Origin of the sequence: Oceanicaulis sp. HTCC2633, assembly GCF_000152745.1 — a bacterium.
Classification (GTDB): Bacteria; Pseudomonadota; Alphaproteobacteria; order Caulobacterales; family Maricaulaceae; genus Oceanicaulis.
Map to the genome: position 1 here is coordinate 1,204,832 of NZ_CH672428.1, position 52,359 is coordinate 1,257,190.

The window sequence follows — 52,359 nt, forward strand, 5'->3', positions numbered from 1 at the left end:
CGACAATGAAGACCTGCGTGAGGAAATGCAGGCGCTCGAACAACGGCTGGGTCAGTTCCTGGAGCCGGTGGACAGTACGCGCCTTCAAATGCTGCGCGGCTATGAGAGGCAACATGGTCATGTCTGGGTCTATGTCCGTTAGAGGGGGGGCGGCCGCGGTGGCGTGTGCTGCAGCGCTGATTGCTGCAGCACACGCCACCGCGGCCGCCCCCCCTCTAACGGACATAGACCCAGACATGACCATGTTGCCTCTCATAGCCGCGCAGCATTTGAAGGCGCGTACTGTCCACCGGCTCCAGGAACTGACCCAGCCGTTGTTCGAGCGCCTGCATTTCCTCACGCAGGTCTTCATTGTCGAAGTACACAAAGGTGCTGCGGAACCGATCCCGGAACGGCTCGTCCGGACCTTCAACGCCGGCTCTGCGGTCGAGCGCCACAAGCTCGTCCTGCAAGGCCTCGAACGCTTCAAGCTCGGCGTCACTCAGCCCGCTCTTCAGCGTCAGGCTGCGAGACCAGTCGCCAACGACCAGGTCCAGAACGCCATCGCCGTTGTAATCTGTCAGGGCGACCGACGCGCGCGAGCCTCGAACAGGGCTGTATTGCCCGGGGCGGACCACGTGTGCGGGAATATGCTCTCCGCCGCGCACAGAAGGCAGCAGCCTCTCAGGCGCTGCGAAGGCGATTTCCTCTCCACCCAGATTGCGCAGGAAGTAGACAGCGCCGGATTGTGTCCCGACGATCAGATCCGGATGCCCGTCGCCATCCCAGTCTCCCACGGCAGGCACGAGATATTCCTCGTCCTGCATCGGTCCTGCGCCGCCTTCCACCACTTCGAAAACGTCCAGCTGATGGCTGCCGCCCCAGCTGAAGGTGGCGAAGACCGGTTGCCCCTCAACGGGTGTGATGCCGGGTTGGTGCGCCGGACCATGATTGCGACGCACGACGAGATCGCCCTGAGCATTCCCAATGATGAGATCCAGCCGGCCATCATCGTCCCAGTCCAGCCAGGCGGGCTTGGCCGCGTAAGCGAGATGGGGACCCTCATCGACTTCGTTCAGCCGAGTAATGACATCAAGGCCGCCCCAGTCCGTCAGCGATTGTCGCGCCCGGAAGCCGCCATCCTGACCCTGGAACCAGTAGATCAATCCCGGAGAATACGAGCCGGCGGTAAGATCGGCATGACCGTCTCCGTCAATATCTGCAAAACTGGGGCCCGCCGCCACGCAACACCAATTGCGGACGATCGCCGTCTCCCCTGCCGCCTCGATCCACTCATAGCCCGAGAAGACTGGCGCTCCGGGCTCGCCCTCATTGAGATAGAGCCGGAAACGCCCTGCCGAACCGCCGATGATCAGATCTTCAAGACCGTCTCCATCATAGTCATGGAAGGTGGGGCCGGCATGCCCGTTCTTGTCTTCCTCGAACCAGACGCCCGAACGGCTTGGCGTATCGCTGGCCGTGTCGATGAGCGCGCCATCCGCACGCAGAAGGATCGCCTCTTCATACCAGTCGCCGAGCGGCGTTCCGTCTTCATTGATCTCGAGCGCGACCGCCTCAAAACCGAGCAGCGATACGCTGGCGATAGCGAGCGACAGGACACGGGCGAGCGATCGCCGTTTCAGGCGGTCCTGCGCCACAAGGTCTGTCTGACAGGCCCTTTGATGTCGGGACATGGCGCTACCACTCCTTGCTGAGGCTGAGGGTGAACAGGCGGCCGAAGGGGTCGGCATTTGTCGGGTCGTAGTTCACGCCCAGATCAGTGCCGATCGTCGACGCCGAGTTCGACCGCGCGAAAGGCGGATCCTCGTTGAACAGATTGCGGACGTTGAACCCCACCCTCACTCCGGAGAGCAGATCGCCATGGCGCTCCTGGAAGGAGAACCCGGTGATCAGATCGACCGTCACCCAGCGATCCACCGGCTCAGCCGGGGTCACTGACGTATTGGTGTAACTGTCGACATAATTGAGCTGGAGCTGGCTGGACCAGCCGCCATGCTGGAACCCGGCGTTCAGGCGCCCGCGAAACTCGACCGGGTAGGTGAGCGTGCCCACACGCTCCACGACCGGCGCGCCAGCGCTGATGCGCTCCTTGTTTTCGAGCATGTAGGTGAACGCCGCCCCGACATTCCAAGCGCCGAATGACGTAGGCGCACTATAGTCGAGCGAAACGTCGAAGCCGGAGGTCTGCTGGGAGGCGATGTTCGTCAGGCCGTTATAGATGATGTGGGTGACATCGGCCGCGATCGCGTCCGGATCCAGCGTCGTTGAATAGTCGCCGGTCCGGGCGTCAAACAGGCCGAGCGCCCCTGGCAGGGTGTCCGCGATGATCGCGGGCGAAACCTCATCCGTGATCAGGTCGAAATAGGTCTCCGGATCCGCTGCGATTTCGAACGCGTCAGGCGGCTGAGCAATCCGGTCTGTATAGTCGATATTGAAATAGCTGCTCGAGAGCGTGAGGCCTTCGATGCGCGCCGGGGCGAAATCGAAGCCCAATGTAAAAGCCTCGGAGGTTTCAGGTCCCAGGTCAGGATTGCTGATCGGTCCCACGACGTAATACACCGTCGATTGATCATTGGAGAATGGATCCGGAAACGTCCCGAGCGGTCCCTCGACTGGCAAGATCACATAGCTGGTCTCGCTCGGGATCAGATCGGGCAGAGTGGGGGCGCGAAACGCCTGGCCATATGTGCCACGCAGCTTGAGTTCATCATTGATGGCCCAGAGCAAGCCGACTTTCGGATCAAAACTGTCCCCGAAATCAGAGGTGTCGGTGTAACGCCCGGACAGGTTCAGCTCGAGGCGCTGAACCAGAGGCACCGCCATATCCTCATTGATCAATGGAACAGCCAACTCGCCAAAGGCGTAGCTCGTCGCCCGGTCAGCCCGCATCGGACCGAATCCGAGTTCCTGCTCAAGATAACCGCCGCCCAGAGCGAAACCGACATCCCCGGAGACCAGGGAGAGCAGAGTCCCATCGAGCTTCCCTGTCACCTCGAGCGAGCTGAAATCCTGGGCGCCGTTCGTCTCACGCAGGCGCCCGTCATCGAAGAACCTGACAATGTTCAGGTTGTTCGTGTAATCGCCATAAGTCGCCAGGAGCTCGAATTGCCAGTCCCGCACCGGCTGGATACGCCCCCCGACCGTGGCGACCACCTGCTCGGTCTGGGTGTTGCTCAGTGATGTGGCCTGAAAGAACCCGTCCTCTCGCGTCGAGGTTTTCGTGTGCCGATCGGTGTACAGAATGTCAGCAAACACTTCGGCCGACGCGCCAAGATCCTGGCGCCCCGAGACAAAGGCGGAATAGCGCTGATCCAGCGGCGCCAGATAGGTATCGGGCGTATTGCTGAAGTCGACTTCATCCGTCAGGAACGGGCCGGACGTCGCAGCAGAGAGCGAGGCGATCACTCCGCCTCCAGACCAGCTGGTCCCCAGAACCTGATCAAATTGCCCCGCCGAATAGCCGCCATCGCCTCTCGTGGTGTAGCTGACCGAGGTCTCCGCCCCCTCAAAGTCATCCCGCAGGACAAAATTGACGACCCCAGCAACAGCGTCCGCGCCATAGATCGAGGATGCGCCATCAGTAAGCACCTCAACACGCTCCACTGCTCCCAAAGGGATGAGCGATGCATCCGCCGTCTCACCCACGTCCGCCAGCGGCAAACGCCGTCCATTCAGAAGCGTCAGGGTCGATCCCGCGCCCAGACCGCGCAGATCAACGGCATTGACCGAACGGGCATTGAGTTCACGACTGACGGCGAGCCCGCCAATCGAGCTTGTGGTGTTGATGTTCTGTGGAATGGCGCGCAGGAGCTGGTCTGTCGTCAGAACGCCAAGCCTCTGAAAGTCTTCTCGAGAGTAAACATCCAGCGGTGAGCTTTCCGGATTCACGCCCCGGATGCTGGTGCCGGTCACCGTGATCGTGTCCATTTGCAAGACATCAGGCTCAGCTTCGGCACTGGGCTCGATCAAACTCTCTGACGCCGCGCCTTCAGGGCGGGTCGGTGCTGGATTCGTCGGCTGTGATGAAGGGGTGTCACGCGCTTCCACAGCCGCGGCCTGGCGCAGCAGGATCGCGCCTGATGCGCTGCGCTGCATATCGAGGTCAGCACCAGACACCAGGCGTGAGAAGGCCAGCGTCGGCGTCATCCGGCCCTGAACCGCATTGGCGGTGTGTCCCTCAACGAGGTCCGGCGAATAGAGAAGCGATTGTCCGCTCTGGCGCGCAAACTCGATCAGCGCCGTCTGAAGCGGTTGCTCGGCAATATCAAAATCCACGGCGAGTTCAGACGAGGACGCAATGTCATTCCCCTGTGCGCCCGGATCTGACTGCACGAGCGCGAATGCCGCGTCGGACCCTGTCAGAAGCGTGAGTGATGCAACGGTGCTCAACGCCGCTGCACGAAAGCTCGTACGAACCATGAAAGTCTCCCCATGCCAGCCGCTGGTCTTGTTGTTTGCGGCCCATGACAGGGAAGACGCATCCGGCTGCCGAACCCGAACATGCGGGACGAAAAAACTTTCAGCCGGTCTGAGACTTTGGCGCTAGATCGCGCTGCGCAGGATTATGGCGTGATCGGTTTCATCAATCCGCACTTCAGGAAAATACTCCGCCAGAGCCTCGACAAAGCCAGAGGACTGACCTGCGCTGAAGGCGCCGCTCAATCGCAAGGCTGAGAGCTGCTCATCGGCGATCACGATGGGACGGCGGGCATATCTGTTCATTTCCGCCACTGCGGCCGAAAGCGGCTCATCCTCGAAGATCAGCAAGCCATCCAGCCAGCTCGTCAACCGGCGAGCATCCACTGTCGCCACGCTCGGCGGAGCGTCTGCGACCTGCACCAGCTGTTCGCCGGGGGAGAGTTCGGCGCGCTCGGATCGTGCAAATTCTCCTGCGGCGCCCTGGTCCACCGACACCGGCGCATCGACGACAACATTGCCTTCAACAAGGGTGACTGAAAGCTGCGCGCTGTCCACACGCACTTCAAACGCTGTGCCGACCGCCGTCACGCGCCGCCCCGCAGCCAGAACCACGAACTCGCGTCCGTCCTCGTGGGCCACGTCGAAATAGGCTTGTCCCGACACCAGCTCCACCAGCCGCTCCTGGTCTGAAAAGGCGACACGCGCCCGGCTGGATGTGCCAAGGGTCATCGTGGACCCGTCAGCAAGAGGCGTCGTCAACCGCTCGCCTATCTGTGTTTCGAAGTCAGACGCCGCCTGCTCGGCAATCACCATCGAAGGCTCAACGGATTCGCCAGGCATGGCCCAGTTGGCCAGCACGAAACCAAACCCGACACAGACCAGAACACTCGCTGCGAGCACGCTCAGTCGCGCCGCGCTGAACACTGGCTTTCGTTCGGACGCCGCGCGCGACAAAACCTTGTTCCGCAGCTCAAGCATCTCGGGTTCATCGGCGACCGAGCGTGCAAGACGCCAGGCGGCCTCAGCCTGCCGGAAGGCCTCACGCTTGGCAGGGTCGTCGCCGCACCATTCCTCGAAACGGGCACGCAAGTCAGGATCCGCGCCCGCTTCACGCAAACGCTCGCTCCACAGCGCCGCCGCTTCACGGTGCGTGTCAATCTCATGTCTGGCGAGTTCTGGCGTACGCATGTTCATCGGCCCGTCTCGTCCCGATCCAGCGCTGCGCCGACATAGGCGAGCGCCTTAGCCATATGCTTCTCCACAGACCGGGTGGAGATCGCCATCAGGCGCGCAATATCTGCATACTTGTAGTTCTCGAACGCGCGGAGCACGAAAACATCCTGAGTGCGCTGAGGCAATTCCTGCAGCGCCTGCATCAGACGGTTCAACTCCTCCTTGCTGAGTAAGACGCGCTCGGGAGAAAAATCCGAACCGCCATGCTGCTCGACATCAAAGGGCTCATGCGCATCCGTTCGACGAACCTGATGACGTCGCAGATGATCGGCCAGTACGCTTCGAGCAACTTGAAACACATAGCCCCGGATATGATCGATCTCTCCGTGATCGCCGCGACGGATCAGTCTCAGGAACACGTCCTGTATGAGATCGCTGACTTCGTCACGATCCGAAACCCTCTTTGAGAAGAAGCCTCTAAGCGGCCCCTGGAACTCATGATTCAGGGTTTCCCAGGCTGAAGTCTGCTCAGCATCATCACTGGGCGGGACGGGTGACAGACCACCGCCTCTTGTGCTCTCAGCCATCCCCCCGCCCTCACGCTGTTCGAAACCCGTCATGCTCTATGACCGTCGACTCCGTATCACTCAATCGGACAGGCTGGCAAATCCGGGCGCACGACAAGACACGCCCGCGCGTATGACCGCACGCCGCGCACGCGCTGCGTGTCGCTGACCTTCCGGACGATGACCGTTATGGATAACAAATCGTAAAAATGGTGGGCCCGGAGGGAATGGAGAGGCGTGGAATTTCAGTAGGTTATGCAGGCTAACCTCGGAATTTAGCCCTATATAAAACAAATGGTTACAAGTGAGAAGGCTAACTCTCTATTCCCGCCCACCGCCACAGATGACAACTCGTTAGGTCACGCCAGTTCTGTCTCCTCCCCTACCGAAGAGCTGGTTTCAGGAAGGGAGCGGGTACAGTTTTCACTCGGTAATTTGGTTTGCTGACAACCATTCTAAACGAGAACATATAGACAAGAATGGACCACGTATGAAAAATCAAAAGTTCTGGCCTAAAGCTGAACCCATCCCCGAAGATGAAGCCCAAGCCATGGCGACAGCCGTGATCGCGCTCTTCGACCGTTGGAACCTGTCATTGGAACAAAGATCTAACGTGCTAGGAGGCATCCAGCAGACAACACTCGATTGCTGGCGTCGGGGAGAATTTGAGCCCATTGAGCAGGATCTTGCCATTAGACTTTCCTTACTTATGGGAATTCATAAAGACTTACGTACACTCTTCATCGAAGAAGATCGGGCATATGCTTGGGTCTCCACGCCCAATTCTGATTTTGATGAACGCCCACCACTCGATAGTATTACGGAAAGAGATTTCTCAGGGCTTTACCGGCTCAGATCTTATCTTGATACGGCCATACATGCCTAATTAAGAACAAATGCAGCAAGACAGCTTTATCGGGAGGTAACATGCCCCCCCCCCCGCACCGCCTTCATTTTATTGGAGCGCCGCAGGTTGATAGGTGAGCGCTTCTTGAAAAATACAGATTGCGCCAATTGATATCAAAATGAAATAACCAATTTCAAAAATAATAAAACGTGGATACACATATTTATACGAGAAATAATCGCCCGCCTATTTCCACCCCCCCTCACGGGAAACGCAACAAAGAACCCACCTGTACTTGGTATAACTAAGCGGCTCACGCCCGTGTATGGCGATCCCTTACCGATACACCAGCCTCAACGCATATTGCCCCTGGCTGGGGGGAGTGATGACGAGAAAAGAGGAGAGCTGAGCGGCTCTTGTCACCCCGAAGGGGCGTAACGAAGTGCCCGACCGGGCTTTAGCCCGGTTGACGAGCGACGATCAGATCGCAGCTTTGCTCATCACTTCCTCCAAGCCGCAGGCCATATGGCCTGCTTAAAGAGTGCCGGGCGAAGCCCGGTTCCTGATCCGGCCCGCAGACGCGAAGCGTCGAGGACACGGGCCTCGGCGCTTACGCCGAGGGAACCCAAGTAGAATCCAAAGGGTTAACCATTATTCTTTCTAGCCTAAATGATCGCATAAAGAGTATAGTCCATTGGTGGACAGCATTCATTTGGAGCACACTTTATTTCGACTACAAAATTTGCTATTACACGTATAGATGGAGGGCGCTATGGCATTTAAGTTTCTTGCAGGTCTGGCAGCATCATTTCTACTGGTGAGCTGTGTGTCTGACGATGTGAATGGAGATCACTTAGGCTCTGATTCAAACCGCTCAGCTGCGGTTCCAATAACGGAATCAGCAGACAATCCAGCCCCACAGATGGTTATAGGAACTGGATGCACAGGCGCATGTGATAGGGAACTTAGGAACGCATACGCATCCTGTGTAAGGAATAACCCCCCATCAAGTGTGGCCCTCCGAGTATGTCAAAGCGCTGCGAGGGACCGTTGGGCCGCTTGTAAGACAAGTTGCCGCAACGAGTCAGAAATCGAAATGAAATCTACCACTCAGTTGAGGGCACACTCCGGTGCTACAGGTAGCAGTAAGAATATGGAAGAATCTAATAGGCCTCTCTGGTGTGTTGAACGACAAAGTGGGGACACCTACTCAGTCCGTTTTAGAGAGAGAACCCAGGCTAGAACATTGGCCTGCAACCAAAACGGCGATCTAGGAGCACATGTCGATTCAACTGCTTCAGGAAATTACACACATACTATCATACTTAACGAAAATGCCGTTGTTGCTATTAATAACGGCGGATGGCAAATGATTGCCAATAACTGCCCTGGGCGGAACCCTGAATTAATCAACTGCCCCGCGCCCACTACCAGCTCGACTTCTCAGACTCCCTCTAGACTGACAGGCTTCGCAGAAGATCGCGGGGTTGGTTGGTACACGTTCGATACAAACAACTCATGTCAACGCAGTAGCCGAAACACTGATAGGATTGATGATGTTGATCGCCAAGTGCGCAACACTACGAGACGCGGACAGGACAGGGCATGGAGAGTTTGTGTCCCAGGAGCGGACAACCTTGCCGGTATCTGTGCGCATATAGGTCGAAGCTGCACCACTATCCGAGATCATGAGGGTAATCCTCAAGGATGCGGGACGTCAGATGGACGCGACCGCTCACGCGCTGTCAGGTGTGAGTGAGCCGAACCTTCGGCGCAGCCGGAGAGGATATGCGCTGCAGCGCTCGCGCCGAGCCTTAAGCAGCGTTGGCGTCTTCTGACGCTTCAAGCGCAGCGCTCGCCATGAAGGCTGATCGTGTCGATCCTACACGCTCGGCAGCACGATCGATTATATCGAGAGCAAACTCGTCAATGGTAATATTGACCCGCTTGACTCTGCCTGAACGAGCGAGGGGACGGGCCTCAAGAATTACAAAGGCATCCTTGAGGTTTTCCTGAACATCAGGGTCACTTAGGACAGCATCAAAATCACGCGCGACAGGTATAGCCAACCCCTCTTCTCGCGAGACATCGATATGCGATCGCAGGGCGCTCGCTGCATCCGCTTTGAGCTGGCCAAGAGTCTCGCCCGCTGCAACGCAGCCAGGGGCATCAGGAAAGAACGCGCTGAAGCCGGATTCAGCTTCGTCCGTGTGTACGATCATGACAAATGGTTGGGACATTTCAATCTCCATCGATGTGTATAATATACACATCCAAAACAGGCGGTACAAGTGGTGCTATTCTGGTGGCCATTTCCAACCAGCCTGCCGGTAGATGTTGCGCAAGGTTCACGGTTTGATGTCCTTGATTGGATGAGGGACCGCCACCAGAAACGCCACGCCCATTTTTTGAAATGATGATGGTCCCCTTTGACGGCGAAGCAGTATCAGCTCTGGTTTAACATCATACGGTTCGCCCGGTCGGCGATACCGGCGCAGCGCGCCATGAGCTCACTGAAAGGCTCTGCATTGGCGTGCAGCAAGCCGTCCTCAACCATGCGGCGATAATCCTCTTCCAGGATCGCTAAAGCTGCTTCAGTAGGCGCGAGTTGAAGTTTGCCGCTGATCGCTTCAACGTACTCAATGATGACGCCGTCAGAGGCCTTCTCTGAGAAGAACATGCTCTTATGCTCGGCGACTGCCTGAGCGACTGCCCGGTCCGCCAAAGCCGCCTCGACGATTCCGGCTTCGTCGAGTTTGACAACATCATGCCAGTGCCGCGCAAAACGCACGCCACGCAGCCTGGCTTGCCGGCAAAAGACATGAATTGCGGTCGCTTTTTCCCAGAAAGTCCGCTCAGCGTGCATCACACGCGGTCGAGCTGTCGGGAAAGAAACGCCGTCAACATGATCGTCTGCATCGCAAGTCACATTCCGCACGCTTGCCGGTTCGCCTGTGGAGCGTGCGCCGAACTCCAACATCACGCTGGGCGCAACATAGCCAGAACCGCTGGCTATCGCCTCATAGTCTATAAAGAGCCTGTCTCCCTCGTGACGTAGCGACACCGGCAAGTCCGAATGCGCCAAGGCGTTGGCCATCAAAGGCCGCACGGTCTTGTCGATCCAGTCTGGCAAACGCTTACCAACCGCTTTTGACCAGCGACGCATCTCGCTTCTTGTCGACGGGATCGGTTCCCCTTGCGCCTCGACCAGATCAGGTGCGAGCGCGCGGATGTCATAGGTCAGATCCACGTCCTCGGAAAACCGTTGGATCACACCATACGCCTTGGAGAGTGAGGTGCCGCCCTTGAACACCAGATGCGCACCGAGATCTGACTGGAACATGGTCTTCAAAGTCCAGACCACCCAGACGTCTTTTTCCAACAGGTGTGCCGGGCGCCCTGAGCGGTCAGCCGCTACGCCCAAGGCATCGCGCCTGTCCTCGGGATTCAGGCTTAGAAAAGCTTCAGCCATAGGCGGCCTGGGTCACAGTCTTCGCTAGCCAAGTGGGGTATTGCGAAGCCCCGGCGACCACCTCACCAAAGACCGATTGAGGCAATTTACGCTTCAGGGCCCCGACCGCACTCTTGGCCTTCTCTGGACCGAGCCAAGCCAACGCCCGCACCACTTCGCCCGCAGGCCGCCCCCCCATCGACAACTGCCAGTTCGGCGCATGCCGCAACTCAACGCTCTGTTGCCCAATCTTGAGCGTTCGGCTGCGGCCCGAGGTAAGATAAACTGGCCGCACAGAAACTTGTGTCGTCAGGCCAAGCTTGTTCGCCGCGGCCGCTCCCGCTGGCACAATGATCTCACCTCTTTGAGCAGCCACACCCTGGATCGCCTGCTCAATCGATGGCGACCGAGCTCCGAAACGACTTGCGACTGGGCGCAGATATACCCCGCGGCCTGCGCGCATCAGCTGGCCACGCTCAACCAGACGCGACAATGCCTGATCCACCGCGGCGCGATTGCCGAGATGAAGCAAGCCCTTCGCAGCGATCGGCGCACCTTCTGACAAGCCTTCAGCGAAAGCGATGATCTGTTCGGTCAGCCGTTGCATTCGAGTTCTCCTGTCAGAAATATATGCGAATTTCTGACACTTCTCAATGCGTGAAGTTTATCGTCGTGAACTAGCGATCAGTGCGAGCAAGTTTGCTTCTGGTTCGTAACGGCGGAATTGCCAGCGACTTCTGAGTAGACCCTTACAGGGGCAGAGCCACTCCCACCTCGGTTCGTTGTCCAGCCATGATTTCGATAGGATTGGAAGACTGCCTTCCGAAAAAATTATGATCAATTTACAGTGCTGGATGATAGCAACCGCCCGGCTAGCACAAAATCGAGAATAACGGCGCTCTGGTGCCAAATGAAAACAGACTGAAGCACATGCGGAATCAACAAACATGTATCTGTCTAGAATTAAAGTAGAAAACTTCCGCAACTTCCGCGACCTTGATGTCGCGCTTGGCGGTAACATTGTCATTGTCGGTGAAAACCGCGTCGGAAAGAGCAATGTGCTCTTTGGGCTGCGCTTGATCTTCGACCCCTCACTGCCCGATAGCGCCGGCAGCTCGGTCTCGCCGACTTTTGGGATGGGCTGGAGGAGATAACCGCCGAGACGACCATCACCATCTCTGTGGAGATTAAGGATTTCGAGGAAGACCTCGATGTCCTGGCGGTACTGACCGACTACCGCCTCGATGACGACCCGGAGACAGTTCGCCTTACCTATCAGTTGCGTGCTCAGCCTGGCCTCGATCACGCCCCCGCTAGTGACGACGATTTCTCATTCGTCTGCTTTGGCGGTGAGGATGAAGCTAAGCGCTTTGGCCACGATCTTCGGCGCCGCATCACGATGGACCTTTTGCCGGCGCTTCGGGACGCCGAGGGGGATCTTGCCGCTTGGCGCCGGTCGCCACTTCGTCCTCTCGTAGAGGATGCGTTCATCGGCATCGACAAGGAGGCGCTCAAAGAAATGGGAGACAAGATCGCGGAGGCAAGCGCAGCGGCGATTGAATTCAAAGAGGTGAAGGCGCTCGAAGCCAGCATCGCAGAGCTGTTTTTGGCAATGGCTGGATCGAAGCAGGATGTGCATCCATCACTTGGATTCAGCGCGACTGACGCCACGCGGATCAATCGTCAGATCCGGCTGCTGATAGATGAGGGGCGGCGCGGCGTCGCCGACGCCAGCCTGGGTTCGGCAAATCTCATCTTTCTCACACTCAAACTACTCGATCTTCAGCGATTGATAGCTGCCAACAAACGCGACCAATCATTGCTAGCGATCGAGGAGCCAGAGGCGCACCTCCATCCACACCTCCAGCGCCTAGTCTATAAGCATCTGTTTGAGACGATCGTCGATGGCGAATACGGTGTCGATGACAATGATGATGGGGAGGTTGCCGGGCCGCTTTCGGTCATTTTGACCACCCACTCGCCTCATATTGCAAGCGTCGCACCGCTGGGGTCTCTCCTGCTTCTTCGGTCGCACTTGGACGAGGGAACGAGGGGATACTCGACCGCCGAAGCCGACTTCACCAAAGCCGACACCGAAGATCTTGAACGATATCTCGATGTCACCCGCGCGGAGATGGTCTTCGCGCGCGGCGTCATCCTCGTCGAAGGTGACGCGGAGCGGTTTCTGATCCCAGCTTTTGCCGAGAATATGGACATCTCGCTCGACGAGCATGGCGTTTCGGTGTGCTCGGTCTCCGGGACCAACTTCCTTCCCTATGTGAAGCTGCTCTGTGCTTTAGGTATCCCGTTCTCTGTCATCACCGACTATGATGAAGTCGACGAGAAACCTCGCGCCTACAATCGGGCGCTCAAGCTCGTTCGGATCATAGACGTGGCCGCTGGCGGTGACGACACCAACGCGGTGATCAAATCGATCAAGGACAAAGACACCTGGGGCAAGACATTCGCTGAGATTCGAAAGTTCGGCATTTTCGTGAATTGGAGCACGCTGGAAACTGAACTGTTCGAAGGCGGCTATGCCCAAGAGATGATAGAGACCCTCCACGAGCACAATTTTAGTGCTGAGCGTAAGGCGACCCTCAACGCGTGGAAAGCGAAGCCGAAGGATTTCGATGCTAACGAACTGCTCAACATGATCGAGCAGATGGGCAAGGGCCGCTTCGCGCAAAGACTGGCGACGCGCGCAGCCGGAAAGCTCGTACCCGACTATATTGCGGATGCGATCAATCATGTCATCGATCTCGTCTAACCGGGCCCTCTATCTCAAGGCGGCCGAAGACCTGCATTCCAACGAGAAGCAGTGGCAGGCTTTTGAATCGACCGGGCACTGCGTGTTGCTTGCTGGGCCAGGCAGTGGCAAAACCAAGACGCTGACTGTCAAGCTCGCCCGAATGCTCAGCGAGGATGTGGACGAGCCACGCGGTATTGCTTGTATCACCTACAACAACGAATGTGCACGTGAGCTCGAAAGCCGCTTGGAAACGCTCGGCATCGCACCGGGCGGACGTGTCTTTATCGGAACCGTTCACTCATTTTCTCTCACACAAATTCTGCTTCCCTACGCCAAAGTGGCCGGGCTGGGCCTGCCCGATGAATTCACGGTGGCGACACGGCAGCAGAGTCGAGCCGCATTGGCCGCCGCTCATGCGAAAGTCATAAGTGGACCGGAGAACCCCCAGAACTGGGACATGCGGCTCGGCCGTCATCGGCGACGGTTCCTCAATCGCGAGCTGCCGGAGTGGAGAACGCTCGATCCGCAGCTTACCGAACTCGTCGAGACGTATGAAGCCGAACTTCGCGCACGCCAGCTGATAGATTTTGACGACATGCCGCTCCTCGCGGTGCGCGCCCTTGCCGCCAACAAGTGGCTTAGGACAGCGATGGTGGCGAAATATCCAATCCTAGCCGTCGACGAGTATCAGGACTTGGGCCGTGCGTTGCACGGTATGGTCATGGGCCTCTGCTTCAGCGCGGGCATGAGATTGTTCGCAGTCGGCGACGTCGACCAGTCGATCTATGGCTTTACCGGCGCAACGCCAGAGTTGCTGCGACGTCTTTCCGCGCGCGATGACGTCGAGACGGTGCGACTAGGTCTCAACTATCGCTGCGGCTCGCGGATTGTCAGTGCGTCCGAATATGCGCTCGGAGAGAACCGAGGCTACAAGGCGCCCGACGGTGCCCACGAAGGAACGATCTATTTTCACCCCTGCACTGGGGGCTATGCCGGGTACGCACGATATCTTGTCGAGGAGCTGATCCCGGAGATCCGCGAGCGTCGGCCCGACACCAATCTCGGCGAGATCGCCGTGCTGTATTCTGCGGCGTTCCTCGGCGATGAAGTCGCGAATGCGGCTGCAGAATATGGCTATTCCGTCATACGGACCGATGGCAACGCACTGTATCCGCGCGGCAGCAGGTTGATGCGATGGCTGGAGCAATGCGCAATGTGGTGCTGCGGGGGCTGGCGATCAGGCATACCTCGGCTGTCTCGTGTAGTGAGCGAAGGGACCAGACTATTCCATGAAACCATAACAGATGAGGATCAGCGGCTCACCTTCCAACGCGACCTCACCGCAGCGTTATGGGATAGGCGGGATGAGACGCTCAGCCTCCACGATTGGCTGGCAGCTCTGAGCGAAGACATCATCCGTCCGCGGGTCGATCTCGCCCGATCACTCGCTGATGAATATGGCACACTAACCGACTTTCTCGTGCGTATCGGTCCAGCCGGCGATGTCGATGATTTTCCGTTAGGTGAGTTCGCCGGAATCGGGAGTGGCCTCGATCGTCTCAATCTTTCGACGCTACATAGCGCCAAGGGGCGCGAATTCGATGTGGTGATCATGTTCGGCACGGAGGAAGGCCGACTGCCGCGTAACAATGCCAGCCAGAACGACGTCCGTGAGGCCCGACGCCTCTTCTATGTCGGCTTCACGCGTGCGCGATATGAGATCCATCTCATGTATGGGCAGCACAAACCGTCGCGCTTCGTGACAGAAATTCAGGAGCGCCTCGAAGGTGAATGACTATTGCTAGGATACCTATGCCAAGTTGACGTTCGCTGGCAATCACCCAGCCGTGACTGACGAAACCATACAATCTGCACTCGCGCCATCACGACAGCCTAGATTGTCCGCCCTAGTCTCGAGCAAGACTTATAAAAAAGTTCTCCGCTCCCAGCAGCTCACGTTTCCCGCTGGGCTCCTGAGATCGCATAGGGTATCAAAGTGTTAGATAGGCAAGCTTTATCAAACTTAACTCGGTTTGCAAACAGCGAATTTGGCCCTTCCTCTGGTAGTCGTCGCGCGATTGTTAAGGCAGCCTTGGGGCGAGTTTCTAGGATCGATTATTAGTATTGCGGACGTTATTAAGGTTGTGCACCTGACGATCTGGGAGGGGGAGCAATGAGCAATCAAACGAAAGACGTACCCTTATGACGTCCTTCCGCTTTTTTCATGCCGCCGACATTCATCTGGATAGCCCGCTACGGGGCCTTGCAGGGCAGGAAGGTAACGCTGTCGCTCGGGTGCGGACCGCAACTCGCGAGGCGCTTGATATGCTGGTCGGACTGGCCATCGAGGAACAGGTCGATTTTCTTATTTTCGCCGGGGACCTGTATGACGGCGACTGGCGGGACTATAATACCGGGCTTTTCTTCGCCAAGCAGATGGGGCGGCTCAAAAAGAAAGGTATCCCGGTTTATCTGCTCCACGGCAATCACGATGCTGAAAGCCAGATCACCCGGCGGCTCGAGCTGCCCGATAACGTACATGTCTTCGGCACACGCAAGCCGGAGACATTTGCACTCGACGAGCTGAAGGTCGCTCTTCACGGGCAGAGCTTTCGCCAGCGCGACATCACCGAAAACCTTGTCCCCGACTATCCGGCTCCCGTTTCCGGCGCTTTTAACATCGGTGTGTTACACACGGGCCTTGGCGGCATGGGCGGACATGAGAACTACGCCCCATGCGCCATGGAAGATTTGATCAACAAGGGCTACAACTATTGGGCTCTAGGGCACGTTCACAAAGCAAGCGTGCTGCACAAAAAGCCTCACGTCGTTTTCCCAGGCAACCTTCAGGGCCGCCATGCCCGCGAGACCGGCGCCAAGGGCGCAAGCCTCGTCACCGTAGAAGACGGTGACATCGTCGAGTTGACAACAGTCCCCTGTGATGTGGTGCGCTGGGCAGTGTTGCCCGTATCGTTGGCCGATGCGGAGCGCTTCGGCGACGTGATTGATCGCATTCATGATGCCGTAGAAGCAGCCGTGACTGAGGCTGACGGGCGGCTTCTGGCATGCCGTATTGTCCTTCAAGGGCGCACCGCTGTTCACGAGCAGCTTATTGCTTCCGAGGTCCGGATGCTGGCCGAAGCCCGCGCCGGCGCACTTGGACTCGGCGACGAAGTCGCTTGGGTGGAGAAGGTGGTCATCAATACCCAGCCGGAGGTCGATGCCGAGACGCTGGCCGAGCGCGAAGACGCAATCGGTGAGCTTCAGCGCCTGTTGCAGGAAGCCACCGGGGACGATGCCCTGCTGGCGCAGATCGAGGACGATATCAGCAAGCTGGTGCGCCAGCTGCCCCACGAGGTGCGCGGCGCCATCGACGACAGCGTGCTGAAGGCCGCAGTTGACGGCGATTATGCCATACTGATCGGCGAGGTTTCCCCCTATCTCTCCGCACGGCTCACGGCACAGGGGGATTGAGCGTGCGGATACAACGACTTGATCTGCTGCGCTACGGCCACTTCACCAAGAGGTCGCTTGAGCTGCCTGCCGGCAGGTCGGACTTCCACATCATCTTCGGCCCGAATGAGGCCGGTAAGTCTACGACGCTGTCCGCCATCGAGGATCTTCTGTTCGGTATCCACGGGCAGACACCGTACGGGTTTCTGCATGACTACGGCAGCATGCGGATCGGTGCCGTTCTGGAGAACGGCAGCGAGGTGCTGGAGATGCTGCGGAGAAAAGGCAACAAGGACACGCTACTGGGACCGGAAGGTTCGCCGGTGCCCGGCGGGGAAGCAGTGCTTCGCCCCTACCTTGCCGGCGCGGACCGGATGTTTTTCGAGCGCATGTTCAGCCTTGATCACACTCGCCTTGAAGCCGGCGGCCGGGAAATCCTGGAGGCCAAGGACGACGTCGGTCAGATGCTGTTCTCCGCCGGTGCCGGTATCGGAGGTCTGCGGGAGCGGTTGACTCAGCTCGTCGGCGAGGCGGATGACCTTTGGAGCGCACGGCGGGCCAAGCACCGCAAGTTCTACATTGCCGAAGACAAGTTTACCGAGACTACCAAGGAACTGCGCGAGCAGACGCTCAGCGCCGCAAGATGGCGCGAGCTGAAGAAGGCGTATGAAGACGCCGAAGAGGCCTACGGCAACCTCGATCGGGCCATCAGCAAAGCCACAGTCGATAGGAACCGGCTGAGCCGGATACGACGCGTATCCCGGGATATTCGCAGGAAGCAGGAGCTGGACCGGCTTCTGGAGGAACTTGGCGACGTGATCGCCCTCCCGAAAGATGCGGCCAGGCTTGTCGCCGAGGCCGAGCGCAAAGATGCCGTGGCGGCTGCACGGATCGGCACGCTGACGGAGCAGCTTCAGCACGTCGAAGAGGCGCAGGAAAAGCTGACATACGATGAGACGATCATCCAGCGGTCGGCGGATGTCCGCGAGGCCTGCGAACGCCGCATCGAGGTTCGTGCTGAGAAAGCCGACCTGCCCAAACGGGAGGCCGAGCTGCAAGCGGCCGAGAAGGAACTGCAGGGCGCTGCCGCCGAGCTTGGCTGGCGGGATGAGGATTCAGCGGCGCTGATCGAGCGCATTCCGCCCCGGCCGAAGGTCAGTGTCGTGCGATCACTGCTCAATAAGAAGGGTGAGCTGGAGGGCGGCGTCTCCGGCAAGGAACGGTTACTTGACGAAGCGAAGGAAGAGCATGCCGGGCTGAAGGATGAGCTTACCGAGGCCGGCGAGCCTGTTGACACGTCGCGGCTGGCCGTTGCGCTCAAGAGCGTCCGCGAACAGGGAGACATCGCCGGTCGGGTGCGCGCTGCAGAAGCGGGTCTCAATAACGCCAGGAGCCGTGTTGCCCGGCGGCTTGGTGCACTTGACCCCGGTGTTGCAGATGAAGGGGCACTGACCGGCAAGCGTGTGCCGGCAAGGGCGAAGGTGGAGGCGCAACGGAAAGCGCAGGATGACTGGCAGCGACGGCTGAACGAGACGCAGCAGCAAGCCGCGTCCGTTAAACAGGAGCTGGACCGGACCGTTGCAGCCCTTGAGCGGGCGATACGCGATGAGCAGGTGGTCACCCCCGAAGAACTGAAGAACGCCCGCGGTCGCCGGGATGCGGTTTGGCAGTTGGTTAAGCTAAAGCACATTGTGGGTCAGCCCATCCCTCCGGCTCAGGCTGAGCAATATGAGGACGAGATCGAGGACCTGGCCGGCGCCTTCGAGCCAGCCGTCATCAAGGCCGACGAGCTGGCCGACCGGCGCTTCGACCATGCCGAAGCCGCCGGTCGCATCGCCGAAATCAAGCGCAAGATCGGCGAGCAGGAGACCCTCCTCGGTCAGGTGCAGGACGATGAGGAGAAGCTTTTGGCGGAAAGCGATCAGCTGAAATTCGACTGGATCGCGCTGTGGAATGGGGCGCCGGTGGAGCCGGAAGCGCCTGAGGCCATGCTGGAATGGTTGGACGACCGTGACGAGGTGCTGGCGGCCATTGAGAATCGGGACGAAGCTGAAGGCGCGCTGAAGGCCGCTCGTGGAGATGAGCAGGCGGCAAGGCAGCAGCTGATTGGTGAACTGGCTAAGCTGAGTGCCGATGTCGGCACACTGGAAGCGGACGGCCTAACCATCGTCGTCGAACGGGCAGCGGAAGAGCTACGGGTTCGCGAGGCCGCAGCCGACAAGAAGTCGCAGCTGGAAGTGGATGTTGCGGAAGCCTGCGGGCTCGTAGTACGACATCAGCGAGACTTTGAGGCGGCAAAGAAGGTGCTAGCCGAATGGCAAGAAAATTGGGCTGCTGCGCTCAGGGAGCTTGGTCTTGCCGCCGATACCGCTGCCAAAGCCGTTGATGCCCAGATTGGCATTATCGATCAGATGCGGGAAACGGCCAGTCGGATCCATTCGCTGCGACACGACCTCATCGAGAAGATTAAGAGGGACGTTGCCGACTTCGAGAATGTTATCAGTCAGCTTGTGCAGGTTCTTGCACCGGACCTTGCTGATAAGGTGGCGGACGATGCTGTTGCGACGCTGGAGACGCGGCTCAACGAGGCCGAGCGGATTCAGGGACTGCGGGAGAAGCAGGACGAGGACGTTGAAGGCCTGAAGAAGCAGATCGAGACGCTTGAAGGTCAGCGGCGGGAGTTGGCAGCTTCCATATCCCACCTTAAGCAGACCGCAGGCGTCGACAACAACGACGAGCTGAAGGTCGCGATCGAGCGGTCCGACAATCAGCGGGCGCTTTGGGAGGAACGGCAGCAGATCACAGAAAAGCTTCAGCAGGACGGTGACGGCAAGACCGTTGACGAACTGGAAGCCGAGTGCGAGGGGCTGGCCATCGATGATGTGGCGGCCCGGGAGGCGTCCCTTCAGACGGAACTGGAGGACTTGAGAAAGCAGCAGGGCGAGGCAGGAGAAGTTCGCTCGCAGGCGCGCCAAGCGTACCAGGCCATCGGCGGCGATGATGCGGCCGCACAGGCTGGGGCAGCCCGGGAAGAGGCGCTTACTGAAATGGGCGAAGTGGCAGAGCGTTACGTTCGGGTGAAAACGTCCGCTATCCTGCTGCAATGGGCCATCGATCGCTATCGTCGGGAGAAGCAGGCGCCGCTGCTCAAGCGCGCAGGACAGCTATTTCAGGTCATGACCGCCGGCTCGTTCACCAGCCTGCGCGTGGACTTTAACGACCAGGACAACGCCCACCTCACCGGGGTGCGGCCGGATGAGAGCTTTGTGCCGGTGTCCGGCATGAGCACCGGCACCGCCGATCAGCTTTACCTGGCGCTGCGGGTTGCCTCGATTGAAGACTATCTTGAGAGGGCGCAGGCGCTGCCGTTTGTCGCCGACGACCTGTTCATCAACTTCGATGATGACAGGGCGGCGGCCGGGTTTCGGCTATTAGGGCAGCTGGCAGAGAAGACCCAAGTACTGTTCTTCACACACCATCAGCATCTCGTGGACATCGCGAAAGAGACTTTAGGCGCTTCTGTGAATTGCGTGTCATTGGCAGATTAGTCGGCTGTAGTTGTTGCACGAGCCACATTAACGTCCGCTATCGGGATTTGCTGGACTCAAAGATTTTTACTGAACCGTTTTCCGCCTACGGCGGTTGCTCTCACCCACGCCACGAAGCGCAAGCGCTTCACAGCATGGATGAGCACGAAGTAATACGTTTGCATGATACATATCATTATCAGCACGAAACAAATCCGCGCGCCCAAGGCTTTGACTCGTGTGGACGGTCCAGACTCAGGCGCGTATCAATTTATATCGATAAATTGTCGATAGATGTTATGATTACTACGAACAAACGATGTATAGACAGTATCGGCATCAAGAAATTAGCCCCTCCCTGATCCGGGCCTTTCGTTAGTTGAGTCTGTTCGCCTTTCTTTCTGGGTTGATATGGCAGAGGGTGACGGTTTCGCTCGGCGCAAACACAGGCCACGAGTCCCCAGAGTGCGGTGTGTGGTCACAGGGCGTTGTAGACGGTCCTCCAGTCTTCGATCAGGCTTCAGGCCTCGCCGAGCGAGGAGAACAGGCATTCGTCGATGAGGCGGCAGATGAAGCTCTCTACGAAGGCGTTCTAGGTCGGCAGCAGGATCGGTCACCGGGTCCCGACAGCCCATTTGCGGCCGCGTATCCGGCGGACCGCCAGCCCTTCTTCACGATGGATGCGGAAGACCTTCTTGTGGTTCGTATAAAGACCTTCGCGTCCGAGCAGGATGCCAAGTCACAATATCCGAACCGACGCCGTTCACTCACAGATCGCGCAAGCGTGCTCACAAGGTGTTATCAACGCCGGAGCGCTTCAGCTACCGGCACGTCGAGCGGTCCAGTTCTGCTAGGGCGCAGGCCCCCGCCGCTTGCTCAGCCCGTGCTTACCCATCATGTGATGCACGACCATGCGCTTGAGAAGTTATTTGAGTTGAGGCCCTTCAAGGCAGCATGCCCAGGCCAGTAGTCGCTTCAGACAGCCATTCTCCGCGGCAAGGCTCCTCAGCCGCTTGGGGCCGGTACGGCCATCTCGCCGAACTTGGCCTCGTACTTGTAAAAAGGAGGCTTCGGAGATCCCATAGTTACGGCAGGTCTCCTTCGTGCTCTCACCGGCACGCGCTCCCTGAGCATACCGATGATCTACTCCTTCCAAGAACGGCTCTTGCGCATGATCCACCCTCTCTTCGATAGAATCTACCATCCCGTGGGCGGAAATCAGGGGGCTGGATCACCCTAGAGGAAATGCCCCGCCCCTAGATAAGAATCGTTTTTATTAAGAACAGTAATTTAAATACTATACATTTGATGGAAATTAAAGCCCGCACGCTTTACTGCGAAAGAAATTCTGCTAGTAGCGTTGATCTTAAACGGGCGATATTAGTAGGACTTTCCAGTACTGCGTCAATGATTTCAAAAATATCAAGCATCTCTGCTTCCAACCCATACTCTCGGGCAATAATCAACAATTCCTCAGCATTTGATTTTTTTGTGATCCGTATCACCAATTCGCACAATAGCTTCAATCGTGGTTCTTTTCGCAACATTCCATCATGCAAGCGTTTAGCTGCAATCAAAAAATTTAAATTACTCTCCAGGAAGTATTTATATTTATCACTTATACACCGGCCTTCGAGCAGAATATTAGTGTCAATAAATCCGTAACTATTTGTTATCTCCGCTCCAATAAAGGCGACAACACCCTTTGGCGTCTTGAAAATTGGCGACACATTCCCCGCAACTAAATCAGCGACATCTTCCGTTACATTAAGTGTCTCTATACGAGAATATGGAAAGATCTTCTCATAATAGTGACTCGCACTGATTTTGCTTGCCATCTCATTAGAGACCCTTACGGGCATCTGGGTTTCGATGCTCAATCCAAGTTGCGCCAAACCAATACTTGTTAGAATTTCGGTAGCCGCGTGCGTATCGGCCTCGTCAACCAAGATGTCGATGTCCCCACGTCGGCCGAATGCCTGCCCTTGAAACAAACGGTGGGTAGATTCAACGCCTTGAACAAAGGTCCATTTTAAGTTCGCCGATTCGAAGAGCTCGCCCACCTCGTGAGCAAGTTTCATTTGCCGGTCGGTGAGTGCTTGATAAAGGGACTGAACTGCAGCCTGTGGGTCAAAAGCTATATAAAGAGCGCTATCAATGTTATGTGCGAACATGAAGCGAAGATCGTCTTCACCAATCACAAGACTGAGTTCTTCTTCTTGGACCTTGCCGCTGCCTTCAACGCGGGCTGCTACCGCAGAACATGCCAGTTGAATAAGGGCAAGTTGTCGATCAACAGTATCATTCGTGGCTAGAAACATTCTGGACTGACTATTTTTGCCTAGCGCGGATACGCGACTTTCGGGCATACCCACCAGGCTGACCGCTGTTACGTCGCGCATAGAGTTCAGCATGACGCGCCCAGTCTTCACTTGATATCGACCCAAGATTCGGGACGACTTCAGGTGGCTCATTATTCGCTGCGTTTTGAACGCCATACGGCATCGGGACAAGCTGCAATAGCGGCCTATGTTTGCGGAAATTCGCCGGTACGTCTGTTTTTTGAAATTGCAGCACAGTAATAATCGGGCCTGGCCACCAGTCTGACTCAATCACACTGTTTAGGACCCTATAGGTGGAGGACTGAGGCCGGTTGATTGGTGCGCAGCTCCAGTAATTCCAACCTGATGCGGAAGATGCGTTCCAACCCGTCCAAACCTGTATCGCGCCTTGTTCTGGGAAAATTTCAAGGAAAGCGGTTACGTTCTGACGCATGCCCTGAGGGGCGGTTGCGCGAAATGTATCCGCATAGCCCGGGAGGTAAATGCGCTCACACACCATCCATTGGTCAACACCTGGATATCGCCAATAGAACTCAGAGCCTGTCCAAACGAGAGAGAAGTCTATGGGCGCATATACCCACCAACCCATTGACGATGCTGCAGTAAATGGGCTGCAGAATCGACGAGCCCTTAGGGGTACAGCACCGCCTAAATCGGGGTCGGCCGGGGAAATGTCCGGTGCATCGTCAAAGAAGCGGAGAAATCGAAATTTAGGTGAAGAGAGATCGTTATCACTCCGCGGAACTTTCGCGTTCAGACTCATAACGCTCTCTCCTCAATCGAAGCCTAGACTTCTGCGCTGGCACCAGCGGTGTGACCCACACGATTGCCGTCGGTCGAGGTGGAGCCGTCTCCATTGCCGCCATTCACAAGCTTGAAATCAGCAGGATCGAGGACTTTCAGCTTGGGGAGCACAACTTTAGGCTTCTTCTTGATTGCGAAGTTCATCACGTTTCTCCATTTCAACTAATGCGCTAGTTCGCGCTTAGATATCTGGCGACAGAAGTTGTATGCGCGTCAAGTGGCTTTGCGCCCATTAGGAGAAAAAATTGGCTAGCAGTATGCTACTGCGTTGCTATATTGCTGAAAAGCAAGTACGAATTTGATACGAAAATCGCCAAATAATTGAACTTCGAAAGGCGCTCAGGTCAGCTCAACAGCATCGCGCCCAGGAGTAATACCGGAATTCACTCGCCATAAATGGCTAACTACACGCTATAGTGCCAGCGGGCTCCACCACGGAGATTGAGTATGGAATCTGAGTCGCTCTTCCGGCGAGAAGCTGTCGAAGCACAATCAGTGACTTTGGGTGGTGTCATTGCTCACACGCCTCCGGGTTTCATTCCGATTGCTGCACTTCTTTCGCTGACTTTGGTTTTTGCTATCGCGATGCTGGTTCTGTTTGAAGTGCCTAAAGTCATTCGGATATCTGGGTGGGTTCAACCCGATTCCGGCTTCGTTCACTTAGCAGCCCGCGACAACGGATTTGTTTCCGAGATAGGTGTGGAGGAAGGCGATGAGGTTAAGGCCGGAGACTTTCTAGCGCGTATCAACGGCGATTCGACTGGCGCGCCATCCCAGACGGTGAACGAACGGATCTTGGAGCGCTTTGAAGAGCGGCGCGTGCTTATTGATCGCGCGTCAGCTCAAGGCGCATTGGCAGCGGAGCAAAGAGAAGCTGCGCGAGCAGCCGAGTTGGGCGAGTTGCAAGCCGAACTTGGCATGCTCGAAGCGCTCATCCTCATCCAGAATCAGCTTGTAGCGGTGAGCCAAGATCAACTGGAGCAGGCAGAGGCGCTGCTGGACAGAGGGTCTGGCTCTCTCTTGCAGGTTCAAACCCGACAGCGGCTTCTGCTCGAGGCCCGCGCAGAAGAGGAGCGCATGCGCGGGATTCGCGCCCAGCTTACTGCCAATGAAGCAACGCTCAGTGCGCGCAACCAGGCCGAGGCGCTCGCCTTGCTTCAAGAACAAGCTCTACTACGAGACCAGGCCATCGAAGTGGAAATTGCCGCCTTGGAAGCCCAACAGAGAGCTGGCTTTGCGTTAACTGCGCCCGAAGATGGGCAAGTTGTCTCCATTGTGAAGACCGAAGGGAGCTCCGTGATGACCGGCGACAGAATCTTGACGATCCTGCCGCACTTTGAGGGATTGGAAGTTCACGCCCTCCTACCTGTGTTTGCCATTGGTTCAGTAGAACCCGGAAACCGGATCATGATGAGATTTGATGCCGCTGCTGGGGGCGGCGAGCAGCTTCAGCTAAAAGGTGTGGTTAGCTTTATCTCACAAGCGCCAATTGACGCGCGCAACTTTGACGGACCACTTTCTGCTGACGGTCGTTTCCACCGCCTGATTGCTGAAATCGATGAAGGCGATGAAAGCCTGATTGATCGGCTGAAGCCCGGCATGACCCTTCAAGCGACAGTGACCTACCGCCGTGAGCCGTTGTGGCGCGCACTTTTCCTATCGGAAGTCTAATGTCCCTGAGTTCACTAATCCAGTTCGCGTCGGGTGCCAGGCGCTCGCAAAAGCCTGTCATCCAGTCCGAAGGGGCTGAATGTGGCTTGGCGTGCATTACGATGGTTGCAAATGCACTCGGCCATGACGTGGATATTCTCAGCCTCCGCGCGAAACAACCGGTTGGTCGAGGCGGACTTAGCGTCGCAGAACTTGTCCGCATGGCATCAAGCCTTCACCTATCGGCGCGTGTTGTTCGCGTTGAGCCCGAGCATCTTGAACACCTATCAAATCCGGCCATTCTTCATTGGCGCATGCAACATTATGTCGTTCTGAGAGGCGTCAGCGGCGGCAAATTCATTATAGATGACCCAAACTGTGGTCGGCGTCGCGTGACCCATAGCGAGCTCAGCCAAGACTTCACGGGCATTGCGATTGAATTTTCGCGGAAAACTGAGTTCACGCCGCTGGAGATGCGGCGCCCAACAAAGCTGGGCGATGTTCTTGGAAAACTCACGGGTTGGAAGAGCCCTGCCCTGCTTATCTTGTTCTTTTCCTTGTTTGCCCAGCTCGGAATTGTAGCAATCCCGATGGTGATCCAGTTTGCCGTCGATCGGGTGGCTATTGCCGGCAATGGAGATCTGCTCCTAGCAGCGCTAATCGGCTTTCTGGGGGTGGCGAGTATAACCGCGCTGGCCGGTCTCCTGCGCGACTGGACAATGATCTACATTGGCAATGGCATTTTGTTCCAGACTGTCTTGCGGATTGTCAGCCACCTTCAGCGCCTGCCGGTCAGCTTTTTTGAAATGCGACATGTGGGCGACATCATCTCCAGAATTGGGTCTCTCCAGCCCATTCAGACAGCCCTAACCCGGGGTTTGGTCAGTGCGCTGCTTGATGGGGCGTTCGCACTTTTCTTATTTTTGATCATTCTCTTCTACAGCATCCCTCTAGGTATCTTCGCGATCGCTACGACAGCGGTACTGTTTTCGGTCATCCTCGCCTTTCAAAACGTGCTCCGTCGCCAGCAAGAGGAGCAGCTCGCCCATAGCGCCGAAGAACAGTCATTCTTGATGGAGACTATCCGCAATGTCAGGGCGATCCAGATTTTTGGGCGTGAGAGCGAACGGGAATCAGCCTGGCAGAACAAGTATGCTCAGGTCCTCAACAAGACCGCCGCTGCATCACGAACGCGGGCTTTGATGAAATTCTGCGAAGAACTGATTTTGATGTTTCAGCTGGCGGGCTTCATCTATATCGGCGTCAGCGCGCTGATAAACGCGAATACCATCTCCATTGGTGCATTGGCTGCGCTTCTGGCCTTCCGGCAGCTTCTAGCCGCCCGACTCGTCGGTTTTGTTGAAGAAGTGGTTCAGCTGCGTCTCCTGGGGCTCCACCTCAATCGCCTTGGCGACATCATTCATGCCAATGCCCAGCCTCTTATTAGTCCCGGCGCAGATTTCGAGGCGAATGACGAAATATTTGGAGCTTTGCGCCTTGACAAGGTGGCTTATGCTTATCCTGGAGTGAACCGGAAAGTGTTTTCTGATGTCACGCTAGACATTCCTGCGAAAAGCTTCGTGGCGTTGATTGGTCGATCCGGGGCGGGCAAATCGACCCTTCTCAAAGTTATGCTTGGGCTGCTCGATCCGGTTGAGGGTCGTGTCCATTTTGATGGCGCCCCGCTCACACCTCACTCTCTGCGAGTTTGGCGTCGTCATGTCGGCGTGGTGATGCAGGATGACCGGGTCTTCACCGGCACCATTCTGGAGAATGTTACCTTCTTCGATCCGGAGCCGGACATGAGGGCCGCCCGCGAAGCCTGTTTGCAGGCGGAAATGCTTGACTTCATTGAAGGGCTACCTATGGGTTTTAATACATATATTGGCAACCTTGGGACCAATTTGTCAGGCGGTGAAGTTCAGCGGCTCTTCCTGGCTCGCGCGCTTTACAGAAAGCCCAAGCTGCTCTTTCTGGATGAAGGTACCGCGAATCTCGACCTTGAGGTCGAGGCCCGAATCGGAGAGACGATTGCGTCTCTGCCCATTACTCGAGTGGTCATTGCGCATCGGCCGGCTCTTGTTGAGCGCGCTGACCATGTGTTCTCGATGGAAGATGGCAAGATCACTAGAGTGTCATCAGACATTCTCAGCTCGGGAATCGTTCGGCGGTCAGTTTAAGCCCCGGCTTCGCTCCAGGCTCTCATTGACCCATTCAAGATAGGTAAAGAGCCCCCAAAGGATCCGATCATCTTTCGGGGGAGATCGGTACAAATCGGCAAGGACTCGGGTATTCAGCAGGCCAGCAAAGGGACTGCGGGCGTCCTGCAGCTGATCAAGCACAAAATCTCCAAGCTCTGCGCTTAGCCATATATCCCTTGGGATTTTGAACTTCATCTTGGGTCGGGATAGCGTTTCTGGAGGCACCTGGCGGTCCAGGTAGGCGCGTAGAAATGCCTTGTCATCGCATCCTCGTTCATGAGCATCAGCGCTCAAGCTGGACATGAATTGGACACATCTCTCGTCCGCAAGTGGGAAAGCGACCGAACCGTTGGCCGCGGAAGTATCCTTTCGAATAACGTTTTCTGGCAACCACCGAGCCGCCTGATAGGCTTTGGCTTCCTCAAACAGGGTCCGCGCTTTGTTCGCCTGTGCGATGTCCTGAGCCTCTGAAACCTCCTCTTCGTCCACAGATGCAATCAGAGCCTCATCCTCCAGCAGAGCGAGCCTTAACGCTTGCGGAGTGGCGGCAATGCGTTGCAGATACCCACTCAGAGAGGTGATGTGATTGGACCAACGGCGTGGGCCTCCCCAAACTTCATCACCGCCCTCGCCAGTGATGAGAAGCCCTGGCGTTTGCGTCTCAAGCATCCACCGCGTCGGGATGTAGGCGCGATCGCAGATGGGTTCGCTTAAGTGCGAGACGAGAGAACGCAGATCGTCCAGTCCGAAATGGGGAGTGCGCCACCCCCGCCACGCGATGTTGGCAAATTCACACACATTACGCGCATATACGCTTTCATCGAAGGCCTCACTTTCGAACGCCGCTGTACAGGCGCTCATTACCCGCCCGGCTTTCCGCGCGGCGATCAGATTGGTGGTGGAGTCGAGGCCCCCACTACTGAGAAACAGCCAAGGGTCGCTCTGAGCCTCCTCCGACAATTCGGTATAAACCTGCTCGAACAGGTTCGACACGCTACCAGATAGCTTCTCTACCTCGCCGAACCGGTAGAACGGTGTTTTATATTGATGTGCGAATAGATCACTCTTGGTCGCCTTAGCGATGAGAATTTCGCCCGCTGCGAGCTTTCCCACGCCTTCAAACGGTGTGTAGGGAGGCGGCAAGAATTGCGATCGCAGATAATGCGCCAGAGCACGTCGGCACAGTGACGTCGGGCGGGCTTGAGCTAGAACGAGAGCGATGTCCGAGCTCGCTGACATCGTTGCATTCTGACGATGAAAATAGACGTCGCCAATCCCGAGTCGATCTCGTCCGGCAATTAGCCTCCTTTGACGCGTATCAACGAAAATAAAAGACACGTCTTTTGCGAGATTTGAAATCGCCTCAATTGACCCAGATGCAGCGATGTCTCGAACGCAGCTTTCATACTTTGGGTTGTTCACCCAAAACCGTATGTGGTTATCTTTTGAAATTCCGCCCGCTGAAATGGTGTAATTGCGTGGAGGTGCTAGTGCGTGCATCGTTGTCTGAGAGTCCTTAGCTTCTAATGAGCCTAAGCCTTCAAACCCCGATAACATAGGGACTTGGTGAGAGAAAGTTTTATGATGGGTTGACGCTCAGCCCGCCATCTACCACAACTATCACACTAAATCCAACCAACACCTCGCCCTAAAAACGAATCCCTAGTTCTCGTTTTAGCTGAATTTTAAACCTCACAGCACATGGGAATGGGTTATCGTCGGTTAAATTTCTGATTGAGATTTATGGCCTTAAAGTAACCTCCAATCCAATTCTAGAGCGTTGGGTGACGCGCTCCTCCAAGGCTAGTTCTGGATAATGAGACTGGTGCCGGTATGTGCGGAATTGCAGCGATTATTGATCCGATCCAGAATCCGTATGGTAAAAGTGACCATGTAGCCGACCTTTTTCGAATGCTGGAGATTCAGGAGAAACGCGGCCCTGATGAATCTGGAATTTACCATCGCAATTCCGTATTCCTTGGCCATGGTTTGCTACGCGTCATTGACTGCGATGAAAGCGTTCAGCCTCTTAGTTCAATCAACGCAGCCCTGATCATCGTCTTCAACGGAGAAATCTATAATTTTCGAGAGCTCCGGAGCGAGCTGCTAAACGAAGGCGTTCGCTTTCGCACCCAAGGTGATGCTGAAGTCATAATGGAGCTTTACCGCCTCTATGGCGCGGAATCCTTTGAGCGATTGCGCGGCATGTTCGCCTGCGTGCTACACGATCAAGCCCGCCGTGAAGTTATCGTGGCCCGCGATCGGTATGGTCAGAAGCCACTCTACTGCGCCATGTCAGGACGCAAGTGGAGCTTTGCATCCTCGCTGCGCGCCGTTCAATCTCAAGTCCGCAGCGCCGTCGATGAAGATAGCCTGAAGAGCTATCTCTGGACCCTTATGCCACAGGGCGACCGGACGATGCTGCGGTCAATCAACCTGGTCGCGCCAGGCAAATACCTCAGGATTTCTGAGGCGGGCGTCCTTCTTGAGGAAGGCAAGTTCGGTGGCACAGCTTGCCGCGTGTCGTCTTCGTCGCTGGAAGAGGCGGGAGAAGCATTCCAAAGCCTTCTCGATTGCGCGGTCCAAGAGCAGACTTTTGGGCTGAAGTCAGTTTCAACCCATATCAGCGGAGGACTCGATTCTGGCGCGATTGCAGTCGCGTTGAAACGTATCCCTGGTGTCCAAATCAAATCATTCTCATGTTCCTATCAGGTTGGGGATGGATCCATACGCGAGGACGAACGCGGGTTTGAAGAACTTCACTACGCCCGGAAGATCGCGCAGAAGCTCAATGTAAATAGCCAGACTGTTCGGGTCAGTCCAGATGACTATCTATTTGATATTGTTGATCTCGTTCAAGCACTAGAGGAGCCAAGAGGAAATCCATGCATGCCCCACTTCCAGCTCTGCCGGGTGATAGCCGAGCATGACCGTGTGATCTTGAGTGGTGAGGGCGCAGACGAATTGTTCGGAGGATACCATTGGAAGATCAATGCCGCTAAGGGCACAAATAATACAGCGCGCTTCTTTGCCTCTTTGCTTCCCGCACCGGTTGAAATCATGAGGAGTGCTCTATCTGATCAGCTTCGGGAACACGATGACATATATAGTTATGTCGCAGAGAGAACTGAAGCCAGCTCAGCAGAAGACCGGCTTCGAAATTATCTTAAATACGATCGCGATCATTTTCTTCAGTATCTACTCTTACAAGCGGACAAGTTGGCAGGTTATTTCAGCGTTGAAGGGCGCTATCCATTTCTGGATAACCGGATTGTTCAACTGGCCGAAACACTGCCTTTGGACATGCTTCTTGTCGGGGCCGATAACGCCAAGCCAGTTATCCGGCACGCCGTGATGGGCCATTTGCCGGACGAAGTCTTAAACCGTCACAAGATGGGCTTTGTTGCTCCGGAGGGAGGCTGGTACGGGCGCGAACTCTTCGGCCTTGTCAATCGCGTGCTCCTACACAAGGAAAGCTATATCTCCTCATTGTTCGCTCCCGAGGCACTAGTGAGAATTCTCAATCTTCATCAGGCCGGGAAACACAACTTCAGAAAGCTCATCTGGGCCCTTCTCATGCTAGAGATTTGGCACAAGACTGCAATTGAAGGCGTTTCGACAACTGACTACGCGCGCCGAATACAGACTTTGAGATTTCATACGCGTAACCGCATTGCGGACGGTTGGGATAACGAACCAGCTGACACACTTACAGGGAGAATAGCTCATTGAGTACCTACACGATCTTGGCCCGTGGCCTTTATTCACACTCTCAAGTAGAGCAGGATTTCAACGCGGATAGCTGGGGTGCTATGCATGATGCAGCTACACAGGCTGCCATCACCGAGCGCTGGGGACAGATGCTAGAGCGGGCCGAGGAGCTGGGGCGTTCACTTTACGATACGCCACTGTACAGATTGGGAGCGTTTGAGGAAAAAGATGGTGGATTGGTTCTGTCCTACGGACTGACGTCCTATCGCGCCTATGCGACGACGCGCGATTTGGGTCCAAAGCGGCTCCATCATCATAACGCGGATCCTATTGGCACTGCTCTGTTGGCGATCACAGTGGACGGCCTTGTGCCCATCGGCCGACGCAGCCAAAGCGCTGAAGTCAATCCGGGTCGGTTCTTCACGTTCGGCGGATTCTTTGATGTGAACGAAGACACTCAGCAGGGAAAGCCTGACGTCTTCAATTGCGCGGCTCGGGAATGGACTGAAGAGACCGGCCTAGCTATTAATCGCGAACAGATGGACTTGTTAAGCATCGTATATGACCGTCGTCACCCCCATCCGGAGATCGCGTTCATGGTCATGATTCCTGAAACGGCTGATGAATTGCGTGACGCAAATTGGCGCGCAGAGCTCTCTGATTTGACATTTGTACCCGTTGGTGAGCTCCAGGCGTTTGCCGCGAAACACGCCCACGAATTTACAGACACATTACTTGGAGCCATCGAAGCCTTCAGCTCCATCGGTCGCGACAAATGATCTCTGATTATGCCGCGCGCTTGCTTGTTGCGGAGCCTGGATTCTTCAAAGAATCAGGCTGTGCGCATAGCTATCTGGAAGATGATCCGGTGCCAGAGGAGGTTGCCACTCTACTCGCGCGCGCATGCTTCGTGCTTATAAAGCCCGATGCGTTGCTGTCTGGTAAGGCCGGCCAAATTTTTGAATTTCTTGAATCTTTTGGACTTCAGATTGTCGATTCGTTCCTGGTTCAGAAACCACAAGAATGGCACTTTGAAGAGCTATATAAGTATAATCTAACGCTGATGAATTCCCAGAACCAGATATCGGTATGGTGGTTAAATCGCCAAATATATACTTATGGCCCTTCTTTAGCTGCGGTTTTAGTGGCACCTGAAAATGGGCCCAGTGCAGTCGATTTGGTTGCACGCATCAAAGGGCCATCTACTCCGCGACTTTGCAAGCCGGAGCATTTGCGGTGGCGATTTCACGCCACCAATTCTGCCCTTAACCTGTTTCATGCGTCTGACGGACCTATATCAAGCTGGCGGGAATGGGCGATTTTTAGAAGCAAAGCAGACAGGATTGCAGCGCTGATGTCAGTTCTGCAAACTGACCGCGCGCTTAATCCATGGCACTCACTCGCAGCAGGATTCGAGCACTCGAAAGAGTCGTTTGAATTCTATTCGACCCTGATCTCTGTTAAATTGAGGGCTCTCGCAGCTGCTTGCAGAAGCCTTGGGCCATTGGCAGATAAGCTCGAGAGAATCTACCTGGAAGCCTTAGGTAGAAAAGCTAACAATCCAACCCAAGAGGTCCAGCTAATAGATCGGCTCTTGACGGCAGAAAGCAAAGCCTTGGAACTTATTAATCGCAAATCAATAGAATTTAATTATTCAGTAAAACTGATACTTGCGCTCAATAAAATTCCAATAAAGACTCCCAATGGCATTGATGATCTTTTTCGGATAATTAAGTGTTCAGATGTACACCTAAACACACGTGAGTCAATGGTGCTCTCCACATCAATTAGATACATGACTGACAATCGAAGAGACCAATTTTCGCGATGATCAAGGGTTCGGCCTTTCATAATTAAACTTATCAATGATTGTGACCAGACTCCGATAGCGCAGCCACTGTTTATGTAAGCATGGCATTGTCCCTTCTGGAAGGCTGATCGAGCCGGATCCTCCAAAGAGTGGAGGCCAGATCAGCCAGGGCGATCGCTTCCGCAGCCGGAGATTGGTAGCCCAGTTATACGTGCGACCGCACGGCGTTATAGTGCTTGCGCCATGCTCGATCGGGACCTTGTCTTCCTGCAGATAATTGAAGAGCTCCACATCCAGCAGCTCATCTTAGAGCTTGCCTTTGAAGCTCTTGCCCCAGCCCCCTGATTTCCGGCCACAAGATTGAGTAGTCCCAGTCTCAACCATGAGCAAATAGCTTCGCTTTGCGCCGCCTTTCGAAGCGGTTCATCCTTCTAGGGAAGAGCGAAGTCAGATAATCTCTCTCAGTACATGCCAACATAAAGGAAGCCCTTTCTGCCTCGTTGCGTTACGGAAAGGGATTCATTGGCATCTATTCGGATTTTTAAAGCCGCATCCTAGACGTCTTTCGAAATGCCCAGGAGTGCGCGAATAGCCCCTGAATTGAGATAATTGAGGGGACGAGGATGCCCCCTTTCTGCGAGCCGCTCTGCAGCCGCAGTCAATACCTTTAGCGCATCACCAGAAAGCTGGTCCCTCCCAGACAGCAAAACCGCGAGCAGGAGGAAACTCATGTCGCGGTCCAGTTGCTCGACTGCGCCAAGCACATCGAGGTCAGGATCGAGATAGGCCTTTTGGAGCGCAGCTGTGACGGCTTCAGAACGGCTCTGAAAACGCTTACTCGCGACGTCTGAATCTATGAGATCCAGAAGCTCGGACGGTAGGTAGACGCGGATCTGAAGCCGGTCACCTCGGTTTGGGTATGTCACTGTACCACCTATTCAGATGGTCAGTGGAGAGCTGCGTGAACACTATCCGGGACTGAAGGCCCAAAGTCCAGCTATAGTTCAGCAAAGGCAGAGACAAGACAGCCTTGTCTCACACATGAGGCGCTTGCCTCACAGATGAGGCGCACACAGACCTTTGAAATATATGAACATTCCATTTTTCGTCAAAAACAAGATTTTCGCGAATTCCATCAGTTCCGCGCACGAAGGGCGCGGATAATCGCACAAATTCAATTACTTATGCATTCTCGAAAGAGAATGCGCGCGCAGTGCATACTGTGTGTACCAAAACCGCCCCTGCGAGGCAGAGACGGCCACTCCTTCGAAGCCCCGGATTGAAGGGAGATTGAAGTTGACTTCACCCCATGAACAAGGACCGCTCTCAGAGCCTTTCGCGGATATCACTCGAACGTTTGAGTTCGAATATGAGCAGCCAGCTTGCTCGCAATGAGCGCCCAATCAGCAGGGCAGATATCGCTCCAGATTTTAGAAGCGAGCTTTCAATCAGATTTCCAGTCACTTGATTCAAACTGCTTTTTCTCTGAAAAAATTTTTGTAAAATTTGTCTTAATTTCACTTATCGAATTTCGATGAAACCATGTCATGGGGTGTCATGGTTCAGTTCATACATATTTAACCGTAGAGCATAAGGCATTGATTTTATTAAAATGCACCGCCAGTCCGATTTTGCATTATGCGCCTACGCACCCCCTGGAGGCACTCTAGACTTCAGAGAAAATATCTCAAACACTGTATTCGCGCCCGATTGCAATCCCAGAAGAAGAGGTCTGTGGAGAGACGAATGAGCAGGAAGCCCAACTTCACAAAAGGCGAAATTGAGCGTGTTTTGGCTGCTGGTCAGAAAATCGGCATGACCTCACCTGTACCCGTACTCATGCGGTATCCAGATGGCAGATGTGAACTAACCGTGCGACCAGGGGATAAAGAGGAGGCGTTATCGCCGAACGAATGGGACCGGTTCCTTGACCTCGATTAATCTCAAATATGTCTCCTCATTCAAAGACCGCCATGGAAAGCGGCGCTGGCGGTTTCGTCGGAAAGGGTATCGCACTCGGTATTTGCCGGGGCTCCCCGGTTCCGAAGAGTTTATGGCGGCTTACGCACAGGCTCTCGCCAACACGCCTTTGGAAACCGACCTCGCCAAGTCTACTGCGCGCAAGGGAACGATCGACAGGCTGATCGAGGATTACTATCACTCCAGTGCCTTCGATACGCTCGAAACGAGCACTCAGCGCACCTATCGATCCAGTCTTGAACCCTTTCGGAACACTTACGGCCACATGCCCGTCAGGACGGTTCAAACACGCCATCTGGAGCGCATCCTGTTTGACCTTCGAGAGAAACCGACCGCTGCCAACAAGCTGCTTAAAAGACTCAAGACGATCTTTGATCTGGCCGTTCGGCAAGAGATCCGTCACGACAATCCAGCCAAACCCATCAAGGCCCGAAAAGTTGACAGCGATGGCTTCCATGCCTGGACTGAGGCGGAAATTGAGGCTTTCAAAACCGCATACCCGAGTGGCTCAAAGCCGAGGCTGGCTCTCGCGCTGCTCCTGTGCACCGGGCAACGTGGTAGCGATGTTGCCCGCATGGGGCCTCAGGACATCGTCGATATTCAGGGCGGGAGTCGAGCGATCCGTGTGAAGCAACAGAAGACGAAAACCCCACTGTTGATCCCCATCCTGCCAGAACTAGCCGTTGAGCTTGCCGCGAGAAACGGCAAACACATGGTTTTCCTCACGACTGAATACGGCAAAGCTTTCTCGGTGAAGGGCTTTCAACAATGGTTCGCCGAACGAGCCAAGGCGGCTACTGGAAACCCCAAATGCACTGCGCATGGGCTGCGTAAGGCATGTGCCTACAGGCTCGCAGAGGCAGGAGCGACGGTGCACATGATCCAATCCATTACCGGACACAAAACGCTTGCAGAAGTCGCGCGATACACGGCTGGCCGGGATCAGTTCAAGCTAGCTTCTGCTGCCCAGGCACTATTGATGAAGTCGGACGAAACCGGAACATAAATGGCTAACCTCCCTCCAAGGTTAGCCACAGAACCCGGCTAAAACATTGATCTTAAATGAAACTTTCAAATGAATGGTGGGCCCGGAGGGACTCGAACCCCCAACCAAGCGGTTATGAGCCGCCGGCTCTAACCAATTGAGCTACAGGCCCGCTGAAAAATCAGCTTGGATGTTTGATAGCGCGTGAGGCGAACTTGGCAAAGCGGGGATGACGGCGAAGCGCAGCTGAACATCCGTTCAGGGAACGGCCATGAAAGAACCGCGTTTCGGTCATGAGCCTGTCGCCTGACAACGCTCATATTGATTAAACACAGACTGGGAGAGCTATTATGATCCGCACAGCATTTCTGACCGTCGCCCTGTTGGGCTCCACTGTCCTGCCGGCACAAGCGCTGGCGCAGACCGGCCCCTCCGAACAACAGATCGCGCAACTGAACCTGTCCGCCACGGGCGAGGTTCGCATCAGTCCTGACCAGGCGCAGGTGTCTGCAGGCGTGGTGACGGAAGCGCAGTCCGCTGCGCAGGCCCTGCGCGCCAACTCCCAGCGCATGCAGGCGGTCTTCGCCGCCCTGGAAGAAGCCGGTGTTGACGCGCGGGACATCCAGACCAGCCAGCTCAATGTGAGCCCGATCTATTCGCAGGTGTCATCCCGCGATGGCGGCACGCGCCAGATCACCGGCTATAGCGCCCAGAACACCGTGACAGCGCTGGTTCGCGGCGTGGACAGTGTCGGGCCAGCTATCGACGCCCTGTTCGAGGCCGGCGCCAACTCGCTCAATGGCGTCACCTTTTCAAGCTCCGAGGCCGATGAGGCCGAGGCCGAAGCGCGTCGTCGCGCCGTGGCCGAGCTTTACGAAACCCGCGATCTTTACGCGGAAGCCGGCGGCTTCACCGTGACGCGCCTTCTGAACTTCTCTGAAAGCGGCGGCTATGCGCCCCAGCCGGTGATGTTCTCGCGCGCCATGGCCATGGAAGACAGCGCCACTCCGGTGTCCGGCGGCGAGCTTGTCGTGTCGATTACGGTCAACGGCGCCTGGGAAATCGAGGGCTGATCACCAGACCAGCTTCGGCGCGACATGACGCGCATCAAGGCCGTCCTCCTTCAGGAGGGCGGCCGCTTTGTCCGCATCGAAGGCATCCCCGAACTGTTCGGCCAGAATGCCGCCCGCAATGAAGAGCGCGTCCACGCCTTCCGCCTGGGCGCCCTTGATATCGGTGACCGGGCCGTCGCCGATGGCGAGAATGCGGGACTTGTCCACGACTTCGCCGCGGAGGCGCTCGATCTCGCGATACGCGAGGTCGTAGATGGGCGGATGGGGCTTGCCCGCCATGACGACATTGCCGCCCAGCGCCGCATACTTCTCCGCCAGCGCGCCTGCGCAATACCGAAGCCCGTCGCCGAACTGGACGACAATGTCAGGATTGGCGCAGATCATGTCGAGCCGGCGCAATTTCGCTTCCGTCAACAGGTCGACATAGTCCTCCGGCGTCTCCTGTGACCAGTCAAACAGGCCCGTACAGGAGATGAAGGCGGCGTCTTCAAGCCTGGCGAAGTCGAGCCCCGTATCACGATAGAGCGCATCATCCGTGTCAGGACCCAGCTTGAATGCGGGTCCGGGCGCACGGGTTTTCAAGAGGGCATGGGTCCCCTCGCCCGAGCTGACCGCGCCATCCCACACATCATCACCGGCGCCCATCTGATGCAGGAAGTTTTCCAGCGAGGACGCCCGCCGCGGCGAGTTGGAGACGAGGATCACGGTCCCGCCCTGAGCGCGATACTGGCGCAAGGCGTCGAGCGCTTCAGGCAGAAGGTCGGAACCGTCCCGGATGACGCCCCAGACATCACACAGAATGGCGTCGTAATCGGCGGCGAGGTCGGAGAGATAGGGGAATTGGGTCATGGCCGTGGACTAGGTGAGCCCCGCCAGAGCGTCAAATGAAACTTGGAGCCGGCCTGACGCCCTAGGCCTGGCCGAACAGTCCCAGGACGATTGCATAGCGAAGCGCCAAGGCCATGACGCCCAGGCTGCTGACTGACGTCGAAACAAAGACCCGTGACCGCCAGTGCGCCGGTGACGACAGACCGCCTCTGAAATGAAGCGTGTTGCCGATCTGCAAGAAGGCGAACACCACCAAAGCGGCCACGAAGGCGACGGGCACGAAGGTTCCCGGCAGAAGCACCGCGACAACCAGCATCAGCGCGCCAAAGCCCAGATGGGCAGCGCGCAACCAGACAGGCAGTTGATGGCCTGGAGTGTCCGGGTTGGTGTCTTGCATCGCCATGGATCATCCTCCGGCGTTGCGCGATCAGTGATTGACCCTAACAGGGCAGGCTTTTCCCGATCAACCCGCCGCGCGGCGCAGCTTGTTGTCCGCCTCGCTCAGCACTTCATCGCGCACCGGACGCGGCGCGCCGAAGAGATGGCCCTGGGCGTACGCCACATCGAGATCAAGCACCTCGACGACTGTGCTTTCGGACTCGATCTTCTCGGCCACCAGATCCACGCCATAGCGGGCGAAAAGCCCCGCCACGTCTTCGGGGCGCAGGGCGCCGGGCTCCCGGCCAGCGATCGGTTCGGCGCCGTGGGCGGCGGCGATCAGGCGGTCGCCCGCCACCTTGATGAAACGCACGCCGGCGCGTTGCAGCTCGGCGAGGTCGATATTGAGATCGTTGACCTGATCGATGGAGAATCGGAAGCCGAAATCCGCCAGCCGCGCCATGTTGCGCGCCGCCGTGGCGGAACGGTTCTCGAACTGGGCGCGCGGCATCTCGAAGATCAGCGCGCCGGCCAGATCGGAATTGCGCCGCAGGAAATCGAGGAAGGCCGGGAAGAAATCTTCATCCGCCAGCGAGCGGATCGAGACATTGCAGAACACGCCGACGCGGCGATCGGACTTGGTCAGGCGACGCACGATCTGCACGCAGCGCAGCAGCAAGAGATTGTCCACATCGGTGATCAGACCCGCATCTTCCGCCGCCGCAAGGAACTTGCCCGGCGCAATGACCTGGCCATTCTCGTCCCGGATGCGGGTATAGCCCTCATAGAAATAGGTCCGCCGCTGGGGCAGGCCGACAACCGGCTGCAGATACAGATCCACCCGATTGTCATCGAGCGCCCGGCGCACCAGATCCGCAGCGTCCGGAGCCTGGGCCTCAAGCGGCGCGCCGCGACCGCCGTCAAGCCGGGCCAGGATTTCTGCGACCAAGCGCTCATCCGCGCCATGGGCGTCCGCGCCCGCATTGAGCGGCTGATTGAGTTCCAGCGCAGAAGCCGGTTCCGCAGGCTGGGCGGGATTGCCGACGGAGGCGCTTTCGGCCAGGGCCTCGATCCGGTCCTGTGCGCTGCTCAGCTCATCCAGCATGGTCAGGTTTGCGGCCTTGAGCTGGTGGATCTCGTCCTCAAAGACCTTGCGCTCTTCGGCGCGGGCGACCGAGGCGTGGACCTGTCCGCCGATGAGAAAGACCAGCGCGCCCATCATCCAGGCCAGCTCGGCCGACATCAGCCCGAAACGATCGAACGCGAGCGCGGCGACGATGGCGACCATCGCATAGGTTAGGATCACCAATATGTCGCTTGCGCGCGGCATCGTCGCTCCTGAATGTCGCCACTTCGGCCACTTCGGCCTAAGCGCAGCGAATCACACTCATTTCGGCGATACTAAGCTGCGTTAACGGGGCTTGTCAGAACGTTAACGCTGTGAGCCGTGGACAAACGGAAAAAACAAAGGCGCGCCCGCACATGCGGACGCGCCCTCGGTTAACCGCGGTCTCCCGCCTCGCAGCTTACGAGGTGTGCGGGGCGATCTTGATCTCGACCCGACGGTTGGCCGCGCGGCCGGAGTCGGTGTCGTTGGAGGCGATCGGCTGGCTTTCGCCCATGCCGGCCACATAGAGACGGTCACGCATGACGCCGCGCGCGATCAGCTCGGCGGCGACAGAGCTGGCGCGACGCTCTGACAGGGTCTGGTTGTAGCTGGCGTCGCCCACGCTGTCCGCGTGGCCGATCACGTCCACATAGGTGGCCGGATAGGTCATCAGCACGTCCGCCACATCGTTGAGGACCGGGCCGAAGCGCTGGTCGATCTGTGCGGAATTGGTGGCGAAGGTCACATCGCCCGGCATCACCAGATACAGGTCATTGCCGACGCGGCGCACGGTCACGCCCGAACCGCGCAGACGTTCGCGGAAGGCGTTTTCCTGGCGGTCCATATAGTTGCCGACGCCGCCGCCCGCGAGGGCGCCCACGCCCGCGCCAATCAGCGCGTTGCGGCGGTCATCGCCGCCCGCCAGCGTGCCCAGAAGCGCGCCGGCCGCAGCGCCGGCGAGGATGCCGGTGCCGGTGTTGTTGCGGGTCACATTGCCGTACTGGTCAGTGGTGGTGCACGCCGCAGCAAGGCCCAGCGCCATGACAGCGGCGATCAAAGAACGAAACATCATATTCTCTCCCGTAAGCGTCCCCTAAAACGCAGACTTAATCTGAAAGTTCCGCGTCTAGATAGCTCTATCTTAACAAGTATGCGCGACGGGCGCATGAACCCAGTCTGAACCGGCTCCGAAGAAGCTGAAAATATGGGCGGAAAAATGTCGCCCGGAGCCCTTGACGGTTCCTCGCCAGCCTCTTACCTCCGCGGCTGTTAGCAGCCAGGGCAGGAGAGTGCTAACGCTCCTCTCCCGGCTCGCTCAAACAGTTCTTCACACGAGCCAAAGCTCAAAAACGGAGTACCGGCAATGAACTTTCGTCCTCTCCAGGACCGCGTTGTGGTGAAGCGCGTCGAGGAAGAATCCAAGACCGCTGGCGGCATCATCATTCCCGACACCGCCAAGGAAAAACCGCAAGAAGGTGAAGTCGTGGCTGTGGGCCCGGGCGCCCGTGACGACAAGGGCGAGCTGATCGCCATGGACGTCAAGGTCGGCGACCGCATCCTGTTCGGCAAATGGTCCGGCACCGAGATCACTCTGGAAGGTCAGGATCTGCTGATCATGAAAGAGTCCGACATTCTGGGCGTGGTCGGCTAAGCGCCGCCCTTCCGCTCAAAGACTGACATCTACTCAATAGATAGGGACGAACAATGGCTGCCAAAGACGTTAAGTTCGGCGCTTCCGCCCGCGAAAAAATGCTCAAGGGCGTGGATATCCTCGCCGACGCCGTGAAAGTCACCCTGGGCCCGAAAGGCCGCAATGTGGTGATCGAGAAATCCTTCGGCGCTCCGCGCACCACCAAGGACGGCGTGTCCGTGGCGAAGGAAATCGAGCTTGAAGACAAGTTCGAGAACATGGGCGCCCAGATGGTGCGCGAAGTCGCTTCCCGCACCAATGACGAAGCGGGCGACGGCACCACCACCGCCACCGTGCTGGCCCAGGCCATCGTGCGCGAAGGCATGAAGTCCGTCGCCGCCGGCATGAACCCGATGGACCTCAAGCGCGGCATCGACAAGGCCGTGGCTCTGGTCATCGAACAGCTGAAATCCACCGCGACCCCGATCAAGGGCTCGTCTGAAGTGGCGCAAGTCGGCACCATCTCCGCAAACGGCGAAAAAGAAATTGGCGAGATGATCGCCAACGCCATGGAGAAAGTCGGCAATGAAGGCGTGATCACCGTCGAGGAAGCCAAGTCTCTGGCGACCGAGCTCGACGTCGTGGAAGGCATGCAGTTCGACCGCGGCTACCTGTCGCCGTACTTCGTGACCGATTCCGAGAAAATGATCGCGGATCTGGAAGACCCCTACATCCTGCTGTTCGAGAAGAAACTCTCTTCCCTGCAGCCGATGCTTCCGGTTCTTGAAGCCGTGGTCCAGTCCAACCGTCCGCTGCTGATCATTGCTGAAGACGTTGAAGGCGAAGCGCTGGCGACCCTCGTGGTCAACAAGCTGCGCGGCGGCCTGAAAATCGCAGCTGTGAAAGCCCCGGGCTTCGGTGACCGCCGCAAGGCCATGCTGGAGGACATCGCTGTCCTGACCGGCGGCCAGGTCGTGTCCGAGGATCTCGGCATCAAGCTCGAGAACGTCACCCTCGACATGCTGGGCACCGCCAAGAAGGTCTCCATCACCAAAGACGACACCACCATTGTGGACGGCGCCGGTGAGAAAGAAGCCATCGAAGGCCGCGTGAACCAGATCCGCCGTCAGATCGAGGACACCTCCTCTGATTACGACAAGGAGAAACTGCAAGAGCGTCTGGCGAAACTCGCCGGCGGCGTTGCGGTCATCAAGGTCGGCGGCGCTTCGGAAATCGAAGTGAAAGAGCGCAAGGACCGCGTTGACGACGCCCTGAACGCCACCCGCGCTGCGGTGGAAGAAGGCATCGTTCCTGGCGGCGGCATTGCACTGCTGAAAGCCACCAAGGCGCTCGACGGCGTGACCGGCGACAACGAAGATCAGAACCAGGGCATCGCCATCGTGGCGCGCGCCCTGCAGGCTCCGATCCGTCAGATCGTCGAAAACGCGGGCAGCGAAGGCTCCATCGTGGTGGGCAAGGTGCTCGAGAACAAAGACCCGAACTTCGGCTACAACGCCCAGACCGGCGAATACGAAGACCTGGTGAAATCCGGCGTCATCGACCCGGTGAAGGTCTCCCGCATCGCTCTGCAGGACGCGGCCTCCGTCGCTTCCCTGCTGATCACCACCGAAGCGGCGATTGCTGAAAAGCCCAAGAAAGACGGCGGCGCTCCGGCGGCTCCGGACATGGGCGGCATGGGCGGCATGGGCTTCTAGGCTCAGCCACCAGGCTTACACATGGAAAGGGCGGCTCGATCGAGCCGCCCTTTTTGTTTGACGCTGTCGCTAGAGCGACGCGACGACCCGCGTCGACAGGGAGACCGGCTCGTCGCTCCGCCCCTCAGCCATTGCCGAGACTGCGGGGCCCGTCGCTGGCGCGATCGGGGCCACCTCGAACAGTGACACCATTGCCCCCTCCGACGGCGCCTCAGCGGACACGATCGGCCCGCTCACAGGAGCATCGGAGAGCACCTCAATGGCCACCGGGGTCAGGATGAGAGCCGCCGCAACGGCGCCGCCGCCAGTAACGCCAGTGGTCAGGATCATACGCAGGGATTCAATCATGGTCAGAAGACTCCTTCGAAGCCGCTGAGCGGCTTTCTGTTTTGCACGCGCTCTCAAGTGAGCGGTGATGAAACCGCGAAGGACCCCGCTGACGGTTTCATTATCCTCATGACACTGGGCCACAAAGGCTTGCTTGAGTTCGTCAGACAGCCGCAAATCGATCACGGCAGTCTTCTTGGGGGAGCGAGGCCGGTCTTGTTTCATCACGGTGAGCCATTCCAATCAGATTTCGCCCTCAAGCTACTGAAACCGTGCCTGCACACACGTTATTTTGTGTCCATACACGCAATTGGACGCACATGACCTGAGCGAGCTCATGAAAAAGGGCGGCCCGGGGACCGCCCTTCCTGCATTGCCATCAAGGATGGGTTACGCGTCGCAACGACGGGTGTAGAGCTTGTCGCCGTCCACAGGCTTGGCGGACAGAGCGCCAATGCACGCGGCATATTCTTCCTGGACGCAGTTGTAATAGGCGAGACGGTCATCGCTGTGCAGCGCGAGGCAATAGGCCCGGGCCTCCACCATGCACGGATCGAATGGTGAGGATTGTGCGCTGGCGATCGAGGCGGATGAGACCGCCATCAGTGCGGCCGCGCTGGCGGTGACGAATGCTTTTGTCATGGTTGAGGTCTCCCTTGATAGTGACCCTGAAGGCCACGGACGGGTCGGGCGGATACGTTCATCGCCGACGCGGGAAGCGTGCCAAACATTTCCCCTGAAACGCGAGTCATAATCGGATTTCCGGCCCCGTCTCCAGCTTACATCCGTGGATCCCCGCCCGCGATAAAGGCTTATGTGACTGGTCAAACGTGCAGGCTGGCGTTATTCCGGATTCATCAAGTCTTGGGGGTTCACACCATGGTTCGTTTCGTCGCCGCGCTTGTCGCGCTTTCTCTCACGGGCGCCGCCAACGCGCAGAGCCCCGGTTACGGTATCGAAGAGATCCGGCTCGGCGTTGCGGCGCATGACCTGACTGACCACACCGAGGACGGCCCTCAGATCGTGGGCGACCTTCTGTTCGCAAGCCCTGACTTCCTGGAGCCGATCTGGTCTCCGCGCCCGTTCCTGTCCGCCAGCATCAGCACCCAGGGCTACACCAACCTGGTCACCGCAGGTCTGGCCTGGGATTACGGCTTCACCGACCGTCTGAGCGGCGAATTCTCCTTCGGGCTGAGCTATAATGACGGCGTGCTGGAGGTTTATCCCGACCGCGATGGCCCGGTGGAGGCCCAGCGCATCAAGGACACCCGCGCCCTTCTGGGATCAGACTGGCTGTTCCGCACCGGCTTTGCCCTCGATTACGCCCTGAATGATCAATGGTCCGCGGGCGTGTTCTATGAACACCACTCCCACGGCCAGATTCTCGGCAGCGGCCGCAATCAGGGTCTCGACGAGCTGGGTCTGCGGATGAGCTATCGCTTCCGCTAGCTTCTCGAACGGGCGGGGTCAGCCCCGCCCGACGCGCGTTTTGAGCGTCTGGATGTGGTTATTGGCGTCATAAAGCCGCTCAAGGCTCAGACGGCCGTCATCCAGCGCCGCCCCGACCCAGTCCACGGCGCGACGCGGAAGGTCCGGATCCGCATCCGCCGAATTCGAGATCAGCAGGAGATCATTGCCGGCTGCCAGGGCCTGCACGATCGCCTGCTCCCGGGAATACTGGTTCCGGATCGCCCCCATATCGAGATCATCGGTGATCACCGCGCCCTGATAGCCCATCTGGTCGCGCAGCAAGCCTTGCAGGATCGGTTCTGAGAGCGTGACGGGCTTGCCCGTCGGATCGAGCCGCCGGTTGATCAGATGACCGCCCATGATCAGGTGCGCCTTGTCCTGATCGATCAGGCGCGCAAAGGGCGCAGCCTCGATCTCGTCCCAGGTCTGGGTGATGTCGACAAAGCCGTCATGACTGTCGCCTTCGCTACGCCCATGACCGGGGAAGTGCTTGATGGCGCAGGCCACGCCTTCCGCTTCCATGGCGTCGATGAAGGCGCCGCAATAGGCGGCGACCGTCTCGGGATCATCGCCGAAGGCGCGCGCCCAGCGATCAATCACCTGATTGCCCTCATGCTGCAGGTCCGCCACCGGAGCCAGGTTCATGGAGAACCCGCTTTGGGCCAGCTCCTGCGCGGCCTGGGCAAAAACCGGACGCGCATTCTCAAGCCCCATATCGAGAAGCTGTTCAGCCGTCGGGATGTCGGTAAAGCCCATCTCGTCGGTCAGGCGCTGGACGAAACCGCCTTCCTGATCAATGGCCAGCCAGGCGTTGGGCGCCGCGGCGCGGAAGCGTCGGGCCAGTCCCAGAACCCCCTCCCGCGTGCGGGCGTTGTGACGCAGGAACAGGACGCCGCCAATGCGTCCCTCGGCCAGATCGCGCTCGATCCGGTCCGCGCCTTCAGCATCGGGCGTGCTGCCCAGGAAACCGAGGATCAGGCTTTCGCCCACCAGCTGGTCCAGTGTCACTGTTCCCGCAAAAGCCGGGGTCGCCCCCAACGCCGCCAGGCCCGCCAGTACGCCACGTCGTGAAATCATTGCTGTTCCGCCTCGTCCCTCAAAAGTCTTGCTAGTGCGGGTCAGCACGCGTGTCCAGTTGCATACCAATATGACGAAAACTTAAGTCTGTGGACGCACAGCCGTAAGGCGACCGGCCACACAGTGGGCGTAACAGGGAGGACACCTCATGAGACACTGGATTGCGACCGCTGCTGCGGTCACCGCCGCGCCACTGCTGGTCGCCTGCGCTTCCGCTGGAGCCGCCCAGAGCGAGTTTGCAGATTCCGATGACCGTCACCGCAATGTTCTCATTGTGAATGGCGAGCGGATCGTCGTTCAGGATGGCGCGCACGCCATTCATATCATCGAGGACGCGCTGGAGGATGGCGAAAGCGCCTCGCTCTCGCTCGATTTCGATTTCGACGCCCATAGCTGGTCCGAGGAAGACCTCGCCCAGTTCGAGGCCGAGATGGAAGAGCTCGGAGAATCGCTGGGAGCCATGTTCGCCGGCGGCTCGGATCTCCAGATCGCCGTTGACCGCCTGAACCTCAATGAAGACGCGCTTCAGGCCCGCATAGAAGTGATTGTCGAGCAGAGCGAACGCCGCGCCGAGCGGGCCGAGCGCCTGGCCGAACGTTCGGCGGAGCGCGCCGAGCGTGATGCGGAACGGATGGCCCGTCAAGCGGAGCGGCAAGCCCGTCGCGCCGAGGCGCGCGCCGTAGAGATCGAACGTCGCGCACATCATGCAGCTTTGCGCGCGGAGGAGACCGAGCGTCATGCGCTCTCGATCTCCATCAATGCAGACTCCATTGCTCAGGCTGGGCTCATGGCGGCTGAAACCGGGCTGGAGTCTGGCCTCGCCGCCATCGAGCGCACGCTGGAGCGCGGCTGGAAGACTGAAGACGGCGAACGCGTCCCGCTGACCCGGCAGGACCGTGAAGAGCTGAATGAGGCGCGTGAGGAGCTTGAAGACAGCCTTCGCGAGCTGCGTGAAGAACGCGCGGACTGGCATGAAGAGCATCGCGCACGCGCGCCGCACCCGCGCAATGACAACCACGATCGCCAGGTGCGCATGATCGAGCGAGATGGCGAAACCCGGGTCTGGGTCAATGGACGCGAACTGACGGGCGCTGAGAAGGAAACCTGGCTTGAGGCCTGGCGCAGTTCCGAACAGGCTCAGGAGCTTGAAGGCGGACCGGCCGCACCGCCCACCCCGCCGCGTCGCTAACCGGCGAACATGCACCACAGAAAAAAAGCCCGGCGTCGAAAGGCGCCGGGCTTAAAGATTCTGGTTGGTCGATAAAGAGACGTCTCCTCCCCAGAGACACCACTTAAGAGACAAGACGGTCAGGCCCTGTCTGATCAAACGTTGGCCTAACCGTCATAGGAACGTCAAGCCCCTAGAGTCAGGCGATGTTTCGCTTTGCTGCAATTTCGCCACATTCAGGCGCCAGCCAGCCGGTCCTTGATCGCGCTCACGATCTGGTCGCGTGCGACCGTGAACTGGGCGGGCTGATCCTCCCGCCATGTCTTGTTGTCGGAGATTTCCGCCGCCAGCCGCGCGCCCAGTTTCAGGTCCTTGATCTGGGCTTCGCCCTTTTCGCGTTCCTCCGAACCGATGATGACGGCGAACTCGGCTTCGCGACGGTCGGCGTATTTGAGCTGCTTGCCCATATTGCCGCCGCCAATGAAGGCTTCGGCGCGCAGGCCCGACGCCCGCAGCTCGGCCGCCAGGGCGAAATAGTCCGCCATGCGGTCCTTCTCGGCGGCCACGATGATCACCAGCGGGTCGGCCTTGGCCGCATCCAGACGCTTGAGCGCCGAAAGGGCTGCTGCAAAGCGGCTGACGCCAAAGGAGAAACCGGTCGCGGGCACGGCCTGGCCCGTGAAGCGGCTCACGAGATCGTCATAGCGACCGCCGCCGCCCACAGAGCCGAAGCGGATGGGCGAGCCGTCCTCATAGGTCGCTTCCGCCAGCAGCTCAGCTTCGAAGACCGGCCCGGTATAATAGCCCAGCCCGCGCACCACGGACGTATCCAGCGTCCAGTTGTCGGACTTGCCCAGCGCGTCCAGCACGGACGTGATGGTTTCAAGATCGGCCACCGCCAGCTTGCCGGCGTCCGTGTCGCCCAGCGCATCGGTCAGGCGCTTGAGGACTTCAGCATTGCGCGCGGCGCCCGTCAGCGCATCGCCCACCTGGCCAGCCTCGATGAACTTCAGCACATGGCGGCGTTGATCCGCCTCAAGCCCCGCGCCTTCGGTGAAATCGCCGCTTTCATCCTTGCGGCCCTCGCCCAGAAGCAATTCGACGCCCTCAAGGCCCAGACGATCCATCTTGTCGATGGCGCGCAGCACTCGCAGGCGCTTCTCGGACGCCGCATCGCCCAGACGCTCCAGAACGCCGTCGAGCAGGCGGCGGTCATTGACGCGGATGACGAACTCGTCCCCGCCCAGCCCCACCGCGCCCATGACTTCGCTGGCAAGCGCGATCATCTCGGCGTCCGCCGCCGGTCCCGGCGCGCCGACGCTGTCGGCGTCGCACTGGACGAACTGGCGGAACCGGCCCGGCCCGGGCTTCTCATTGCGCCAGACTTCACCGAACTGATAGCGGCGGAAGGGTTTGGCGAGATCCTGGAAATTCTCGGCGGCGAAACGGGCAAGCGGCGCCGTCAGGTCATAGCGCAGCGCCATCCATTGCTCGTCATCATCCTGCATGGCGAAGACGCCCTCATTGGGACGTTCTTCATCGGGCAGAAACTTGCCCAGCGCATCGGCATACTCAAAGGCCGGAGTTTCGAGCGGCTCGAAACCCCAGCGCTCATACACGGCGCTCGCCGCGCCCACGAGCGCGCGCTCGGCGCGCAGCACATGCGCGGAGCGATCCTCAAAACCGCGGGGACGACGGGCTTTGGGACGGAACGCCTTGGTCTTGGCCATGAGGATGCTCGCTCAGATTAAAAGTATCGAAGGGCCTGCGAAGTAGCCTTGCCGGACGCAAGGATCAAGCGGCGCCGGGTTTGCAGGGCGCTCTAAGCACACAAAACCGGATGTCGTCCATGTTCGCTCACACGCTTGTCACCATCGTCAGCGCCGCCAGCCTGCAGGCCGCAACGCCCGACCTTTCCGCTGATCTGGTCGCGTTATCCCAGCGGCTTCACATGGAAGCGCAAGCCCGGGCGCAGGACATGGCGCGAAGCCCGGCTGCCCCGGTCGAGGCCTTGCCGCCGCAAGACAGCTTCCTGATCGATCTCAGTGAGTTCGCGCTGGAAGCCCACCGCCTCTCCCGCGCCGTGGACGACAGCGGCGGGCCGATGGATTTGCGCTGCATCTTCCGCGGCATGAGCGAGGACGCCGAACATCGCGCCGCCCTTCTGTCAGAGCTCGCAACGCGCGCCGATCACGCACGCGTCTATCAGGAGGTCGCCCGGCTGACCGGACAGGCGGCCGAGATCGCCGCCACGCCTGATGCGCAGGCGGCGGCGCTCAGCATCTCCTGCCCTGCCGAAACCGACGCTCAGTAAGCGTATTTGACGTTACAGCCATACGGCTGGGTCTGGGCCGGGTCGGGCGTCTCGCCCGCGCTCACCGCCGCGAGCGCCATGGAGACATAATCGGTCGGTTCCGGATCGCCCGGACGCGGGCGCGGTTGATCGTCGATCCCGCCTTGATACTGCAGCACGCCCTCGGCATCGATGACATACATGTGCGGCGTGGTGCGGGCGTCATAGAGACGGCCCAGATCACCGGACGGATCCAGCACCACATGGGTCGGGCTCGCGCCGCGCTCCACATTCAGCGACAGCGCTTCCTCGGCCTCGACATGGCCCTGCTCGCCGGGCGCGGAAGAGATCACCTGCACCCAGACCACATCGTCTTCGGCGGCGCTCGCCTGCAAGGATTGCATGTGCTCGGAGCCATAATGGCGTTGCACATAGGGACAGCCATGATTGGTCCATTCCAGGACAATTGTCCGCCCGGCAAGGCTCTCAAGCGACAGCGACTCTCCGGTCGCGGTTTGAACGGAAAAGGCCGGCGCGGCTTCACCGGTCACCACATCGGCGCGCGCTTCAAGCGTGAAGGCGGAGGTCGTCAGGGCCGCGGCGGCGACCAGACCGAGCGCCTGTCCCAGGCTGCGGCGTGAAATCATCTTCATATGCGTCACTCCCCTTTGTTCAGACCTTCAAGGTCGCTCTAGTTTACGGCGTCATTGACCGCCCGGATCACGATGCCGCTTGTCAGCAGGGGCGGCAGGACTTCAGGGTCGCCGCTTTCCGGCGGATAGACAAGATACAGGGGAACGCCGGCTGCGCCATGACGGGCCAGAGCGTCCGCGATGACAGGATCGCGATTGGTGAAGTCCGCGCGAAACAGCGCCACATCCTGTTGGGCGAACAGATCCCTGACCCGGCTGTCTGACAGCGTGCCCAGCTTGTTCACCTGGCAGGAGACACACCAGGCGGCGGTAAAGTCCACAAAGACGGGACGGCCTGCAGCCTGCGCCTCGGCGACGGCGCTCTCGCTCCACTGCGCCCATTCGCTCTGCCCTGAAACGGTGCGGGTCACCGGCTCCAGACGCGCGGTCACCGACAGCGCCCCCAGCGTCAGAAGCACGCCCGCCAGCACCGTAATCCGCCCCATCGGACCGCCCAGACGCAGCGCCCAGACCGTGAAGCTCGACGCCAGCAGGGCCAGCATCAGCCACAGGACGCCATCCGAGCCCAGCTGGGCGGACAGCACCCAGACCAGCCAGATCGCGGTGGCGAACATCGGAAAGGCGAGGATTTCCCGAAACCGCGTCATCCAGGCCCCCGGCCGGGGCAGGAGGTTCAGAAGCCCGGGCACGAAGCTCACCAGAACAAAGGGGAAGGCCAGCCCCACGCCCAGGAACACGAAGATGGTCAAAGACGCGAGCGCCGGCTGCGTGAGCGCGAAGGCCAGAGCGCCGGTCATGAAGGGCGCGAGACAGGGCGCGGCCACGAACACCGCCAGCACGCCGGTCAGAAAGGCGCCGCGACGCCCGCTATCCTTCACGCCAGAGCCCACGGACTGCAGCGATGTTCCGATCTCGAACACGCCCAGGAAGTTCAGACCGATCAGGAACATCAGGGTTGCGAGGCCCGCCACGACCAGCGGCGCCTGAAGCTGCATGCCCCACAGGGCCGGCAGCCCGGCGACGCGCAGGACCAGCAGCAAGCCGCCAAGCACGAGGAAAGTCCCCACCACGCCGGCCGCGAACACGAGACCCAGCGCCCGCGCCTCACCGCGCTCGGCCCCGCGCTTTTCAACCAGAGTCAGCGCCTTCATGGAGAGGACCGGGAAGACGCAGGGCATCAGATTGAGGATCAGCCCGCCCAGCAGCGCCAGTCCGGCGGCTTGCAGGAAACCGATGGACTGCGGCTCCGGCGCGCGCAACGCGCCCTGTCCGCTGACGCCCGCCACAGATGAGGACGACGCCGCCAGTTCATTGACCCTGAGACCCTCTCGTGCGGTGAACTCGACCGCCTCCTCGCTCCACTCATTGCCGCGACGCGCCGTATACACGAGGACGCCGGTCCGCGCCTGATCGACGCCATTCCGGCTGAGATACCCCGCAGCCACATCCAGGCGCAGATTTTCCCCCTCATGGGTCACGGACTGGTCCGCCGCATGATCAATCACGCCGGAGTCGTGCGGATAGAAAGTCACGTCAGACAGTGACGCGCCGTCAAAGCGCGGATCGCTGAGCGTCAGGACGAGGCCATCGCTATCCCCTTCCAGGCCGGCGCGCATATCCGGCGCCCTGTCAGGGGCCTGCTCGAGCGCCTGGTTGATGAGCGCCTGTCCCGCGCGATCCACCGTGCTGGCGCCCACATCAAGCGTGAGGGTCAGCTCGGCTTCCTCGGGAATGCAGATGTCCTCACAGACAAGCCAGGTCGCGAAGGCGTTGATGGTGAGCGGACCCTCAGCGGCGTTGTCCGGCGCCGTCACCGGAACAGGCAGCGTCACCTCGGCGGAATAGCCGTAATTGGTCAGCGGTCCGAGATCATAGCTGTGCGGCGCCGGCCAGATCATCTCGCCCGTGCGCCAACCGTCCGGAAGGGACAACTCCAACCGGGTCGGTTCGCCGGAATCCCCCGGATTGCGCCAATAGGTGTGCCAGCCTGGCGTGATCTGCTGATGCAGCGCCAGATGAAAGGTGTCTCCCGGCGCCACGGATGTGCGGTCTGACACCAGCGCAGCATCGACCATGGGCTCGGTGGAGCCGAACTGGGCGACAGCCGGGGCGCTGACGACCAGCATCAGGAACAGGGCAAGCAATCGGGTCACGTCTCGGGCTCCTTGGCAGGCGCGTCGGACCGGTTCTCGGTCCGTACGGTGCTGATATAGCCTCTTCACGCCAACAGACGAAACCGCTCTGACGGGCTTGTGATGCCTGAACCGCAAGCAAAGAAAAACCGGCCGGGGACATCCCGGCCGGTTTCACAAGATCGCTTTCGCAACGCCTAGGCTTCAGGCGCAGCCGGCGGCGGCGGCGCGCCGACGCTGAGCGGGCGCGCGCTGGCGCGGGCGATGAGGTTCTCCCACTGAGCCAGCGACAGCATGTGCGCGTAGATGGCGCCCAGATAGGTGTTGTCGCGCAGGCTTGCGAGCGTTTCCGGCTTCAGAGCCCGCAGCTTTTCGGAGGACACGCCCCAATAGCTGGCGATGACCTGCGGCTCTCCCTGGGCTTCGCCCTGGGCGTTGCGCGGCTGGAAGGTCGCCTGTTGCTGATCGAACAGGTCCAGTTCGGTCAGACGCTTGACGAATTCTTCGGTCAGCTTCACGTCGGATTCAAAGCGACGCACAAAGTCGATCGCGCGGTTGGTGAACTCGGTCGGCTCGCCCTTGTCATTGAAGAAGGGCTGCTCGGGATTGTCCGAATACAGGTGCGAACCGGTGTCGATGCAGACCGTGAAGCGATCGCTGTCCGGGCCATGATTGGCGGCCACGAAGGGATAGCGGCGCACGAAGGCCGGCAGATAGGCATACGGCTCGTATTCGCCGGTTTCGGCGTTCACGAACAGGTTGTTGCCCGCCTGAAGGCCCATGGCGGCGACCGGGGTCTTGTTCTCGCCCAGGAAGATGATCGGGAAGCGCGAACC

39 protein-coding genes and 1 tRNA gene are annotated in these 52,359 nt (G+C 58.4%); 18 read left to right on the top strand and 22 right to left on the bottom strand.

All coding sequences use genetic code 11. From position 1 onward, the window contains the following. Nucleotides 1-215: 215 nt before the first annotated feature. The 4 genes from OA2633_RS05740 to OA2633_RS15775 form a co-directional block, all read right to left on the bottom strand. Entirely contained in the window at nt 216-1,673 is a 1,458-nt protein-coding gene (locus tag OA2633_RS05740; RefSeq protein WP_206740491.1) for a VCBS repeat-containing protein, read from the bottom strand. Between the two features lie 4 nt (nt 1,674-1,677). After that, complete coding sequence (locus tag OA2633_RS05745; protein WP_009801550.1) at nt 1,678-4,419, bottom strand: TonB-dependent receptor; 2,742 nt, start codon at nt 4,417-4,419, stop codon at nt 1,678-1,680. 123 nt (nt 4,420-4,542) lie between these two features. Beyond that, complete coding sequence (locus OA2633_RS05750; protein WP_162010975.1) at nt 4,543-5,607, bottom strand: FecR domain-containing protein; 1,065 nt, start codon at nt 5,605-5,607, stop codon at nt 4,543-4,545. A gap of 2 nt (nt 5,608-5,609) precedes the next feature. Beyond that, entirely contained in the window at nt 5,610-6,212 is a 603-nt protein-coding gene (locus OA2633_RS15775) for an RNA polymerase sigma factor (protein ID WP_083783210.1), read from the bottom strand. A 436-nt stretch (nt 6,213-6,648) separates the two neighbouring features. On the opposite strand from OA2633_RS15775, the gene OA2633_RS15780 reads away from it, so the two are divergent. After that, on the top strand, nt 6,649-7,044 hold the full coding sequence (locus tag OA2633_RS15780) for an antitoxin Xre/MbcA/ParS toxin-binding domain-containing protein (RefSeq protein ID WP_009801554.1): 396 nt from the start codon (nt 6,649-6,651) through the stop codon (nt 7,042-7,044). 1,775 nt (nt 7,045-8,819) lie between these two features. Here OA2633_RS15780 and OA2633_RS05760 read toward each other — a convergent pair. The 3 genes from OA2633_RS05760 to OA2633_RS05770 all read right to left on the bottom strand — a co-directional run bounded on the left by OA2633_RS05760 (nt 8,820) and on the right by OA2633_RS05770 (nt 11,063). Next, entirely contained in the window at nt 8,820-9,245 is a 426-nt protein-coding gene (locus tag OA2633_RS05760; RefSeq protein ID WP_040612495.1) for a type II toxin-antitoxin system HicB family antitoxin, read from the bottom strand. 206 nt (nt 9,246-9,451) lie between these two features. Continuing rightward, nucleotides 9,452-10,477 (bottom strand): nucleotidyl transferase AbiEii/AbiGii toxin family protein, encoded by a 1,026-nt coding sequence (locus OA2633_RS05765; protein ID WP_009801556.1) that lies wholly within the window; start codon nt 10,475-10,477, stop codon nt 9,452-9,454. Continuing rightward, nucleotides 10,470-11,063 (bottom strand): DUF6088 family protein, encoded by a 594-nt coding sequence (locus OA2633_RS05770; protein WP_009801557.1) that lies wholly within the window; start codon nt 11,061-11,063, stop codon nt 10,470-10,472. The genes OA2633_RS05765 and OA2633_RS05770 overlap by 8 nt, the downstream gene beginning before the upstream one ends. Before the next feature lie 340 nt (nt 11,064-11,403). Between OA2633_RS05770 and OA2633_RS16465 the strand changes: the two genes are divergently transcribed. The 5 genes from OA2633_RS16465 (at nt 11,404) to OA2633_RS05790 (ending at nt 20,209) form a co-directional block, all read left to right on the top strand. Further along, complete coding sequence (locus tag OA2633_RS16465) at nt 11,404-11,610, top strand: AAA family ATPase (RefSeq protein WP_009801558.1); 207 nt, start codon at nt 11,404-11,406, stop codon at nt 11,608-11,610. Nucleotides 11,611-11,636: 26 nt separating this feature from the next. Beyond that, nucleotides 11,637-13,226, top strand: coding sequence for an ATP-dependent endonuclease (locus tag OA2633_RS05775; protein ID WP_009801559.1), 1,590 nt, complete (start codon nt 11,637-11,639; stop codon nt 13,224-13,226). Next, a complete protein-coding gene (locus OA2633_RS05780) occupies nt 13,207-15,003 on the top strand; it encodes an ATP-dependent helicase (RefSeq protein WP_009801560.1) in 1,797 nt (598 codons plus the stop codon). Before OA2633_RS05775 ends, OA2633_RS05780 begins: the two co-directional genes overlap by 20 nt. Nucleotides 15,004-15,410: 407 nt before the next feature. Beyond that, complete coding sequence (locus OA2633_RS05785) at nt 15,411-16,682, top strand: DNA repair exonuclease (protein ID WP_009801561.1); 1,272 nt, start codon at nt 15,411-15,413, stop codon at nt 16,680-16,682. 2 nt (nt 16,683-16,684) lie between these two features. Next, nucleotides 16,685-20,209: a YhaN family protein gene (locus OA2633_RS05790; protein WP_009801562.1), complete on the top strand. Its 3,525-nt coding sequence runs from the start codon at nt 16,685-16,687 to the stop codon at nt 20,207-20,209. A 1,310-nt stretch (nt 20,210-21,519) separates the two neighbouring features. On the opposite strand, the gene OA2633_RS16045 is transcribed toward OA2633_RS05790, so the two are convergent. Both OA2633_RS16045 and OA2633_RS16050 read right to left on the bottom strand, forming a co-directional pair. Next, complete coding sequence (locus tag OA2633_RS16045) at nt 21,520-22,602, bottom strand: nucleotidyltransferase family protein (protein ID WP_162010976.1); 1,083 nt, start codon at nt 22,600-22,602, stop codon at nt 21,520-21,522. A gap of 714 nt (nt 22,603-23,316) precedes the next feature. Beyond that, a complete protein-coding gene (locus tag OA2633_RS16050; protein ID WP_009801565.1) occupies nt 23,317-23,478 on the bottom strand; it encodes a hypothetical protein in 162 nt (53 codons plus the stop codon). Between the two features lie 303 nt (nt 23,479-23,781). On the opposite strand from OA2633_RS16050, the gene OA2633_RS05800 reads away from it, so the two are divergent. Together OA2633_RS05800 and OA2633_RS05805 are read left to right on the top strand one after the other, a co-directional pair. Continuing rightward, nucleotides 23,782-25,005, top strand: a complete 1,224-nt coding sequence (locus OA2633_RS05800; protein WP_009801566.1) for an HlyD family secretion protein — start codon at nt 23,782-23,784, stop codon at nt 25,003-25,005. Then, nucleotides 25,005-27,164: a peptidase domain-containing ABC transporter gene (locus OA2633_RS05805; protein WP_083783212.1), complete on the top strand. Its 2,160-nt coding sequence runs from the start codon at nt 25,005-25,007 to the stop codon at nt 27,162-27,164. The genes OA2633_RS05800 and OA2633_RS05805 overlap by 1 nt, the downstream gene beginning before the upstream one ends. On the opposite strand, the gene OA2633_RS05810 is transcribed toward OA2633_RS05805, so the two are convergent. Further along, nucleotides 27,156-28,685, bottom strand: coding sequence for an asparagine synthase-related protein (locus OA2633_RS05810; RefSeq protein ID WP_162010978.1), 1,530 nt, complete (start codon nt 28,683-28,685; stop codon nt 27,156-27,158). The genes OA2633_RS05805 and OA2633_RS05810 overlap by 9 nt on opposite strands. A 333-nt stretch (nt 28,686-29,018) precedes the next feature. Here OA2633_RS05810 and asnB point away from each other — a divergent pair, with 333 nt between their 5' ends. The 4 genes from asnB to OA2633_RS05830 all read left to right on the top strand — a co-directional run bounded on the left by asnB (nt 29,019) and on the right by OA2633_RS05830 (nt 35,692). Further along, nucleotides 29,019-30,917: an asparagine synthase (glutamine-hydrolyzing) gene (asnB, locus tag OA2633_RS05815; RefSeq protein WP_009801570.1), complete on the top strand. Its 1,899-nt coding sequence runs from the start codon at nt 29,019-29,021 to the stop codon at nt 30,915-30,917. Next, complete coding sequence (locus OA2633_RS05820; RefSeq protein ID WP_009801571.1) at nt 30,914-31,675, top strand: NUDIX hydrolase; 762 nt, start codon at nt 30,914-30,916, stop codon at nt 31,673-31,675. Before asnB ends, OA2633_RS05820 begins: the two co-directional genes overlap by 4 nt. Continuing rightward, nucleotides 31,672-32,727, top strand: coding sequence for a nucleoside-diphosphate kinase (locus tag OA2633_RS15785; RefSeq protein WP_083783214.1), 1,056 nt, complete (start codon nt 31,672-31,674; stop codon nt 32,725-32,727). Before OA2633_RS05820 ends, OA2633_RS15785 begins: the two co-directional genes overlap by 4 nt. Nucleotides 32,728-34,633: 1,906 nt before the next feature. Next, nucleotides 34,634-35,692: a tyrosine-type recombinase/integrase gene (locus tag OA2633_RS05830; protein ID WP_040612498.1), complete on the top strand. Its 1,059-nt coding sequence runs from the start codon at nt 34,634-34,636 to the stop codon at nt 35,690-35,692. Nucleotides 35,693-35,766: 74 nt separating this feature from the next. Here the strand turns inward: OA2633_RS05830 and OA2633_RS05835 are convergent. Further along, a tRNA-Ile gene (locus OA2633_RS05835) sits at nt 35,767-35,843 on the bottom strand. 178 nt (nt 35,844-36,021) lie between these two features. Between OA2633_RS05835 and OA2633_RS05840 the strand changes: the two genes are divergently transcribed. Then, entirely contained in the window at nt 36,022-36,744 is a 723-nt protein-coding gene (locus tag OA2633_RS05840; protein WP_009801575.1) for an SIMPL domain-containing protein, read from the top strand. Here OA2633_RS05840 and OA2633_RS05845 read toward each other — a convergent pair whose 3' ends face one another. The 4 genes from OA2633_RS05845 to OA2633_RS05860 form a co-directional block, all read right to left on the bottom strand. Then, nucleotides 36,745-37,593, bottom strand: coding sequence for a TIGR01459 family HAD-type hydrolase (locus OA2633_RS05845; RefSeq protein WP_009801576.1), 849 nt, complete (start codon nt 37,591-37,593; stop codon nt 36,745-36,747). A gap of 61 nt (nt 37,594-37,654) precedes the next feature. Beyond that, entirely contained in the window at nt 37,655-37,975 is a 321-nt protein-coding gene (locus OA2633_RS05850) for a hypothetical protein (RefSeq protein WP_009801577.1), read from the bottom strand. 60 nt (nt 37,976-38,035) lie between these two features. Continuing rightward, on the bottom strand, nt 38,036-39,256 hold the full coding sequence (locus tag OA2633_RS05855; RefSeq protein ID WP_241760695.1) for an EAL domain-containing protein: 1,221 nt from the start codon (nt 39,254-39,256) through the stop codon (nt 38,036-38,038). Nucleotides 39,257-39,476: 220 nt separating this feature from the next. Beyond that, entirely contained in the window at nt 39,477-40,130 is a 654-nt protein-coding gene (locus OA2633_RS05860; RefSeq protein WP_009801579.1) for an OmpA family protein, read from the bottom strand. Nucleotides 40,131-40,421: 291 nt separating this feature from the next. Here OA2633_RS05860 and groES point away from each other — a divergent pair, with 291 nt between their 5' ends. Beyond that, nucleotides 40,422-40,709, top strand: coding sequence for a co-chaperone GroES (groES, locus tag OA2633_RS05865; RefSeq protein ID WP_009801580.1), 288 nt, complete (start codon nt 40,422-40,424; stop codon nt 40,707-40,709). A 53-nt stretch (nt 40,710-40,762) separates the two neighbouring features. Next, nucleotides 40,763-42,403 (top strand): chaperonin GroEL, encoded by a 1,641-nt coding sequence (gene groL, locus OA2633_RS05870; protein ID WP_009801581.1) that lies wholly within the window; start codon nt 40,763-40,765, stop codon nt 42,401-42,403. A gap of 69 nt (nt 42,404-42,472) precedes the next feature. On the opposite strand, the gene OA2633_RS05875 is transcribed toward groL, so the two are convergent. Both OA2633_RS05875 and OA2633_RS05880 read right to left on the bottom strand, forming a co-directional pair. Beyond that, a complete protein-coding gene (locus tag OA2633_RS05875; protein WP_009801582.1) occupies nt 42,473-42,973 on the bottom strand; it encodes a hypothetical protein in 501 nt (166 codons plus the stop codon). A gap of 147 nt (nt 42,974-43,120) precedes the next feature. Further along, nucleotides 43,121-43,372 (bottom strand): hypothetical protein, encoded by a 252-nt coding sequence (locus OA2633_RS05880; protein WP_009801583.1) that lies wholly within the window; start codon nt 43,370-43,372, stop codon nt 43,121-43,123. Nucleotides 43,373-43,609: 237 nt separating this feature from the next. On the opposite strand from OA2633_RS05880, the gene OA2633_RS05885 reads away from it, so the two are divergent. After that, on the top strand, nt 43,610-44,179 hold the full coding sequence (locus OA2633_RS05885) for an acyloxyacyl hydrolase (RefSeq protein ID WP_009801584.1): 570 nt from the start codon (nt 43,610-43,612) through the stop codon (nt 44,177-44,179). Nucleotides 44,180-44,197: 18 nt separating this feature from the next. On the opposite strand, the gene OA2633_RS05890 is transcribed toward OA2633_RS05885, so the two are convergent. Then, the gene (locus OA2633_RS05890; RefSeq protein ID WP_009801585.1) at nt 44,198-45,277 is read right to left on the bottom strand and encodes a glycoside hydrolase family 3 N-terminal domain-containing protein; all 1,080 of its coding nucleotides are present in this window, start codon (nt 45,275-45,277) and stop codon (nt 44,198-44,200) included. Nucleotides 45,278-45,425: 148 nt separating this feature from the next. On the opposite strand from OA2633_RS05890, the gene OA2633_RS05895 reads away from it, so the two are divergent. After that, nucleotides 45,426-46,466 carry a hypothetical protein gene (locus OA2633_RS05895; RefSeq protein ID WP_009801586.1) on the top strand — a complete coding sequence of 347 codons (1,041 nt, stop codon included), beginning with the start codon at nt 45,426-45,428 and terminating at the stop codon, nt 46,464-46,466. Nucleotides 46,467-46,681: 215 nt separating this feature from the next. On the opposite strand, the gene hisS is transcribed toward OA2633_RS05895, so the two are convergent. Beyond that, nucleotides 46,682-48,175, bottom strand: coding sequence for a histidine--tRNA ligase (gene hisS / locus OA2633_RS05900; protein WP_009801587.1), 1,494 nt, complete (start codon nt 48,173-48,175; stop codon nt 46,682-46,684). Nucleotides 48,176-48,294: 119 nt separating this feature from the next. On the opposite strand from hisS, the gene OA2633_RS05905 reads away from it, so the two are divergent. Beyond that, nucleotides 48,295-48,759, top strand: a complete 465-nt coding sequence (locus OA2633_RS05905) for a hypothetical protein (protein ID WP_156776143.1) — start codon at nt 48,295-48,297, stop codon at nt 48,757-48,759. Here the strand turns inward: OA2633_RS05905 and OA2633_RS05910 are convergent. The 3 genes from OA2633_RS05910 to OA2633_RS05920 form a co-directional block, all read right to left on the bottom strand. Then, the gene (locus tag OA2633_RS05910) at nt 48,753-49,391 is read right to left on the bottom strand and encodes a redoxin domain-containing protein (protein ID WP_009801589.1); all 639 of its coding nucleotides are present in this window, start codon (nt 49,389-49,391) and stop codon (nt 48,753-48,755) included. The genes OA2633_RS05905 and OA2633_RS05910 overlap by 7 nt on opposite strands. A gap of 38 nt (nt 49,392-49,429) precedes the next feature. Further along, nucleotides 49,430-51,544, bottom strand: a complete 2,115-nt coding sequence (locus tag OA2633_RS05915) for a protein-disulfide reductase DsbD (protein ID WP_009801590.1) — start codon at nt 51,542-51,544, stop codon at nt 49,430-49,432. 176 nt (nt 51,545-51,720) lie between these two features. Next, a partial coding sequence (locus tag OA2633_RS05920) for a SapC family protein (RefSeq protein WP_009801591.1) occupies nt 51,721-52,359 on the bottom strand: 639 nt, incomplete at its 5' end.

Bases quoted from the DNA above. Each gene is read 5' to 3' on its own strand.
- OA2633_RS05770 (WP_009801557.1), bottom strand. From the start codon at position 11,063: ATGCAACGGCTGACCGAACAGATCATCGCTTTCGCTGAAGGCTTGTCA.
- OA2633_RS05745 (WP_009801550.1), bottom strand. From the start codon at position 4,419: ATGGTTCGTACGAGCTTTCGTGCAGCGGCGTTGAGCACCGTTGCATCA.
- OA2633_RS05895 (WP_009801586.1), top strand. From the start codon at position 45,426: ATGAGACACTGGATTGCGACCGCTGCTGCGGTCACCGCCGCGCCACTG.
- OA2633_RS05740 (WP_206740491.1), bottom strand. From the start codon at position 1,673: ATGTCCCGACATCAAAGGGCCTGTCAGACAGACCTTGTGGCGCAGGAC.
- OA2633_RS15775 (WP_083783210.1), bottom strand. From the start codon at position 6,212: ATGACGGGTTTCGAACAGCGTGAGGGCGGGGGGATGGCTGAGAGCACA.
- OA2633_RS05845 (WP_009801576.1), bottom strand. From the start codon at position 37,593: ATGACCCAATTCCCCTATCTCTCCGACCTCGCCGCCGATTACGACGCC.
- OA2633_RS05800 (WP_009801566.1), top strand. From the start codon at position 23,782: ATGGAATCTGAGTCGCTCTTCCGGCGAGAAGCTGTCGAAGCACAATCA.
- OA2633_RS05810 (WP_162010978.1), bottom strand. From the start codon at position 28,685: ATGCACGCACTAGCACCTCCACGCAATTACACCATTTCAGCGGGCGGA.
- OA2633_RS05860 (WP_009801579.1), bottom strand. From the start codon at position 40,130: ATGATGTTTCGTTCTTTGATCGCCGCTGTCATGGCGCTGGGCCTTGCT.
- OA2633_RS05850 (WP_009801577.1), bottom strand. From the start codon at position 37,975: ATGGCGATGCAAGACACCAACCCGGACACTCCAGGCCATCAACTGCCT.
- OA2633_RS05750 (WP_162010975.1), bottom strand. From the start codon at position 5,607: ATGCGTACGCCAGAACTCGCCAGACATGAGATTGACACGCACCGTGAA.
- OA2633_RS05760 (WP_040612495.1), bottom strand. From the start codon at position 9,245: ATGTCCCAACCATTTGTCATGATCGTACACACGGACGAAGCTGAATCC.
- asnB (WP_009801570.1), top strand. From the start codon at position 29,019: ATGTGCGGAATTGCAGCGATTATTGATCCGATCCAGAATCCGTATGGT.
- OA2633_RS16050 (WP_009801565.1), bottom strand. From the start codon at position 23,478: ATGAACTTCGCAATCAAGAAGAAGCCTAAAGTTGTGCTCCCCAAGCTG.
- groES (WP_009801580.1), top strand. From the start codon at position 40,422: ATGAACTTTCGTCCTCTCCAGGACCGCGTTGTGGTGAAGCGCGTCGAG.
- OA2633_RS05780 (WP_009801560.1), top strand. From the start codon at position 13,207: ATGTCATCGATCTCGTCTAACCGGGCCCTCTATCTCAAGGCGGCCGAA.
- hisS (WP_009801587.1), bottom strand. From the start codon at position 48,175: ATGGCCAAGACCAAGGCGTTCCGTCCCAAAGCCCGTCGTCCCCGCGGT.
- OA2633_RS05785 (WP_009801561.1), top strand. From the start codon at position 15,411: ATGACGTCCTTCCGCTTTTTTCATGCCGCCGACATTCATCTGGATAGC.
- OA2633_RS05880 (WP_009801583.1), bottom strand. From the start codon at position 43,372: ATGACAAAAGCATTCGTCACCGCCAGCGCGGCCGCACTGATGGCGGTC.
- OA2633_RS16465 (WP_009801558.1), top strand. From the start codon at position 11,404: ATGTATCTGTCTAGAATTAAAGTAGAAAACTTCCGCAACTTCCGCGAC.
- OA2633_RS05840 (WP_009801575.1), top strand. From the start codon at position 36,022: ATGATCCGCACAGCATTTCTGACCGTCGCCCTGTTGGGCTCCACTGTC.
- OA2633_RS05890 (WP_009801585.1), bottom strand. From the start codon at position 45,277: ATGATTTCACGACGTGGCGTACTGGCGGGCCTGGCGGCGTTGGGGGCG.
- OA2633_RS05885 (WP_009801584.1), top strand. From the start codon at position 43,610: ATGGTTCGTTTCGTCGCCGCGCTTGTCGCGCTTTCTCTCACGGGCGCC.
- groL (WP_009801581.1), top strand. From the start codon at position 40,763: ATGGCTGCCAAAGACGTTAAGTTCGGCGCTTCCGCCCGCGAAAAAATG.
- OA2633_RS16045 (WP_162010976.1), bottom strand. From the start codon at position 22,602: ATGCTGAACTCTATGCGCGACGTAACAGCGGTCAGCCTGGTGGGTATG.
- OA2633_RS05910 (WP_009801589.1), bottom strand. From the start codon at position 49,391: ATGAAGATGATTTCACGCCGCAGCCTGGGACAGGCGCTCGGTCTGGTC.
- OA2633_RS05905 (WP_156776143.1), top strand. From the start codon at position 48,295: ATGTTCGCTCACACGCTTGTCACCATCGTCAGCGCCGCCAGCCTGCAG.
- OA2633_RS15785 (WP_083783214.1), top strand. From the start codon at position 31,672: ATGATCTCTGATTATGCCGCGCGCTTGCTTGTTGCGGAGCCTGGATTC.
- OA2633_RS05805 (WP_083783212.1), top strand. From the start codon at position 25,005: ATGTCCCTGAGTTCACTAATCCAGTTCGCGTCGGGTGCCAGGCGCTCG.
- OA2633_RS15780 (WP_009801554.1), top strand. From the start codon at position 6,649: ATGAAAAATCAAAAGTTCTGGCCTAAAGCTGAACCCATCCCCGAAGAT.
- OA2633_RS05765 (WP_009801556.1), bottom strand. From the start codon at position 10,477: ATGGCTGAAGCTTTTCTAAGCCTGAATCCCGAGGACAGGCGCGATGCC.